48 protein-coding genes (2 of these 48 only partly in view) are annotated in these 57,671 nt (G+C 59.3%); 23 read left to right on the top strand and 25 right to left on the bottom strand.

Translation table 11 applies throughout. The annotated features are described in order from the left end of the window. Positions 1–45: the 5' end (the start) of a glutamine synthetase gene (locus U6037_RS29020; RefSeq protein ID WP_322845334.1), read on the bottom strand. Its footprint begins 333 nt before the window's first position; the window shows 45 of its 378 coding nt (coding positions 1–45); its start codon is at positions 43–45; the stop codon falls past the left edge of the window. 220 nt (positions 46–265) lie between these two features. Here U6037_RS29020 and zigA point away from each other — a divergent pair, with 220 nt between their 5' ends. Together zigA and U6037_RS29010 are read left to right on the top strand one after the other, a co-directional pair. Then, the gene (zigA, locus tag U6037_RS29015; RefSeq protein WP_322845333.1) at positions 266–1,471 is read left to right on the top strand and encodes a zinc metallochaperone GTPase ZigA; all 1,206 of its coding nucleotides are present in this window, start codon (positions 266–268) and stop codon (positions 1,469–1,471) included. Beyond that, positions 1,471–2,115: a DUF1826 domain-containing protein gene (locus tag U6037_RS29010; protein ID WP_322845332.1), complete on the top strand. Its 645-nt coding sequence runs from the start codon at positions 1,471–1,473 to the stop codon at positions 2,113–2,115. The genes zigA and U6037_RS29010 overlap by 1 nt, the downstream gene beginning before the upstream one ends. Before the next feature lie 14 nt (positions 2,116–2,129). Here the strand turns inward: U6037_RS29010 and U6037_RS29005 are convergent, their stop codons facing one another. After that, positions 2,130–2,486, bottom strand: a complete 357-nt coding sequence (locus U6037_RS29005) for an NADH:ubiquinone oxidoreductase (RefSeq protein ID WP_322845331.1) — start codon at positions 2,484–2,486, stop codon at positions 2,130–2,132. A 29-nt stretch (positions 2,487–2,515) separates the two neighbouring features. On the opposite strand from U6037_RS29005, the gene U6037_RS29000 reads away from it, so the two are divergent. Further along, positions 2,516–3,481, top strand: a complete 966-nt coding sequence (locus U6037_RS29000) for a CobW family GTP-binding protein (RefSeq protein ID WP_322845330.1) — start codon at positions 2,516–2,518, stop codon at positions 3,479–3,481. Between the two features lie 6 nt (positions 3,482–3,487). On the opposite strand, the gene U6037_RS28995 is transcribed toward U6037_RS29000, so the two are convergent. Next, positions 3,488–3,901 carry a DUF3301 domain-containing protein gene (locus U6037_RS28995; RefSeq protein WP_242207967.1) on the bottom strand — a complete coding sequence of 138 codons (414 nt, stop codon included), beginning with the start codon at positions 3,899–3,901 and terminating at the stop codon, positions 3,488–3,490. A 117-nt stretch (positions 3,902–4,018) separates the two neighbouring features. On the opposite strand from U6037_RS28995, the gene pdxY reads away from it, so the two are divergent. After that, positions 4,019–4,891: a pyridoxal kinase PdxY gene (gene pdxY, locus U6037_RS28990; protein ID WP_322845329.1), complete on the top strand. Its 873-nt coding sequence runs from the start codon at positions 4,019–4,021 to the stop codon at positions 4,889–4,891. A 102-nt stretch (positions 4,892–4,993) separates the two neighbouring features. On the opposite strand, the gene U6037_RS28985 is transcribed toward pdxY, so the two are convergent. Next, positions 4,994–5,476, bottom strand: coding sequence for an acyl-CoA thioesterase (locus tag U6037_RS28985; protein ID WP_003229693.1), 483 nt, complete (start codon positions 5,474–5,476; stop codon positions 4,994–4,996). A 278-nt stretch (positions 5,477–5,754) separates the two neighbouring features. On the opposite strand from U6037_RS28985, the gene U6037_RS28980 reads away from it, so the two are divergent. Beyond that, positions 5,755–7,518: a cation:proton antiporter gene (locus U6037_RS28980; protein WP_322845328.1), complete on the top strand. Its 1,764-nt coding sequence runs from the start codon at positions 5,755–5,757 to the stop codon at positions 7,516–7,518. A 21-nt stretch (positions 7,519–7,539) separates the two neighbouring features. On the opposite strand, the gene U6037_RS28975 is transcribed toward U6037_RS28980, so the two are convergent. The 3 genes from U6037_RS28975 to uvrD all read right to left on the bottom strand — a co-directional run bounded on the left by U6037_RS28975 (position 7,540) and on the right by uvrD (position 11,441). After that, positions 7,540–7,947 (bottom strand): SMI1/KNR4 family protein, encoded by a 408-nt coding sequence (locus U6037_RS28975; protein WP_008078852.1) that lies wholly within the window; start codon positions 7,945–7,947, stop codon positions 7,540–7,542. Between the two features lie 138 nt (positions 7,948–8,085). Further along, positions 8,086–8,961 (bottom strand): Tim44 domain-containing protein, encoded by an 876-nt coding sequence (locus tag U6037_RS28970; protein WP_322845327.1) that lies wholly within the window; start codon positions 8,959–8,961, stop codon positions 8,086–8,088. A 296-nt stretch (positions 8,962–9,257) separates the two neighbouring features. Then, positions 9,258–11,441 (bottom strand): DNA helicase II, encoded by a 2,184-nt coding sequence (gene uvrD, locus U6037_RS28965; protein ID WP_322845326.1) that lies wholly within the window; start codon positions 11,439–11,441, stop codon positions 9,258–9,260. Positions 11,442–11,698: 257 nt separating this feature from the next. Between uvrD and U6037_RS28960 the strand changes: the two genes are divergently transcribed. From U6037_RS28960 to U6037_RS28950, 3 genes are all read left to right on the top strand, one after another. Further along, entirely contained in the window at positions 11,699–14,569 is a 2,871-nt protein-coding gene (locus U6037_RS28960) for a putative bifunctional diguanylate cyclase/phosphodiesterase (protein WP_322845325.1), read from the top strand. Between the two features lie 127 nt (positions 14,570–14,696). Further along, complete coding sequence (gene hexR / locus U6037_RS28955) at positions 14,697–15,563, top strand: transcriptional regulator HexR (RefSeq protein ID WP_007912071.1); 867 nt, start codon at positions 14,697–14,699, stop codon at positions 15,561–15,563. A 161-nt stretch (positions 15,564–15,724) separates the two neighbouring features. Then, a complete protein-coding gene (locus U6037_RS28950) occupies positions 15,725–15,928 on the top strand; it encodes a PA3496 family putative envelope integrity protein (protein ID WP_322845324.1) in 204 nt (67 codons plus the stop codon). Here U6037_RS28950 and U6037_RS28945 read toward each other — a convergent pair. After that, the gene (locus tag U6037_RS28945) at positions 15,870–16,832 is read right to left on the bottom strand and encodes a LysR family transcriptional regulator (protein WP_322845323.1); all 963 of its coding nucleotides are present in this window, start codon (positions 16,830–16,832) and stop codon (positions 15,870–15,872) included. The genes U6037_RS28950 and U6037_RS28945 overlap by 59 nt on opposite strands. Before the next feature lie 190 nt (positions 16,833–17,022). On the opposite strand from U6037_RS28945, the gene U6037_RS28940 reads away from it, so the two are divergent. After that, positions 17,023–18,438, top strand: a complete 1,416-nt coding sequence (locus tag U6037_RS28940; protein ID WP_025112637.1) for an acetyl-CoA carboxylase biotin carboxylase subunit — start codon at positions 17,023–17,025, stop codon at positions 18,436–18,438. Between the two features lie 101 nt (positions 18,439–18,539). Then, positions 18,540–20,348 (top strand): sodium-extruding oxaloacetate decarboxylase subunit alpha, encoded by a 1,809-nt coding sequence (oadA, locus tag U6037_RS28935; protein ID WP_322845322.1) that lies wholly within the window; start codon positions 18,540–18,542, stop codon positions 20,346–20,348. Between the two features lie 179 nt (positions 20,349–20,527). Here oadA and U6037_RS28930 read toward each other — a convergent pair whose 3' ends face one another. Further along, the gene (locus U6037_RS28930; protein WP_322845321.1) at positions 20,528–22,693 is read right to left on the bottom strand and encodes an autotransporter outer membrane beta-barrel domain-containing protein; all 2,166 of its coding nucleotides are present in this window, start codon (positions 22,691–22,693) and stop codon (positions 20,528–20,530) included. 200 nt (positions 22,694–22,893) lie between these two features. Beyond that, positions 22,894–25,851: an autotransporter outer membrane beta-barrel domain-containing protein gene (locus U6037_RS28925; protein WP_322845320.1), complete on the bottom strand. Its 2,958-nt coding sequence runs from the start codon at positions 25,849–25,851 to the stop codon at positions 22,894–22,896. Between the two features lie 263 nt (positions 25,852–26,114). On the opposite strand from U6037_RS28925, the gene U6037_RS28920 reads away from it, so the two are divergent. Then, positions 26,115–26,393: a helix-turn-helix domain-containing protein gene (locus U6037_RS28920; protein ID WP_007912084.1), complete on the top strand. Its 279-nt coding sequence runs from the start codon at positions 26,115–26,117 to the stop codon at positions 26,391–26,393. A 32-nt stretch (positions 26,394–26,425) separates the two neighbouring features. On the opposite strand, the gene U6037_RS28915 is transcribed toward U6037_RS28920, so the two are convergent. Together U6037_RS28915 and U6037_RS28910 are read right to left on the bottom strand one after the other, a co-directional pair. Continuing rightward, the gene (locus tag U6037_RS28915) at positions 26,426–27,262 is read right to left on the bottom strand and encodes an amino acid ABC transporter permease (protein ID WP_322845319.1); all 837 of its coding nucleotides are present in this window, start codon (positions 27,260–27,262) and stop codon (positions 26,426–26,428) included. Then, the gene (locus tag U6037_RS28910; RefSeq protein WP_322845318.1) at positions 27,259–28,080 is read right to left on the bottom strand and encodes an ABC transporter substrate-binding protein; all 822 of its coding nucleotides are present in this window, start codon (positions 28,078–28,080) and stop codon (positions 27,259–27,261) included. The genes U6037_RS28915 and U6037_RS28910 overlap by 4 nt, the downstream gene beginning before the upstream one ends. A 113-nt stretch (positions 28,081–28,193) precedes the next feature. Here U6037_RS28910 and U6037_RS28905 point away from each other — a divergent pair, with 113 nt between their 5' ends. Further along, positions 28,194–29,093, top strand: a complete 900-nt coding sequence (locus tag U6037_RS28905) for a homocysteine S-methyltransferase family protein (RefSeq protein ID WP_322845317.1) — start codon at positions 28,194–28,196, stop codon at positions 29,091–29,093. 99 nt (positions 29,094–29,192) lie between these two features. On the opposite strand, the gene U6037_RS28900 is transcribed toward U6037_RS28905, so the two are convergent. From U6037_RS28900 to U6037_RS28890, 3 genes are read right to left on the bottom strand one after another with little or no spacing between them, the layout of a single operon-like run. After that, positions 29,193–29,864: a GNAT family protein gene (locus U6037_RS28900; protein ID WP_322845316.1), complete on the bottom strand. Its 672-nt coding sequence runs from the start codon at positions 29,862–29,864 to the stop codon at positions 29,193–29,195. 12 nt (positions 29,865–29,876) lie between these two features. Beyond that, positions 29,877–30,323: a GNAT family N-acetyltransferase gene (locus U6037_RS28895; protein ID WP_322845315.1), complete on the bottom strand. Its 447-nt coding sequence runs from the start codon at positions 30,321–30,323 to the stop codon at positions 29,877–29,879. Positions 30,324–30,333: 10 nt separating this feature from the next. Then, positions 30,334–30,957 (bottom strand): FMN-binding negative transcriptional regulator, encoded by a 624-nt coding sequence (locus U6037_RS28890; RefSeq protein ID WP_150728972.1) that lies wholly within the window; start codon positions 30,955–30,957, stop codon positions 30,334–30,336. 92 nt (positions 30,958–31,049) lie between these two features. Here U6037_RS28890 and U6037_RS28885 point away from each other — a divergent pair, with 92 nt between their 5' ends. After that, positions 31,050–32,603 (top strand): PLP-dependent aminotransferase family protein, encoded by a 1,554-nt coding sequence (locus U6037_RS28885; protein ID WP_322845314.1) that lies wholly within the window; start codon positions 31,050–31,052, stop codon positions 32,601–32,603. On the opposite strand, the gene U6037_RS28880 is transcribed toward U6037_RS28885, so the two are convergent. From U6037_RS28880 to U6037_RS28870, 3 genes are all read right to left on the bottom strand, one after another. Further along, a complete protein-coding gene (locus U6037_RS28880) occupies positions 32,560–37,173 on the bottom strand; it encodes a dermonecrotic toxin domain-containing protein (protein WP_322845313.1) in 4,614 nt (1,537 codons plus the stop codon). The two genes, U6037_RS28885 and U6037_RS28880, sit on opposite strands and share 44 nt — an antisense overlap. Positions 37,174–37,325: 152 nt before the next feature. Beyond that, positions 37,326–38,351, bottom strand: coding sequence for a histone deacetylase family protein (locus tag U6037_RS28875; protein ID WP_322845312.1), 1,026 nt, complete (start codon positions 38,349–38,351; stop codon positions 37,326–37,328). 171 nt (positions 38,352–38,522) lie between these two features. Then, a complete protein-coding gene (locus tag U6037_RS28870; RefSeq protein ID WP_322845311.1) occupies positions 38,523–39,515 on the bottom strand; it encodes an AraC family transcriptional regulator in 993 nt (330 codons plus the stop codon). Between the two features lie 397 nt (positions 39,516–39,912). Here U6037_RS28870 and U6037_RS28865 point away from each other — a divergent pair, with 397 nt between their 5' ends. Beyond that, positions 39,913–40,344 carry a hypothetical protein gene (locus U6037_RS28865; RefSeq protein WP_322845310.1) on the top strand — a complete coding sequence of 144 codons (432 nt, stop codon included), beginning with the start codon at positions 39,913–39,915 and terminating at the stop codon, positions 40,342–40,344. A 72-nt stretch (positions 40,345–40,416) separates the two neighbouring features. Here U6037_RS28865 and U6037_RS28860 read toward each other — a convergent pair whose 3' ends face one another. The 3 genes from U6037_RS28860 to aspA all read right to left on the bottom strand — a co-directional run bounded on the left by U6037_RS28860 (position 40,417) and on the right by aspA (position 44,963). Then, positions 40,417–41,421, bottom strand: a complete 1,005-nt coding sequence (locus tag U6037_RS28860) for an asparaginase (RefSeq protein ID WP_322845309.1) — start codon at positions 41,419–41,421, stop codon at positions 40,417–40,419. 171 nt (positions 41,422–41,592) lie between these two features. Continuing rightward, the gene (locus U6037_RS28855) at positions 41,593–43,053 is read right to left on the bottom strand and encodes an alanine/glycine:cation symporter family protein (RefSeq protein ID WP_322845308.1); all 1,461 of its coding nucleotides are present in this window, start codon (positions 43,051–43,053) and stop codon (positions 41,593–41,595) included. Positions 43,054–43,538: 485 nt separating this feature from the next. After that, entirely contained in the window at positions 43,539–44,963 is a 1,425-nt protein-coding gene (gene aspA / locus U6037_RS28850; RefSeq protein WP_064389610.1) for an aspartate ammonia-lyase, read from the bottom strand. Positions 44,964–45,143: 180 nt separating this feature from the next. Here aspA and U6037_RS28845 point away from each other — a divergent pair, with 180 nt between their 5' ends. From U6037_RS28845 to U6037_RS28825, 5 genes are all read left to right on the top strand, one after another. Further along, positions 45,144–46,052, top strand: a complete 909-nt coding sequence (locus tag U6037_RS28845; RefSeq protein ID WP_322845307.1) for a LysR substrate-binding domain-containing protein — start codon at positions 45,144–45,146, stop codon at positions 46,050–46,052. 331 nt (positions 46,053–46,383) lie between these two features. Beyond that, positions 46,384–46,875, top strand: coding sequence for a 5-(carboxyamino)imidazole ribonucleotide mutase (gene purE / locus U6037_RS28840; protein WP_007920220.1), 492 nt, complete (start codon positions 46,384–46,386; stop codon positions 46,873–46,875). Positions 46,876–46,885: 10 nt separating this feature from the next. Continuing rightward, positions 46,886–47,968 (top strand): 5-(carboxyamino)imidazole ribonucleotide synthase, encoded by a 1,083-nt coding sequence (locus tag U6037_RS28835; RefSeq protein ID WP_322845306.1) that lies wholly within the window; start codon positions 46,886–46,888, stop codon positions 47,966–47,968. A gap of 110 nt (positions 47,969–48,078) precedes the next feature. Next, positions 48,079–48,324 carry a GlsB/YeaQ/YmgE family stress response membrane protein gene (locus U6037_RS28830; RefSeq protein WP_003229635.1) on the top strand — a complete coding sequence of 82 codons (246 nt, stop codon included), beginning with the start codon at positions 48,079–48,081 and terminating at the stop codon, positions 48,322–48,324. Positions 48,325–48,417: 93 nt separating this feature from the next. Further along, on the top strand, positions 48,418–48,954 hold the full coding sequence (locus U6037_RS28825) for a DUF3299 domain-containing protein (protein ID WP_322845305.1): 537 nt from the start codon (positions 48,418–48,420) through the stop codon (positions 48,952–48,954). A gap of 83 nt (positions 48,955–49,037) precedes the next feature. On the opposite strand, the gene U6037_RS28820 is transcribed toward U6037_RS28825, so the two are convergent. Next, the gene (locus tag U6037_RS28820) at positions 49,038–49,937 is read right to left on the bottom strand and encodes a D-hexose-6-phosphate mutarotase (protein WP_322845304.1); all 900 of its coding nucleotides are present in this window, start codon (positions 49,935–49,937) and stop codon (positions 49,038–49,040) included. A 57-nt stretch (positions 49,938–49,994) separates the two neighbouring features. Next, positions 49,995–50,399 carry an acyl-CoA thioesterase gene (locus U6037_RS28815; protein WP_003229628.1) on the bottom strand — a complete coding sequence of 135 codons (405 nt, stop codon included), beginning with the start codon at positions 50,397–50,399 and terminating at the stop codon, positions 49,995–49,997. A 375-nt stretch (positions 50,400–50,774) separates the two neighbouring features. Here U6037_RS28815 and U6037_RS28810 point away from each other — a divergent pair, with 375 nt between their 5' ends. Next, positions 50,775–52,073, top strand: a complete 1,299-nt coding sequence (locus U6037_RS28810; protein ID WP_322845303.1) for an MFS transporter — start codon at positions 50,775–50,777, stop codon at positions 52,071–52,073. Between the two features lie 16 nt (positions 52,074–52,089). On the opposite strand, the gene U6037_RS28805 is transcribed toward U6037_RS28810, so the two are convergent. Together U6037_RS28805 and U6037_RS28800 are read right to left on the bottom strand one after the other, a co-directional pair. After that, positions 52,090–52,581 (bottom strand): type II toxin-antitoxin system VapC family toxin, encoded by a 492-nt coding sequence (locus U6037_RS28805; RefSeq protein ID WP_322845302.1) that lies wholly within the window; start codon positions 52,579–52,581, stop codon positions 52,090–52,092. After that, positions 52,578–53,636, bottom strand: a complete 1,059-nt coding sequence (locus U6037_RS28800) for an XRE family transcriptional regulator (protein ID WP_322845301.1) — start codon at positions 53,634–53,636, stop codon at positions 52,578–52,580. The genes U6037_RS28805 and U6037_RS28800 overlap by 4 nt, the downstream gene beginning before the upstream one ends. Positions 53,637–53,824: 188 nt before the next feature. Between U6037_RS28800 and U6037_RS28795 the strand changes: the two genes are divergently transcribed. The 3 genes from U6037_RS28795 to pstA all read left to right on the top strand — a co-directional run. Beyond that, positions 53,825–54,823: a phosphate ABC transporter substrate-binding protein PstS gene (locus U6037_RS28795; protein ID WP_322845300.1), complete on the top strand. Its 999-nt coding sequence runs from the start codon at positions 53,825–53,827 to the stop codon at positions 54,821–54,823. Positions 54,824–55,245: 422 nt separating this feature from the next. Continuing rightward, a complete protein-coding gene (locus U6037_RS28790; protein ID WP_223026637.1) occupies positions 55,246–57,279 on the top strand; it encodes an ABC transporter permease subunit in 2,034 nt (677 codons plus the stop codon). 16 nt (positions 57,280–57,295) lie between these two features. After that, on the top strand, positions 57,296–57,671 hold the 5' portion of the coding sequence (pstA, locus tag U6037_RS28785) for a phosphate ABC transporter permease PstA (RefSeq protein WP_322845299.1). It continues 1,295 nt past the right edge of the window; the window shows 376 of its 1,671 coding nt (coding positions 1–376); it begins with the start codon at positions 57,296–57,298; its stop codon lies beyond the right edge, outside the window.

The raw sequence follows: 57,671 nt of genomic DNA, 5'->3' as shown, positions 1-57,671 counted from the left end.
GAGAAATCCGAGGCTCAACAACGAGCATTTCAGCGCAGTTTTCATTACCAATTCCGGGAGTGGGATGGGCTCAGCTTCCTGTTGTTTATCGCTAAGGACAAGAGCAGGGCTGGTCTATTCGTGGTGTTATACTATAACATAAACAGTAACTGAGCCTGAGCGGTCCGATTTCAAGCGTTTACCTTCAGCGAACCCTCGTCTGAAGCAGAAAAACGCCAAGCGCTGGTAAAAGCGCAATCGGCTGCCTTTCTATGAGGATTATCCAATGTCAGAAGAATTGCCAGTCACCGTACTTTCAGGATTTCTCGGCGCTGGAAAAAGTACACTTTTGAATTACGTACTACGTAATCGAAAGGGGCTGCGTGTTGCTGTGATCGTCAATGATATGAGCGAGATCAACATCGATGGCAGCGAAGTCCAGCGCGATGTCAGCCTGAACCGTGCAGAAGAAAAAATCGTCGAAATGAGCAACGGCTGTATCTGCTGTACGTTACGCGAAGATTTGCTCGAAGAAGTCAGCAAGCTCGCCCGTGAAGATCGCTTCGATTATCTGCTCATCGAATCCACCGGTATCTCCGAGCCGTTGCCGGTCGCAGAAACCTTCACCTTCCGCGATGAACACGGCCAAAGCCTCTCCGACATCGCCCGTCTCGACACCATGGTCACTGTCGTCGACGGTGTGAATTTCCTGCCGGACTACCAAGCGGCGGAAAGCCTCGCCTCCCGTGGCGAAATTCTCGGCGAAGAAGACGAGCGCTCCATCACCGACCTGTTGATCGAACAGATCGAGTTCGCCGACGTGCTGTTGATCAGCAAGATCGACCTGATCAGCCAGCCCGAGCGCGAAGAGTTGATCGCTATCCTCAAACGCCTCAATGCTCAAGCCGAAATCATCCCGATGGTGATGGGCGAGGTGCCGCTGGAGAAGATCCTCAACACCGGCCGCTTCGATTTCGACCGAGCCGCGCAAGCACCGGGCTGGCTGCAGGAGTTGCGCGGTGAGCACGTGCCGGAAACTGATGAATACGGCATCGCTTCCACCGCCTACCGCGCACGCCGGCCTTTTCACCCGGAGCGTTTCTTCAACTTCATCGACCGCCCGTGGCTGAACGGCAAGCTGCTGCGCTCCAAAGGTTTCTTCTGGCTGGCGAGCAAGCCTACGGATGCTGGCAGCTGGTCGCAGGCTGGCGGTTTGATGCGTCACGGTTTCGCCGGACGCTGGTGGCGTTTTGTGCCGAAGAACCAATGGCCACAAGATCAACAAAGCTCCGCCGCGATCATGGAAAACTGGACGCCGAGCGTAGGAGACTGCCGTCAGGAGCTGGTTTTCATCGGGCAAAACATCGATTTCCTACAGCTCTCCGACGAACTGGATGACTGCCTGCTCACCGATGAAGAAATGGCGCTCGGCGTAGAGGGTTGGCGATTGCTGGCGGATCCATTCGGCCCTTGGCATGAAGAGGCTGCCTGATGCTCGCCCTCAAACTCATGCAAAACCGCACGCGTCATCAGCATCAAGGGCGGACGCCAAAGACGCTGACCCGAATTCTGGACGATGACACCAATCTTGCCGTGTGGCAGCGGCAACTGCCGTTGCACATCAGCGATTTCGCTCAGTTATTGCTGTCGCTTAACGAACCCTTGGCGCAATCGTTATGCCTGGAGTTGGCAAGCGAGGACGCCGAGCCTGACCTGACCGGGTTGGCTTCAGGCTTCCGCGATCTGGAAGGCTATGAAGGCTTTATCGCCGACCTGAAATGGCTGGTCAGCGCCTTTGGCTGTTTGCTGGGCGCCAAGCGGATCGGCCTGCGCCTGCGGGTGCTCGATAAAGCCATGTGCCCGCGTTTCCACGTTGATCACGTGCCGGTGCGGCTGATCACCACGTACGCTGGCGTCGGCAGCCAATGGCTCAAGGAAGGCGTGATGGATCGCCAGCAACTGGGGCAGGCCAACGCTGAGCCCCACGCGCAAATTCAGCAACTCAGCAGTGGCGATGTCGCGCTGTTGAAAGGCGAAAAATGGCACGGTAATGAAGGCTTCGGTCTCATCCATCGCTCGCCGCAACCGACGGCTGGCGAGCATCGATTGATCCTCATCCTCGACTGGCTCGGCTAACGCCTAAAGACACCTCAAGGCTTGAGCCACGATCCTTGGCTCTGGCCTTCGCAATACGGTTTCAAATACGCCGCATCGGTGGCAACGCCGTAATAGTGAATGTCCTGGCGATAAGGCATATTGGCGACTTGCGCGTTGCTGCACACACCAAACGCACCGCTCGGGCACTGATCGACGTACTGTACTTCGACTTTCTGCCCGGCCAGCGTTGGCTGGCAGAAACCGTCGTTGAACAGCTTCTCCGGGATATTGCGGTTCTGCTGGCAGACTTTGACGTCGAGCCGCTCGCTCTGACTATGCACTACGCAAGCCTGGGCCCACGCTTCACTCGACAGCAGCGTCAACAGCAACGACCATCCCATCCAACGCATCTTTGCATCTCCCAAGAAAGCTTCCCGCCATGTTGCAGAACATTCCTACCCATGTCATTGCTGGCCCTTTGGGCGCAGGCAAGACCAGCCTGATTCGCCAGCTTATGGCCCAGCGGCCAGAAGGCGAGCGCTGGGCGGTGCTGATCAACGAGTTCGGCCAGATCGGCCTCGATGCTGCGCTGCTGACCCGCGATGCCGATGGTGTCGCACTCGGTGAGGTGGCTGGGGGCTGCCTGTGCTGCGTCAATGGCGCGCCGTTTCAGATTGGTCTCGGGCGGTTGTTGCGCAAGGAGAAGCCGGATCGACTGTTTATCGAGCCGTCCGGGTTGGGGCATCCGGCGCAATTGCTCAAGCAGTTGAATGAAGCGCCATGGTCTGGCGTTCTGGCGGTTCAGCCCTGTGTGCTGGTGCTGGATGCTCAGGCGCTGCATGTCGGGAAAGCATTACCAGTCGCGCAACAGGACGCGTTGGCGAGCGCCGGATTGCTGCTGCTGAACAAGGCCGAAAACCTGGATGACACGGCCCGGGCAAAAATCGCCAACCGATTGCCGCCAGTCCCGCTGATCTGGACGCAACAGGCGCGACTACCCCTGAACGAACTGCCGGGCCTGGCTGAAAAAGCAGTCAACGGTATGGACAACCTGGCCGTGCCCAAAGGATTGGGACAAATGCCGGCCGTCTGGAGTGATCCGACGTTGCCGATTTGCCTGAGTCAGGCGCAGGAGGGTGGCTGGAGCATTGGTTGGCGCTGGCATCCGGGCCAGACGTTCGACAAGCAACGCATTGCCGACTGGCTAACCGGCCTTGATTGGAAGCGAGCGAAACTGGTGATCCGCAGCACGGATGGCTGGGTGTCTGCGAATGCTTTGGATAATGCCAAGCTGATCTGGCAAGCCAGCGAATGGCGGAAAGATTCGCGAATCGAACTGATCTTCGTCGATCCGCAAAATATTGATCAATTGCAGGCGGGGCTGGCGCGATGCCAAACCCGGTGATTCAGCTCAAGGCTTCCACTTGGTGTGTTCCTGCCGCCACTGGCTCAGCTCGATGACTTCTGCCCGTGGCTTCTGCACTTCGACCACTGGCGGCGTATCGTCGAACGGCGCCGGGTAGGGCGCCAGCTCGATCTGCGCACTGTGCGCTCCAAACTGGGTAATCGTGCCGTTGTGCCGGGTTTCACCGGTCACGGTGAATTCGAAGTTGTACACCCGCGCCAATCGTCGGCGACCGTTGGCGTCCTTGATGAAACCGATCTTCTTCAGTGCAACGTTGCCGTCCAGTAACTCCACGCGCACGTTCAGGCAATGCTGCTTGACCCGTTCCAGCGCCCGCTCACGCAAGCCGTGGTTGTGCCATAGCCATGCGCCGGCCGCAGCGAACAGCATCAGCACAAAGATGTTTTCCAGGGTCAGCATCAACATCGAACTCCAAAAGATAGCGTCAGCTTAACTGCGTCGCCGGTCTGTCGTACAGGCTGCGTTTCGTCGCATACTGCGCGGCTTGAATTTCAATCGTTTTACGGAATGACCCGAATGAAACGTACGCCTCATCTGCTCGCCATTCAGTCCCACGTCGTGTTCGGCCACGCCGGCAACAGCGCGGCGGTTTTTCCGATGCAGCGGGTCGGGGTCAATGTCTGGCCGCTCAACACCGTGCAGTTTTCCAACCACACCCAGTACGGTCAGTGGGCTGGCGAAGTGCTGGCGCCGCAACACATTCCCGAGCTGGTTGAAGGTATTGCGGCGATTGGCGAGCTGGGCAACTGCGATGCGGTGCTGTCCGGTTATCTCGGCAGCGCGGCGCAGGGTCGAGCGATACTCAGCGGTGTCGAGCGCATCAAATCGGTCAATCCGAAAGCGCTGTATCTGTGTGATCCGGTGATGGGCCACCCGGAGAAGGGATGTAGCGTGCCGACCGAGGTCAGCGACTTCCTCCTGGACGAGGCGGCTGCGGTGGCGGACATCATGTGTCCAAACCAGTTGGAGCTGGACAGCTTCTCCGGGCGCAAGCCGCAGTCGTTGTTCGATTGCCTGGCAATGGCGCGGGCGCTACTGGCGCGTGGGCCGAAAGCTGTGCTGGTCAAGCATCTGGATTATCCGGGAAAACCGGCCGATGGCTTCGAGATGTTGCTGGTCACGGCCGAAGGCAGTTGGCATTTACGCCGTCCGTTGCTGGCGTTCCCGCGTCAGCCGGTGGGCGTGGGCGATCTGACGTCTGGCCTGTTTCTGGCGCGGGTGTTGTTGGGCGATAGCCTGGTGGCGGCGTTTGAATTCACGGCGGCGGCGGTGCATGAGGTGCTGCTGGAGACTCAGGCGTGCGCCAGTTATGAGCTGCAACTGGTGCGAGCGCAGGATCGGATTGCGCATCCGCGGGTGAAGTTCGAGGCTACGGCGATCAGTCTGTAATCGCGTTATCGTTCAAAAAAGATCGCAGCCTGCGGCAGCTCCTCCATGGGAATATCAAACCCTGTAGGAGCTGCCGAAGGCTGCGATCTTTTGCTTTTGATCTCAGGCGTCGCCCTTGATCTCCTGGTAGCGCTTCTCCAGCTCCTGGCGAATCTGCCGACGCTGCTGCGCCTGCATGTAGCGACGCTTGTCTTCACTGTTCTGCGGTTGCAGCGGCGGCACGGCGGCCGGCTTGCGCTGGTCATCCACCGCAACCATGGTGAAGAAGCAGCTGTTGGTGTGGCGCACCGAACGCTCGCGAATGTTTTCGGTGACGACTTTGATGCCGACCTCCATCGATGTGTTGCCGGTGTAGTTGACCGAGGCGAGGAAGGTCACCAGTTCGCCGACATGAATGGGCTCGCGGAAAATCACCTGATCCACCGACAGGGTCACCACATAGCGGCCGGCATAACGGCTCGCGCAGGCGTAAGCCACTTCGTCGAGGTATTTGAGCAGGGTGCCGCCGTGGACATTGCCTGAGAAGTTGGCCATGTCGGGGGTCATCAGTACCGTCATCGACAGCTGGGCGTTTCCGGGTTCCATAGCGTTCTCACGGATCAAGGCTGATTTCTGGAAGCACCTCTGCGGGTGCCTGGTCGCTTTTCAAAAGCACCGTTATCGGGACGCCGGGCGACTGGCCGCCGTCACGCCGGAATCGATCTGTTTCCATATATTGCACCGCCTTCCAGGCGGAAGTCGCGGTGTTAACCTGCAAAAGCCCATCTCAAGGGCAATTCCCACACAAAAAGCGGATTTTTACCTAGCTCGCCCAGACCTTTCTGACGTCTGCCGCGAGTCTCGTCATTCAAGGAGCCCACGCCATGCATGCCATCAGTTTTATTCAGGACCTGGCAGTGATCATGTTGGTCGCAGGCGTGGTGACCGTGTTGTTCCACCGCTTCAAGCAGCCGGTGGTGCTTGGCTATATCGTCGCTGGTTTCATCATCGGCCCGCACACACCGCCGTTCGGCCTGATTCACGACGAAGAAACCATCAAGACTCTTGCCGAACTCGGGGTGATTTTTCTGATGTTCTGCCTCGGGCTGGAGTTCAGCCTGCGCAAGTTGTTCAAGGTTGGCGCAACGGCGTTTATCGCGGCGTTCCTCGAAATTGTCCTGATGATCTGGATCGGCTACGAAATCGGCCGCTGGTTCGACTGGAACACCATGGACTCGCTGTTCCTCGGCGCCATCCTGGCGATCTCCTCGACCACCATCATCGTCAAGGCACTCAATGATCTGAAGATGAAGAACGAGCGCTTTGCGCAGTTGATCTTCGGTGTGCTGATCGTCGAAGACATCCTCGGCATCGGCATCATCGCACTGCTGTCGAGCATCGCGGTCAGCGGCACCGTCAGCTCCGGCGAAGTGTTTTCCACGGTCGGCAAGCTGTCGTTGTTCATGATCGTCGCGCTGGTCATTGGCATCCTGCTGGTGCCGCGCCTGCTGGCTTACGTGGCCAAATTCGAAAGCAACGAAATGCTCCTGATCACCGTGCTCGGTCTGTGTTTCGGCTTCTGTCTGCTGGTGGTCAAGCTTGAGTACAGCATGGTGCTCGGCGCGTTCCTGATCGGCGCGATCATGGCCGAGTCGCGGCAGTTGCTGAAAATCGAACGCCTGATCGAGCCGGTTCGCGATCTGTTCAGCGCGATCTTTTTCGTTGCGATCGGCCTGATGCTCGACCCGATGATTCTTCTCGAATACGCGTGGCCGATCGCGGTGATTACCGTCGCCGTGGTACTCGGCAAGATGTTGTCCTGCGGCCTCGGTGCGTTTATCGCCGGTAATGACGGACGCACCTCACTGCGCGTGGGGATGGGGCTGTCACAGATTGGCGAGTTTTCCTTCATCATCGCCGCGCTGGGCATGACCTTGCAGGTCACCAGCAATTTCCTTTATCCGGTCGCTGTGGCCGTGTCGGTGATTACCACGCTGCTGACGCCGTATCTGATTCGTGCGGCTGATCCGCTGTCGATCAAGTTGTCGGCGGCGGTGCCCAAGCCTCTTGGTCGCGTGCTGGGCATGTATGGGGAATGGTTGCGCAGCATTCAGCCGCAAGGCGAGGGTGCGATGCTGGCTTCAATCATTCGCAAGATCCTGCTGCAGGTCGGAGTCAATCTCGCCCTGGTCATCGCGATCTTCTTCGCTGGCGCGTATTTCGCCGAACGCATCTCACTGTGGTTGCAGGACTGGATCAGCGACCCTAGCTGGCAGAAAGCGTTGATTTGGGGCGGGGCGTTGTTGGTATCGCTGCCGTTCCTGATCGCGGCGTACCGCAAGCTTAAGGCACTGTCGATGCTGCTGGCAGAGATGGGCGTGAAGCCGGAGATGGCCGGGCGTCACACGCAGCGAGTGCGTCGGGTGATCGCCGAAGTGATCCCGATTCTCTCGCTGCTGGTGATTTTCCTGCTGCTGGCAGCCTTGTCGGCCAGTATCTTGCCGACCAACAAGTTGCTGATGCTGATCGCCGTGGTCGCGGCCGCCGTGGCGGCGCTGCTCTGGCGCTGGTTCATCCGCGTGCACACGCGGATGCAGGTGGCGCTGCTGGAAACCCTCGACAACCACAAAGAGTCGTCGGGGCATTGACCCACCGGGGCGGCTGGCCGATCAGCTTTCCAGCCAGACGTCCCGCGCCCAGTGCCACACCGATTCCCAGGACTCTTCGGTGATCAGCTCTTCTTCGCCGGACCACAGCACCACGGTGCCGTCTTCTTCGACGCAGTAGTAGTTCTCACCGTCCTGGCAGATCGGGATCAGATCACGCGGAACACCGATGTCCCAGGCATTGGCTGCGACGTCCGGCAGATAGGTGTGCGATTGTGGATCGGTGACGGTCACCGGCTCCAGGCTGCCGTACACCACGTCGCTGACGGTCAGCAAAAATTCTTTGAAGACGAACGGAATGTTGATGAACAGTTCTTCTTCGACTTCTACCAGTTGGTCTTCGTCAGGCAATTCCAAAGGAACCGGCACGGGTTCGTTGGCTTCACGCAGTTGTTCGATGATTTCTTCCACGTCCGGGATCCTCTTGCTTGAATGGCGCGGTTTATATGGGCCGGTTTATACAGTAGCTCGCTATAGATGCAACCGCGAAATAGAAAACCCCAGCCGAGGCTGGGGTTTTTATTACAGCAAGTGAAGCGCGCGAGGGGATCAGCCGTTCTGGCGGATACCGGCGACCAGCCAAGGCTGATTCTCGCCCTGCGGACGTTCCATGTTCCAGCTTTCGCTGAACACTTCGCCCTGGTCGAAGCGTGAGGACTTCGACACACCATTGAAGGTCAGGGTGGCGATGGTCTTGTCGGCACGGTCATCCACGCCATCCAGTTGAACCTGGAGGTTGTCGATGTAGGTCGACTGGAACGCGTCGCCCAGATCCGCACGCTCACGCTTGAGGAACTCGAGCATTTGCGGGGTCACGAACTCGGCGATCTTGTCCATTTCGTTGGCATCCCAGTGCTGCTGCAGCGACTGGAAGTGGCTGCGGGCAGCTTCAAGGAAGTTCTGCTCGTTGAACCAGGCTGGCGCGTTGATCACCGGACGGGCGGCAGCAGGTGCGGCCGAACCACCGAAAATCGAACCCATGGCCGCAGGTTTCTGCTCGAACACTTCACGCTGCATCGGCGCGCCAGCCGGAGCGAACTGCTCCTGCTGCTTGCGGCGACGCGCGGCGATGAAGCGGAAGATCACGAACGCGATCACGGCCATGATCAGGATGTCGAAGATCTGCATGCCCTGGAAGCCGCCGCCCATGAACATGGAAGCGAGCAGGCCACCGGCGGCGATACCGGCCAGCGGGCCGAGCCATTTCGAAGCACCGCCGGCCTTGGCGGCAGCGCCAGCGGCACCGGCAGCACCAGCGGTCGCTGCTGCGCCGCCCACGCCTGGAGAAGAGGGAGCCATCTGGCTGGTCTGGTGCGTCGGCGCAGCGCCGGCGCTTTTGCCACCACCAAAGCGCTTGGCGTTGGCGTCGAGGCTCATCGTCAGGCCGATGCACAACGCCATGGCGATGCTAAGAAAACGTTTCATAAAGGGAATTCCCGTTTGTGGAGACACGCGCGCCATGTTGCACAGCTGAAGTGTTGCTGGCTAGCGAGAGAGTGTTTCGGGCTTTTGCCTGACAGGTCGCGTTCAGCTTCGCGAGGCAATCAGCCTATTTACTTTTGTCTGTAGGAAAAGGCGATAGGTTCAGCGGGATTGTTGGTCAGAACACCGAACCCTGTGGGAGCGAGCCTGCTCGCGAATGCCGCACCGCGGTCTATCAGATCAACCGCGGTGATTTCATTCGCGAGCAGGCTCGCTCCCACAGAAAAGCGAAATCGGCCTCAGATCGCTTCCAGCTTGGCGTAACCGAGCATCAGCCATTTGCTGCCTTCGCTGAAGTTCACCTGCACCCGTGCCTGCGCACCGGCACCTTCGAAGTTGAGGATCACACCGTCACCAAAAATCGAATGCCGTACCGCCTGCCCGAGGCTGAAACCCGTTTCCGGAATCTCGCTGCCGCTGAACAGGTTGCTGCCGCTCATCGACTGATTACCGCCGAATGGACGGCTGACACTGTTCGACAAACGCACTTCCTGAATCAGGCCTTTCGGCACTTCACGTACGAAACGAGAGACCTTGTTGTAGGTTTCGCTGCCGTACAAGCGGCGGGTTTCAGCATAGGTCATCACCAGATTCTGCATCGCCCGGGTAATGCCCACGTAAGCCAAGCGCCGTTCTTCTTCGAGACGGCCCGGTTCTTCCAGGCTCATCTTGTGCGGGAACAGGCCTTCTTCCATGCCCACGAGGAACACGTACGGGAATTCCAGGCCTTTGGCGCTGTGCAGGGTCATCAACTGAATGCTGTCTTCGTGTTCGTCAGCCTGGGTGTCGCCGGCCTCCAGCGAAGCGTGGCCGAGGAATGCCGCCAGTGGCGTCAGTTCTTCGTCTTCTTCGGTGTTCTCGAAGTTGCGCGCGGCGCTGACCAGTTCCTCAAGGTTTTCTACCCGGGCCTGACCTTTCTCGCCTTTTTCCGCTTCGTGGTAGGCAATGAGGCCGGATTGCTCGATGACGGTTTGCGTCATCAAGTGCAACGGCATCTCCATGCACTTGGCGGCGAGGTTCTCGATCAGCTCGATGAACGCGCCCAATGCACCGGCGGCACGGCCGGTCAGGCCTTTATTGGCGACCAGTTGGCGCATCGCTTCCCACATCGACACATCGCTGTGGCGCGCGTGATCGCGGATGGCTTCGACGGTTTTTTCGCCGATGCCACGGGCGGGCACATTGATCACCCGTTCCAGCGCCGCATCGTTGTCGCGACCTTCGAGCAAGCGCAGGTAGGCCATGGCGTTCTTGATTTCCGCACGCTCGAAGAAGCGCTGACCACCGTAGATGCGGTACGGAATGCGCTCGCGCAGCAAGGCTTCTTCCAGAACGCGCGATTGGGCGTTTGAGCGGTACAGAATCGCGATATCGCTACGGGCCAGGCCGGTTTTCAGCGCGCTTTCGATGGTTTCGACAACGTAGCGTGCTTCGTCGTGTTCGTTGAACGCGGCGTACAGATTGATCGCTTCGCCGTCACCGCCGTCGGTCCACAGCTCTTTGCCCAGACGTCCGGTGTTGTTGGCAATCAGGGCGTTGGCGGCCTTGAGGATGCCGGCGGTGGAGCGGTAGTTCTGCTCCAGACGAATGGTCACCGAATCCGGGAAGTCGGAGGAGTACTGATGAATATTTTCGATTTTCGCGCCACGCCAGCCGTAAATCGACTGGTCGTCGTCGCCGACCACCATCAGGCTGTCGCCGCCCTTGCCGAGCAGGCGCAACCAGGCGTACTGCACGGCGTTGGTGTCCTGGAATTCGTCCACCAGAATATGCCGGAAGCGCTTCTGGTAGTGCGCCAACAGGCCCGGATGATCGCGCCACAGGTCGAGGGCGCGCAGTAGCAGTTCGGAGAAATCGATAACGCCGGCACGCTGGCACGCCGCCTCGTAGGCTTCGTAAATGCCGCGCATGGTCGCCAGATACAGATCGCCGCTGGCCTGAATGTGTTGCGGGCGCAGGCCTTCGTCTTTCTGGCCGTTGATGAACCACTGCGCCTGACGCGCCGGCCAGCGTTGCTCGTCGAGACCGAGCTCGCGGATCACCCGCTTGACCAGCCGTTGCTGGTCGTCGCTGTCGAGAATCTGGAAGGTCTGGCTCAGGCCAGCTTCCTGCCAGTGCGCCCGCAGCAAGCGGTGCGCCAGGCCGTGGAAGGTGCCGACCCACATGCCCGCCGGGTTGATGCCCAGCAACTGCTCGATGCGGTGACGCATCTCGGCAGCGGCCTTGTTGGTGAAGGTCACCGACAGAATGGAGTGGGGCGAGGCGTTTTCGACCTGGATCAACCAGGCGATACGGTGCACCAGCACTCGGGTTTTACCGGAACCGGCGCCGGCCAGGACCAACTGACGGCCAACGGGGGCTGCTACGGCCTGGCGTTGGGCATCGTTGAGGGAATTCAGCAGAAGGGAGAGATCATCGCGCATCGGGGCATTCTAGGGTGCGCCGCAGGCCCGGGCAAACCGAGCTTTGCATTAGCCGATGAAACTCCTGCCGATGACGACCGGTCAGTCACTGGCTACAAGCATCGGCCCGCCGCGCTCCAAGGGTTTTGCCGGTGCCAAAGGGCGGAAAAGTTTCGCTGAAATTGTGATCTGGAGCAGTTTGGCAACGGGAGCTGCTTGTGTATGCTCCGTCCACGTTTCGGGCGCACGCCCTCCTTATAAGAACAAGAACGTTGCCCATGACCCTCAGCTCTGAACTGTCGGGCCCCTACGTGGAACCCCGGGTTATCCGCAAGCACTATGCCGTCGAAATGGCGGTGGAGCGCACGCGTCTGCTGTATCAGGGCTCGTTGTTGCCCACCCTGTTCATGTTGATCAATGGTCTGGTCTGCGCCGCTTTGCTCTGGAGCCCGCAGCGCTACTTCGTGGTCAGCGTCTGGCTGGTGTGGTTGCTGTCACTGGTGGCGTTGCGGGTGATTCAGGTCGCCGCGTTCGACTCGGCAATCCCGGATCGGCAGGCGCAACCGATCTGGCGGCGGATGTTTCTGCTTGGCTCGACCATGACCGGCCTGACTTTGGCTGGCGCCGGCATCGCCCTGGTGCCCGCCGACAACTTCATGCAGCAGGCCTGGGTGTTCGGCCTGATCGGCGCCGCAACCTTGTCGGCCAGTGTCGCTTACGCGGTGAGCCTGCCGGCGTTTCTTTCCTTTACCTTGCCCTGTCTGTTGCCAGCGATCGGTTATCTGTTCTGGGGCGGTGATGAGCAGGCGCGCGGCTGGGGCTGGCTCGGGTTGATCCTGCTCGGCTCGCTGAGCGTGGTGGCGTGGCAGGTCAATCGGCTGATCGATCGCGGCTTGCTGCGGCGCTTCCAGAATCAGCACTTGATCGAACACCTGCAACAGACGCAGTCGCGCAGCGAACAGCTCAATCAGGAACTGGCCAAGGAAATCGATCATCGCCGCTGCGCCGAGGGCAAGCTGCGCGAAGCCCAGGTCGAACTCGAAGACCGCGTTGCCCAGCGCAGCCTTGAGCTGGATGCAGCCAATCAGGCCCTGAGCAAAAGCGAAGCGCGGCTGGCGCTGGCGTTGAAAGCCAGTGAGTTGGGGCTGTGGGACTGGAACCTGCAAACCGACGAAGTCCACCACACGCAGATTCAGGAACTGTTCGGCCTCGCTCCGGAATACGTCACGGCGCTGTTGCGCGACCTCAAGCCTCGCCTGCATCCCGACGATGTGCCGACGCTGAAATACGCGTTGATCGAGCATTTGAAGGGTCGCACCGAGGACTACCAGATCGAATACCGTGTGCGTCACAGCGATGGTCATTGGGTGTGGATCGAGGATCGGGGCCGCGCGGTAGAGCGCAGCGACAGCGGGCGGGTGATCCGCATGGTCGGCACCCGTCGCGACATCAGCGCCAGCAAAAGCCTCGAAGAACAGCAACGTCTGGCGGCGACGGTGTTCGAAGCGGCCAGTGAGGGCATCGTGATTCTCGACCCGAATTACGCGCTGATCGCAATCAATCAGGCGTTCAGCCGGGTCACCGGTTACGACATCGAGGACATGCTTGGGCGCAACGTTGTCGAGTTGCCGTGCAGCCGAGATGCGCGCCGCCATTACGTGGCGATCCGTCATGCACTGGAGCAGCACGGCAGTTGGCAGGGCGAACTGGTGGAAACGCGCAAGAACGGCGAACTGTATCCGCAGTGGCTGCAACTCAATGCGGTGCGTGATGGTCGGGGAAATGTCAGTCATATCGTCGGGTTCTTCGCCGATCTTTCAGCGCGGCGTGAATCCGAAGAGCGCATGCGTTACCTGACCCATTACGACGAACTGACCGGTCTGGCCAACCGCTCACTGTTCCGCGAACGCTTGCACGAAGCGCATCAGCGTTCGCGTCAGGGCCGACGCAGTCTGGCGTTGCTGCACATCAATCTGGATCGCTTCAAACTGCTCAACGACAGTCTTGGCCATGAGATTGCCGACCAGTTGTTGCAGAAAATGGCGCGCCGGCTGGTCAATGCCTTGCCGGAAGCCGACACCATTGCCCGATTGTCCGGTGATGAATTTGCGGTGCTGTTCGATGCCTACGGCAACCTGTCGAGTCTTGCCCGGGTGGCCACACGGTTGTCGGCCAAGCTGCGCTTGCCGCTGACCGTGGAAGGGCATGAACTGGTGGTCAGCGCGTCGATGGGCATCAGCATGTTGCCGGACAATGCGCGGGAGATTTCTGCGCTGGTCAGCCAGTCGAACATGGCCATGCAACATGCCAAGCACCTCGGCGGCAACAACTTCCAGTTCTACACCGAAAGCCTGCAGGCCAGCACCCTTGAGCGCTTGCAGCTGGAAAACCAGTTGCGCAAAGCCATCGAAGAAAAGCAGCTGAAAGTGTTCTATCAGCCCAAGTTGTGCCTGCAAACCGGACGTTTGAATGCGGCGGAAGCGCTGGTGCGCTGGGATCATCCGACCATGGGCCGAGTACCGCCGGGGGATTTCATCGGGCTGGCTGAAGAAACCGGTCTGATCGGCCCGATCGGCGAATTTGTCCTGCGTCAGGCATGTTGGCAGGCCTGTGAATGGCAGCGTCAGGGGCTTGAGCCGATCCGCGTGTCGGTGAACCTGTCGGTGCATCAGTTGCGCCAAGGCAAGCTGGTCAGTCTGGTGCGCCAGGTGCTGGAGGAAACCGGGCTGGCGCCGCACTACCTCGAACTGGAGCTGACTGAAAGCCAGTTGCTCGACAGCGTCGAACACATCATCGCGACCTTCCAGCAACTGCGCGATCTGGGGGTGAAACTGGCGATCGATGATTTCGGCACCGGCTATTCGTCATTGAGTTACCTCAAGCGCATTCCGGTGGACTACGTGAAGATCGATCAGGCATTCATTCGCGGGTTGGGTGAGGGTAGTGAAGATGCGGCGATCACTCGCGCGATCATTGCAATGGCTCATGGGCTGTCGCTGAAAGTAGTGGCTGAAGGCGTCGAGCGACAGGATCAGCTGGAGTTTTTACGCGCCGAGCGTTGTGATGAAGTTCAGGGCTATCTGATCAGCCGCCCGGTAGAAGCTGCCAGTCTGGCCGGGCTTTTGCGCGATCAGGAAAAACCGCTTTAAGGGCTACATGCACCTCATCGCGCCTGATATGGGGACATCGAGTTACGCATTGAGCAGGCAAAAAGCCAATTCATGTAGTATAACTACAAGCGTGCTACATCCTTGCCCATAAGAAGAGTCCAGCCCCTTGAATCTGCTGCAACACATCGCCCAGTCACGTCACCTGTTACGCAAGTCGGAGCTCAAGGTCGCCGACCACGTGCTGCTTGACCCTGCGGCGGTGATGCACAGTTCCATGGCCGATCTGGCCCACAGTGTCGGCATCAGTGAGCCGACCATCGTGCGCTTCTGTCGCGCCATCGGTTGCTCCGGTTTTCAGGATCTCAAACTCAAACTGGCGCAAAGTCTGGCTGCCGGTGCCAGCTTCGGCCAGTTCGCGATCCATGAAGACGATTCGGTTGCCGATTACAGCCTGAAGATTTTCGACACCACGTTGCACACCTTGATGGAGGTTCGCGAGAAGCTCGATCCGGTTGAGTTGCAGCGCGCCGTGACGCTGATGTCGCAGGCGCAGCGGGTCGAGTTCTACGGCTTTGGTGCATCGGGTGCAGTGGCAGCGGATGCGCAGCACAAGTTCTTCCGTTTGCTGCTGACTGCAGCGGCGTATTCCGATCCGCACATGCAGGCGATGTCTGCGGTGACGTTGAAACCGACCGATGTGGCGATCTGCATTTCGCAGTCGGGGCGTTCCAAGGATTTGTTGATCACCGCCAATCTGGTGCGTGAGAGCGGCGCTTCGTTGATTACCTTGTGCCCGAGCCAGACACCTCTGGCCGAATTGTCGACGGTCAATCTGGCGATCGATGTGCATGAAGACACGGAGATTTATACACCGCTGACGTCGCGTATCGCGCACCTGGTGGTGATTGATGTGCTGGCGATGGGCGTAGCGATGGCGCGCGGGCCGAGCCTGGTCAACCACCTCAAGAGCGTGAAGCGCAGTCTGCGCAGCTTGCGCTTGTCGCCGAAAGCCGCCAAAGCGCTGGATGATTAAGATCAAAAGATCGCAGCCTTCGGCAGCTCCTACATGTGAAATGCGATCCATGTAGGAGCTGCCGAAGGCTGCGATCTTTTGCTTTACGACGGTTACTTTCATCAAACCGTCATCCCCCACGTCTATCGTGAAGCTCCCGTCATCGCCTTGGGAGACTCGAAATGGCTCAGCCCTACGAAGAACGCAACAGCGCCGCGAAAACCCGTCGTCAGCAGGAAGATCAGCGCCGCATGGAATTCCGTCGCGCTATCGAAGATCGCTTCGAACTTCGCCAGCTTCAGGCCGAAATCGGCGATTTTCCCGAAATCACTCACTGGCAGGCAACACCTTCAGCTTCCCGTCGAAGCGCTCAACCAGCGCGCTGATCTGCACACGCTCGCTGCGGATAAACGCCAGGAAGGCGTGAGCCACCGGTGACAGGCGTTTCGCCTTGGCCTGCACCAGGCACCAGCTTCGCAGCAGCGGCAGTTCTTCGATCGGCAGTTCCACCAGCCCGCCGGTCGCCAGCTCCAGGTTCAGGGCGTGGCGCGTCAACAGCGCCAGGCCCAGACCCGCCGCCACGCATTCGCGCTGAGCTTCGGCCGAGGCCACTTCCTGGGTCTGGGTGAAGTGCACGCGCTTCTCTTTGAAGTACTCCTCACAGGCCAGTCGCGTACCCGAGCCGGGTTCGCGGATCAGCAGCGTGTAGGGTTCCAGATCCTGCAAACGCAGCGGGCCCATGTGCGCCAACGGGTGATCCGGGCGCGCCACGGCAACAATCGGGTTGTTCAGAAACGGCAGGAATTCCAGGCCCATGTCCTGCGGCACCATCGACATGATCACCAGATCGTCGCGGTTGTCCGAAAGCCTGCGAATCACCTGGCCACGGTTGACCACGGTCAGTTGCAGATTCACTTCCGGGTGCTGACGTTTGAACGCGGCGAACAGGTGCGGGACGAAATATTTGGCGCTGGATTCCACCGCCAGTTTTAGCTGACCTTGCAGCGATCCCTGCATGTCTGACAGCTGCATATCGAGGTTTTCCAGGCGCCCGAAGATGTCCCGGCTGGCGCGCTGAAGTGCCTCGGCGGCTTCGGTCATGTAGAGTTTTTTGCCGACATAATCGAATAATGGCTGGCCGATCAGCTCTTCGAGCTGACGAATCTGTAGGCTGACGGCCGGTTGGGTGAGGGACATTTCCTCGGCTGCGCGGCTGTAAGAGCGTAAATCACACACTTCGTTGAAGATCTGCAACTGACGCAATGTCATACGCATCAAGGACTTACGCATTTTTTACAGGCTCTGACGGCTGGCTGAGGTTTCAACTATAAGTCTTTGCTTATGCCTGACCCAATTTTTATTCATTTTTGTTAATCCCTCATGAGCGCTAGTGTGGACCTGCGACTAAATTGAAACATTTGGTCACGCGTCGACCTGGGTCTAGCAGGTCGTGGTGCCACCGGCTCAAGGGAACCTCCAAGTGATAACAAAGATCCTGATCGCCAACCGTGGTGAGATTGCCGTACGAATCGTGCGAGCCTGCGCCGAAATGGGCATTCGCTCGGTTGCGATTTTTTCCGACGCCGACCGCCATGCACTTCATGTAAAGCGTGCGGATGAGGCCCACAGCATCGGTGCCGAGCCACTGGCCGGTTACCTGAACCCGCGCAAGCTGGTGAACCTGGCGGTTGAAACCGGCTGCGATGCACTGCACCCCGGTTACGGTTTCCTCTCGGAAAACGCTGAACTGGCTGACATCTGCGCCGAGCGCGGGATCAAATTCATTGGCCCGTCGGCAGAAGTCATCCGCCGCATGGGTGACAAGACCGAAGCGCGCCGCAGCATGATCAAGGCTGGCGTACCGGTCACGCCGGGTACCGAAGGCAACGTGGCCGACATCGAAGAAGCTTTGGCAGAGGGCGACCGCATCGGTTACCCGGTGATGCTCAAAGCCACTTCCGGTGGTGGCGGTCGTGGTATCCGTCGCTGCAACAGTCGCGAAGAGCTCGAACAGAATTTCCCTCGGGTGATTTCCGAAGCGACCAAGGCCTTCGGTTCTGCCGAAGTGTTCCTGGAAAAATGCATCGTCAATCCCAAGCACATCGAAGCGCAGATTCTCGGCGACAGCTTCGGCAACGTCGTGCACCTGTTCGAGCGTGACTGCTCGATCCAGCGCCGCAACCAGAAGCTCATCGAGATCGCCCCGAGCCCGCAACTGACCCCGGAACAGCGCGCCTACATCGGCGACCTGTCGGTGCGTGCGGCCAAGGCTGTGGGTTACGAGAATGCCGGCACCGTGGAGTTCCTGCTCGCCGAGGGCGAGGTGTACTTCATGGAAATGAACACCCGGGTGCAGGTGGAGCACACCATCACCGAAGAAATTACCGGGATCGACATCGTCCGCGAGCAGATTCGCATCGCTTCCGGCCTGCCGCTGTCGGTGAAACAGGAAGACATTCAGCACCGTGGTTTCGCGTTGCAGTTCCGTATCAACGCCGAGGACCCGAAGAACAACTTCCTGCCGAGCTTCGGCAAGATCACCCGTTACTACGCCCCCGGTGGCCCAGGCGTGCGTACCGATACAGCGATCTACACCGGCTACACCATTCCGCCGTTCTACGACTCGATGTGCCTGAAACTGGTGGTCTGGGCACTGACCTGGGAAGAGGCGATGGATCGTGGCCTGCGCGCCCTCGACGACATGCGTCTGCAAGGCGTGAAGACCACCGCCGCGTACTACCAGGAAATCCTGCGCAACCCGGAATTCCGTAGCGGCCAGTTCAATACCAGCTTCGTTGAAAGCCACCCTGAACTGACCAACTACTCGATCAAGCGCAAACCCGAAGAGTTGGCTCTGGCCATCGCCGCCGCCATCGCCGCCCACGCAGGCCTATGAATGAAACAGCTGCGAGCTTTTAGCTGCAAGCGGCAAGTAAAAGCAGATTGGCTTTTTCTTGCCGCTCGTAGCTTGAAGCTTGCCGCTATGAGGAGATACCAATGACTAAGAAGATCTTCGTAACCGATACCATCCTGCGCGACGCTCACCAATCGCTGCTCGCCACCCGCATGCGCACCGAAGACATGCTGCCGATCTGCGACAAGCTCGACAAAGTCGGCTACTGGTCGCTGGAATGCTGGGGCGGCGCCACCTTCGACGCCTGCGTACGCTTCCTCAAAGAAGACCCGTGGGAGCGTCTGCGCCAACTGCGCGCGGCACTGCCTAACACCCGCCTGCAAATGCTTCTGCGTGGCCAGAACCTGCTGGGCTACCGCCACTACAGCGACGACGTGGTCAAAGCCTTCGTCGCCAAAGCTGCGGTCAACGGCATCGACGTGTTCCGCATCTTCGACGCGATGAACGACGTGCGTAACCTGCGCGTGGCCATCGAAGCGGTGAAAGCTGCCGGTAAACATGCCCAAGGCACCATCGCCTACACCACTAGCCCGGTGCACACCATTGATGCGTTCGTGGCGCAAGCCAAACAAATGGAAGCCATGGGTTGCGACTCGGTGGCGATCAAGGACATGGCCGGTCTGCTGACCCCTTACGCTACCGGTGAGTTGGTTCGTGCATTGAAAGCCGAGCAGTCGCTGCCGGTGTTCATTCACTCGCACGACACGGCTGGTCTGGCGACCATGTGCCAGCTCAAGGCAATCGAAAACGGCGCCGATCACATCGACACCGCGATCTCCAGCTTCGCGTCGGGCACCAGCCACCCAGGCACCGAGTCGATGGTCGCTGCGCTCAAGGGCACCGAGTACGACACCGGTCTGAACCTTGAGCTGCTGCAAGAGATCGGCCTGTACTTCTACGCCGTGCGCAAGAAGTACCACCAGTTTGAAAGCGAATTCACTGCGGTCGATACCCGTGTGCAAGTCAACCAGGTGCCGGGCGGGATGATCTCCAACCTTGCCAACCAGTTGAAAGAGCAGGGCGCCCTCAACCGCATGGCCGAAGTGTTGGCAGAAATCCCGCGGGTGCGTGAGGACCTCGGCTTCCCGCCACTGGTGACCCCGACTTCGCAAATCGTCGGCACCCAGGCGTTCTTCAACGTGCTGGCCGGCGAGCGCTACAAGACCATCACCAACGAAGTGAAGCTGTATCTGCAGGGCGGTTACGGCAAGGCGCCGGGCGTGGTCAACGAGAAGCTGCGTCGTCAGGCCATCGGCAGCGAAGAAGTCATCGACGTGCGTCCGGCCGATCTGCTCAAGCCGGAAATGACCAAGCTGCGTGCCGACATCGGCGCGTTGGCCAAGTCCGAAGAAGACGTGCTGACCTTCGCCATGTTCCCGGACATCGGTCGCAAGTTCCTCGAAGAGCGTGCCGCCGGCACCCTGACGCCTGAAGTGCTGCTGCCGATTCCAGAGGCTGGCAGCGTTGCTTCGGCGGGCGGCGAAGGCGTGCCGACCGAGTTCGTCATCGACGTCCACGGTGAAACCTACCGCGTCGACATCACCGGTGTCGGTGTGAAGGCGGAAGGCAAGCGTCACTTCTACCTGTCCATCGACGGCATGCCGGAAGAAGTGGTGTTCGAGCCGCTCAACGAATTCGTCGGCGGTGGCAGCAGCAAGCGCAAGCAAGCCTCGGCGCCGGGCCACGTCAGCACCACCATGCCGGGCAACATCGTCGATGTGCTGGTCAAGGAGGGCGACACCGTCAAGGCGGGCCAGGCTGTGCTGATCACCGAAGCGATGAAGATGGAAACCGAAGTCCAGGCTGCGATTGCCGGTAAGGTCACCGCGATTCATGTGGCCAAGGGTGATCGGGTCAATCCGGGTGAAATCCTGATCGAGATCGAAGGCTGAGATAACGGCCGCGATCCAACGCTTTAAACCTCGGGGGGGCATGTGCTCCCCTTTTTTTTGCGTTTTTTAACCCTGTAGGAGCTGCCGAAGGCTGCGATCTTTTGATGTTGTTTGCAGTTCATTAAACAAGATCAAAAGATCGCAGCCTTCGGCAGCTCCTACAAAGAGTGTTGTGTCAGTTAGAACGCCATGCGCCATTGGCCCATCACGCCGTGAGTGCGGCTGTCAGTGGCCATTTCTCCGGTGAGACCCACGCCGACTGTGTGATTGGCAGACAGCCCGAGGTCGAGGCCGGCATCCACGGCCAGGCTGTTGCGATCCAGCGCGGCACCGGCAATCTCAAAGCGTTTGCCACCCTTGACCAGTTGCTGGCGGGTGTCGCTTTCAATCTCGCCAAAGGTGTGTTTCCAGCCGGCACTGAATCGCGGCGTCAACGTCATGCCGTTATCCAGTCGAGTAATTTTTGCCGTGCGCAGGCCGAAGGTGCTGCTGAGGTTATCGCGGGTTTGCCCAAAGACTTTCAGCGCTGCATCCCCACCTTTTTCGCTGTAGCTGTCGCGCTGGTAGCGCTGATAGCCGAGGCTGGCAAACGGTTCGAGCGTGGCGTTGTGGCGGCCGACATTGACCGCGAGTTCGGCAAAGGCTTGCTGCGTATTGGCGTCGTAATGGCCCTTGAGGCGATCACTGAATCCGTTGAAGGCCACCCGACGTTTGCTGTCGCCGTCATGGCTGGCATAGGTCGCCCCGAGACGCAGTGAGAATGGTCCGTCCTGGCGCACGGCGTAGGCACCGAGGTGCCAGCTGTCGAGGTCGCCATCGTATTGCCGAGCGTCCAGTCTGGTCTGCGATTTACCGCCGATCAGGCCGATATGCCATTGCTCATCGAGCCGCCAGTCGGCGCCCATGACCAGACCCTGGGTCGCGTGTTTGAGGGTGCTGTCGAACTCGCGATCGACCTTGCCGCCATGGCCGAGCGCCTGAATCCATACCCGACCGGAATCGGCCGCGCCAGTCGCCTGACGCGGTGAGTTGCCGGATCTGTAAGCGGAGCCGTAACGGCTATTCAGTTGTTGCATGGCCGACAACATGCTCGCGCTCACGGGGGTGATACTGCTCAGCGTGGCTTTGGCGAGGTTGGCGTTGCTGCCGGCAGCGAGTTGTTCGATGGCGATGGGGGCGGTGGTTTTGTCGCTGGTCAGGAGTGCGGCGACTGCTGCGTTCGTGGGTTTTAGTGGCGCAGCGGCGGGCGGTTCGGCGGTCTCGTTAACTTGCGCAGTCAGAGGTTCGTCCTGCATTGGCGCTGGGGCGGATTCTGCAACGGGAGTCGACGCTGAAGGCGGAACTTGAGCTGGAACTGGAACTGGAACCGGTGCAGACGCAGTCAATGGCGCAGGCGTTTGTGGTTCGACAATGCTGTCGGCAACTGCACGACCGTTGTCTGTCGTGGCAGCGCTTGCAAGCGGCTCACCGTTACGGGCGTAAGTCAGCCCTACGGATTTTTTGTTGTATTGAGGGGTGGCAGTCATGAAGGCGAGGTTGTTAAGGACCTTACCGAATTCACCTTCTACCTTGCCGGCTTCGATGATTTTGTACTGTTTGCTTTGCGGATACTCTCCCGGAGCGGCAACGACATTCAGAGTGGCGCCTTCCAGCCTGGCAGTGCCATCGACCTTGATCGTTTGACTGCCACTGGGAGTGACCTCATAAGCCAGTTCGGCGCTTGGGGACAAGCGCAAATCGCCTTTCACGCGCGGGCTGCCTAGCACCCCATTGACGGTGAGCAGGCCGGCGACCTCCAGGTCTCCCAGCGCACCTTTACCTGCAAAGCTGCCCCCCCTCCCGACATAGACGTCGCCCATAATGCTACCCAAGTTGGTCAGAGCGGTACCGCTGTTCACCAGCACTCCTTCCTTGAAGTCTCCCTTGGAACTCAGCATCCAGTCTCCCCGTGCAAGGACGAGGCCGTTGAAATTACGTGTTTCTTTCAACTCACCGCCTGCAGCGGCGTTAAGGAACAGGACGTTATCCCCCTCACCACCATCCAGCAGACCCGAAAAGCTTGCGCCGTCCGTGAGGGTGATCAGATCGTTTACAGCGGTACCTTTAAAAGTCTTTTCAGGGGTTTCAAACGCGATGGGCACCGTACTTGGGGCAGTGAGAAATGCCCTGAGTCGTTCAAGCGCCATTTCTTTATGGCTGGTTTCGGACGATTCTGCAGCATCCGTTATTGCGGGTGAATCAGCGATTTCAGAGGGTTGCTGAGCGTTGGCAAACGCTACGCAACCCAGAGCCAGCGAAATGGCCAAAGCCAAGTGTTTTGGTTTGAATATGTGTTGAGTGGGCATCGGGTTGGGCCTCTCTTTGGAAGAAGACCCAACTCTATTGATGCACCCCAAAATCCGATGTCGGCTGCTTCCCGCACGCTTGCAGGCGACGTCGGATCATTTTGTAGAAAATGACCCTTAGATCCGCAACCAAGCCTTTTACTCGACTGCAGCGGTCCTTTTTCCTACAGCCAATCAAGATCCCGCCAGCTGTTCATCCCTCAAAAACTCATCTGCCACTGCCCGATCAACCCGTGATTGCGACTGTTGCTGCCGATCTCACCGCTGTATCCCACGCCCAATGTATGCCGCGCCGAGATCCCCACATCAAGCCCGGCTTCCAGCACCAGACTGTCGCGATCCAGCGAGCTGCCATCGACACTGAACGCCGTGCCGCCGGTTACAAACGCCTGACGCGTCGAGCTGCTGACATCGCCGTAAGTGTGTTTCCAGCCAGCGGCCATGCGTGGGGTCACGCTCATGCCGTTGTCCAGGCTGCTCAAGTGCGCCAGGCGCAGGCCGAAGGTGCTGCTGAAGTTGTCCTGGATCTGGCCGTCGACCTGCAGTGCGGCGGCGCCACCTTTTTCGTTGTAGCTGTCGCGGTGGTAGCGCTGATAACCGATGCTGGCAAACGGCTCGGCGCTGAGCCGGCCGCTGCCCATGGCGTAGCCGAGTTCGGCGAAGGCTTGCTGGCTGTCGGCGTCGTAATCGCCTTTCGGGCGTTCGCTGAAACCATTGAAGGCGATGGTGCGTTTGCTTTCACCCTGATGACTGCTGTACGCCGCGCCGAGGCGCACGGCGATCGGGCCGTTCTGATGCAGCGCGTAGACGCCGGCGTGCCAGCTCTCGACGTTGCCGTCGACGCCGGTCGCATCCAGATCGGTTTTCGAATAGCCACCGAGCACACCCAGGCGCCACGCCGGATTCAGAGCCCAGTCGGCGCCCAGCACGCTGCCCTTGGTGCGTTGTTCCAGGCCACTGCTGCCATGTTCGCCATCGAGCTTGCCGTAGCCGCCAATGCCTTGCAGCCAGAGCCGGCCGCGAGCGTTCGGATCATTCAGATTGCGCGCCTCGGACGGCACGCCATTGGCCGCCAGTACCGGTGTGTCGCGCTGATCGAGGCCAACCATCAGTCCCGGGCTGCCGCCCATTTGCTGCATCGCCGAGAGCATGCTGCTGCCGACCTGACTGCTGGCGCCGAGGGTGACGCTGCTGAGGTTGGCGTTGCTGGCGCCGGCCAGTTGCTCGATCGCCGCGCCAGCCGTGCTTTGGCTGGTATTGAGCAAGGCGTTGTACAGCGGATTGTTTTTGCTCATCGAGGCCAGGCTGTTGGCGGCGTTGCTGGCGTTACCGGTCGCGGCGAACTCATTGAAGGCCACGTCATTGCGGGTGTAGGTCAGGTCGACCTGGGTGGGCGTGTAGGCGAGGGTCGGCGTGAGGAACGCATAGTCGCTGGTGACTTTGCCGAAGGTGCCGTTGACCTGCGTCGCTTGCAGCACGGTGTAATGGCTCTGCCACGGGTACGTGCCGCTGCCGGGATTCACCGCGAGGGTTGCGCCGTTGAGATTGGCAATGCCGCCGACCTGTACCGGCGCGCTGCTGCCGTCGGCGTTGACGCCGTAGGCGAGGGTGGCGGCGCTGCCCATGTTCAAATCGCGAACGATGGTTGCGCGACCGAGGCTAGTGTCGGTGCGCAATGTGCCGTTGATGTTGAGGCTGCCCACCGAACCGCCACCGGCATACACACCGCCGGCGTCGACGCTCAGGTTACCGGCGATGCTGCCTTGGTTGAGCAGTGTCGCGCCGTTGCGCACTGCGCCGCCGTCGCTGAAGTCATCATGGCCGGTCAATGTCCATGCGCCTTGCTTGACCTCTAGCCATTCGAAGTTGCGACTGGCGCCGAAACTGCCACCGGCCGCGTCATCCATCACCACCCGGTCATAACCGCTGCCGCCGTTGACCACGCCGACAAAGCGACTGCCGTTGCGCAAGGCCAGATTGTCGTTGCCGGCACCCAGATCCAGCGCCAGGCCATTGCTGCCACTGATCGTACCGCCGTTAATGACGCTGTCGGCGAACTCGCCGACGAATTTCACGCCGAACCCGTTGAGGCCTTGAATGGTGCCGAAGTTTTCCAGTGTAGTCGCCGCCAGCCCCGAACCGCCGCTGCCATCGTCGACCAGAATGGCGCTGTCGGCGCCGCTGATCAAAGCGCTGTTGGCGTTGAGAATGTAGCCACCACCGAGGGCGATACCTTCGCTGCCATTGGCGAAACCGCCCTTATCCACACCGCCGGCACCGATGCCCTGAATGGTCCCGTAGTTTTCGATGTGGGCGATCTTGTCGATGTCCACGCCGTCGCCGTCACCGTTCGCTTGCAAGCCTGAGTAAGCGCCAGTGATGGTGCCGTGGTTAATCACCGTGCCATCGCCGTCGGAACCGAAGCCGGAACCATTGCGGCCGGTGATCTGCCCGTAGTTGATCAGCGTCGCGCCAAGATCGGTGGTGATGCCGTGCCGGCCGCCGGAAATCGTCCCGTAGTTGGTCACGCTGACACCGCTCGCGGAATCGATATCGATGCCGTCGAACTTCTCGTCGGCATTGTGCGAGTCGCCGGTGGAAATCTCGCCATAGTTGCTGATCGTCGCATTGGCGCCGGTCTTTATGCCGTCACTGGCGTCACCGCGAATCAGCCCGCCAGCGCGGTTGATGATGGTGGTCTTCACACCGTCACTGCGTAGCGCATCGAGGTCCAGCCCCTGGCCAGTGGTGGAGCGAATCACGCCGCTGTTGTCGATCAACAGACTGCCGCTGACGAAGTTGCTGTCGATACGCAACGCGTCGTTGGCGCCGAGAATCTGCCCGCCGCTGCGGTTGTAGAGGGTGTAGTTGCGCGCCTGGGTCAGGTCGCCACTGCTGTCGATGGCCCGGCCACCGCTGGAAATGATTTTGCCGGCGTTATCGATCACCACACCGGCACCGCTGGTCTTGTCTTTCAGGCTGACGGCCTTGCCGCTGTTGGTGATGCTGCCCGGCGCCGAAATCGTCAACGTGTCGCTACCACCCAGCGTTTGCGCTGCAGTGGTGGCGGTGTCGATCTGCACGGTTTTAGCGTTTGCCGATGTAGCAGCGATCAACAGGGCAATGGCAAGGGACAGACGCTGGGGCGGGAACGGCATGGTCGGACGGCCTTCTTGTTATAAGCGGGGCGTCCTGTATAGCGAAGGGTTTTTACAGAATGATGTCGGTGGTTGATCTGCATTGTTTTGCATCTTCAGCGCTGAAATATATTAATTTCTGCATTTTGTTGCAGTTTTTTTGCCTGCTTCTCTCATTAGGTGCGGTAAGTTTTGATTCAAACGCCGAAGCACTCACATCAATGAATCCCCGCGCCATTAATGTTTATTGAGCCTTATGCGGCGCTCGAAGATTGGAGAGGAAAATGGTAATGACAGTTCTCGAACGCATGGCGCTCATCGAAAGCATTCAAGAGGCGCTGGCCGACGGGACATTGGAAATCAGCGAAGCCGTCCGCCGTTTACGAGTTGAGGTGACAGGGCTGCATCAAATCCAATTCGCTAAGATGTGCAAAATTTCGGTCCGCACGTTGATACACATAGAGCACGCTGAGGGTAATCAGACGTTGAGGTCGTTGGACTCAATATTCCGATTGTTTGGCCTGAAAATGGGCGTTGTGCGGGTACGCCGAGAGCCCCATTAAAACCCGACGCAGCCCGCAAGGTGCCAATCGCCCTAGCTCCGTCGCACGTAAGCCTTGCCGTAGTGCCGCTCCATGCGTGCCTGAATCAACTCCAGCCCAATCGACATCAGCCAGTAAATGATCGCCGCCGTCGTCAGCATTTCGATGTAACGGTAGCTTGAGCGCCCATAGGACTGGGCGAGAAACATCACTTCCCAGACGCCCATTACCGAAATCAGTGACGAGTCCTTGAGCATCGAGATGAACTGGTTGGTGGTGGGCGGGATGATCGTGCGCATGGCTTGCGGCAGGGTGATGCGCCAGAAAATCACGGTCTCGCGCATACCCAGTGCCAGCGAGGCTTCACGTTGGCCGTGGTCGACCCCGAGGATACCAGCGCGAAAGATCTCGCTGAGATAGGCGCCGTAGTTCAGCGACAGGGCAATGATCCCCGCGACGATGGCGCCGGGCACGATGCCCAGTTGCGGCAAGCCCAGGTAGATCAGCAGGATCTGGATAAGCAGTGGCGTGCCGCGAAAGAACGAGGTGTAGAAACTGGCGATGCCGAACGCCACCGCGCTTTTCGACAGGCGTGCCAATGCGGTGATGAAGCCCAGCAGGGACGAGGCGACAATTGAGCATACACAGAGGAAAAGCGTCAGCGCCGCGCCTTGCAGAAAGCCGTTGGGCGCCAAGTGCAGGCCGACCAGATTGGGCAGTTTGTCGAGGATGATCGAGAACTTCAGGTCGAAGCTCAGGAAAAACCCGGCGAACAGGCAGAACAGCGCTGCCCATGTCAGGTACAGCCGCGTACGAAAGCCGAACAAGCGCTGCAGGCGAGTTTCAGCCACCGGTTGCGGTGGCTGGGGAGGTGTCGGGAAAGAAGTCATTGGCTGATATCAGCGCCGATCCATTTTTGTGACAGCTTGCTCAGGGTGCCGTCCTGTTTCAATTGCGCGAACACCTCACGCACTTTGGCGTCCCATTGCGCGTCACCCTTTTCGATGGCCACGGAATTCGGCTCCGAGTACAGCGGCGCACCGGCCAGTTTGAAGCGCTTGTCTTCGTTCAGGCGTGGCTGCGCGGTGACGAGGTTAGTGAGGATGGCATCCAGGCGCACGCCGGCGCCCAGCCCCAAATCCTGAAAGGCGACGTTGTCGGTATCGTACGGCGCGATCTGCACATCGTCGAACGGGTACTGCAACTGCGTGTCTTCAGCCCCTTCGATGACCAGGTTCTTGTTCAGATAGCTTTCGTAACTGGAGGCGCTGGTGAGGCCGACTTTTTTGCCACTCAGATCCTTGGCATCGTGAATACGATCATCCTTGGCGTTGACCACGATCACCGCTGGCGAAGCGTAGTACTCGACCGGGAAATCGAACACTTCAGCGCGGGCCTTGCTCGGTGTCATCGAGCAGATGCAGATATCGTAGCGCCCGCTCCAGCGGCCGGCCGCAATGACGTCCCACGACGGCGTTTCGAGCCGCAACTTGACGCCTAACTTGTCAGCCACAGCCTTGGCGACATCAACGTCGAAGCCATCAAGCTGATTCTGGTCATTGAGAAACGAGAACGGTGGGTAGCTTTCCATCAGCACGCCGACCAGTTCTTTCTTTTGCTCGATACGGTCCAGCGTCGTGCCACCAAAGGCTTGCGCGGAGGCGGCCAGAATCGTCAGGCCCAGAGCCAATAGCGGTTGAAATTTCACAGTCGATCCCTGAGCAAAAAAGAGGTTGTTATTAACCGAATGGTGCGTATTAAATAGTTATAAGAACTACTCTGATAGTGAGTTATTTTCATAAGCATATGAGTGAAAAGCATATGGGCGCAGGCAGCACGATTATTCTCGATGGTGGCATGGGCCGTGAATTGCAGCGCGCCGGTGCGCCATTTCGCCAGCCGGAGTGGTCGGCGCTGGCCTTGAGCGAAGCACCGCAAGCGGTGGAGGCGGTACACGCGGCTTATATCGCCAGTGGCGCCAACGTGATTACCACCAACAGTTATGCCGTGGTGCCGTTCCACATTGGCGAAGAGCGTTTCGCTGCCGAAGGGCAGACGTTGGCCGCGTTGGCTGGCGAACTGGCGCGGCGTGCGGTGCAGACCTCGGGAAAATCCGTGCGTGTGGCCGGCTCATTGCCGCCGCTGTTTGGCTCCTATCGTCCGGATCTGTTCGAGGCTGCACGAGTGCCCGAGTTGTTGGCGCCGTTGGTCAATGGCCTGGCACCGCACGTTGATCTGTGGCTGGCGGAAACCCAGAGTTCGATCGTCGAGGCGCGTGCCATTCATGCGGAGTTGCCGAAGGATGGCAAACCGTTCTGGTTGTCGTTCACCTTGAAGGATGAAGACACCGATGAAGTGCCGCGCCTGCGCTCTGGTGAGCCTGTCGCCGAAGCCGCTGCGGTGGCGGCCGAATTGGGTGTCGAAACATTGTTGTTCAATTGCAGTCAGCCGGAAGTGATTGGTGCCGCGATTGATGCTGCGCGTGAAACCTTCGAGCGTCTGGGGGTGAACATTCAGATTGGCGCTTACGCCAATGCGTTTCCGCCGCAGCCAAAAGAGGCTACGGCCAATGATGGACTTGATCCGCTACGTGAGGATCTGGATCCGCCGGGTTACCTGCATTGGGCGATTGACTGGCAGCAGCGCGGTGCCAGCCATTTGGGCGGGTGCTGCGGGATCGGGCCGGAACACATTGCGGTGCTGGCGCAAAAGCTGAACTGAAAACAGATCAAAAGATCGCAACCTGCGGCAGCTCCACAGGATGAACGTCAATCCCGTGTAGGAGCTGCCGCAGCCTGCGATCTTTTGCTTTTCAGATAATCAGGAACGGCACTCGACCAAGCCTTTCACCTGCCCGTCGGGCGTCTGATTTTCATCGGACAGCCATTGCTCGAACCCTGCCGCAATCGCCGGCCACTCGCCATCCAGAATCGAGTACCACGCGGTGTCGCGGTTCTGGCCCTTGACCACCATGTGCTGACGGAACACCCCCTCAAAGCTGAAACCCAGGCGCTCGGCGGCATATTTGGAGCGGGCGTTGCCGTTGTTGCATTTCCATTCGAGGCGGCGGTAACCGAGATCGAAGGAGTGCTTGGCCAGCAGGTACACCGCTTCGGTGCTTCTCGGCGAACGCTGCATTGGCGCGCCGAAGGTGACGTGGCCGATCTCGATGCGGCCCTGGGCCGGGACAATCGACATCAGGCTGAGGATGCCTTGTACCTGGTTGTTCGCGCGGTCGATGACAGCAAAAAAATACGGGTCGCTGCTGGCGGCATGGTTTTTCAGCCAAGCGTCAAAAACGTTGCGTTCCGGGAACGGACCGTAAGGCAAATAATCCCAAAGTTTCGGATCCGCGCCAGGGCCCTCTAGTGCGGCGAACAGTTGTTCGCCATGGCGCGCCGGGTCAAGCCTTTCCAAGCGAATAAAACGCCCTTCAAGCAACGTGGCGGTAGGGGCGGGGGCGCCTTTCCAGTCAGCGAGTGAAGCGGTCATGCGTGCGTCTCCTTAAAGGGCTTTGCGAAACTGGATGAAGCCGGGGCGTTCGGCGATGCGCTCGTAGAGCTGGATCGCGGTGGCGTTGGTTTCGTGGGTCAGCCAGTGCACTTTGCAGCAGCCGTCAGCCTTGGCCGTGGCGTAAACGTGTTCGATCAACAGGCGGCCGACGCCGGTGCCGCGGGTTTCGGGTATCACCAGCAGGTCTTGAAGGTAGCAGGAGTTTTCGATGCTCCAGTTCGAGCGATGGTAGATGAAATGCACCATGCCCACGGCTTTACCGTCGGCCCACGCCAATGCTGCGTGGGTTGGCTCGCTCGGGTCGAGAAAACGCTGCCAGCTACTTTCCGTCACAGCTTGCGGCAGTTCGGTGTTGTAGAAACGCAGGTAAGCCTGCCACAGCGGCAGCCACGCGGTGTGGTCGTCGGCGCTGACCGGGCGAATGTCGATCTGACTCATGGTGATTTCCTTAGCGCATCAATCGGGCGAGGGTTTGATCATTGATTTCCGGGCTGGCCGCCAGGCCTTCGCGCACGCCGGCAATGTCTTCGGCGCTGCGGTTCTGGCTGAGTTTGCGCTTGCCTTCGAGCCGGTCGATGGGAATGGCAAAACCGACAATCGCTTTGAGCATGCCGTCGATGTAATCGGCAGGCGCGTCGGCGACTGACCACGGCTGGGCGCGGCCGGCCTCATGACGGTCGGTGAGGGTGCTGACAATATCGAGCAGGCGTCCGCCATCGCTGAAGGTTTCGGCATGGCCATAGGCGTGCACGGCGATGTAGTTCCAGGTCGGCACGACTTTGCCGTGCTCGGCCTTGCTCGGATAAAAGCCCGGGCTGACGTAGGCATCGGCGCCGGCGAAGATCAGCATGGCTTCGGCGCCGTCGCGCAAGTCTTTCCACTGTGGATTGGCGCGGGCCAGGTGCCCGTACAGCGTGCCGTACTCGCCCTGTTCGCAATGCAGCAGCACAGGCACATGGCTGGCTTGCAGGCCGTTTTCGCCGTGAGTCACCAGAATGGCGAGGCGGGTGGCGAGAATCAGTTCGTGCAGTTGGGACAGGTCTTCGATGGCAAAGGCGCGTGGCGTGTACATGGACAGATTTTCCTTGGCGAATGCCTGCATCGTAGGCAGGCTATTGGTCTGTTGTAAGAGCCATTGATGACCAATTTCATAGGTCCATTGCCATGCCCGATTCGCCGACGTTGTCCATGCCGTTCAATCCCGCGGGTATCGAGCTAGACCGCCGTCAGGGCTTGAGTCGTCAGCTCTATCAGGCGTTGCGCTTGCGGGTGCTGGATGGGCGGCTGGCGAGTGGTACGCGGTTGCCGGCCAGTCGCGATCTGGCGGCGGCGTTGGGAATCTCCCGCAACAGCGTGGTGCGCGCCTACGATCAACTGTATGCCGAAGGCTTTATTGAAGGGCGGGTGGGGGATGGCACCTACGTCGCACAATTGATGCCCGTAGCAGCGCCGTCGAAAAAACTATCCACAAAAGTATCCACAGGGTTTTCAACAGGCTTACCCACAGCCTTATCCACAAATTGGCTGGATTTGCCTGTGATTCCATCCAGTAAAGTTATCCACAGCGATGGTTTTTCGCGCATCGAAAAGAACCATTTAGCCCGGCCACCGAGTGGCCCGCCGCGAGCATTCAGGGTGGGTGTTCCGGCGTTTGATCTGTTCCCTTTTGAGGTGTGGGCCAAGCTGAATGCGGCTTTCTGGCGTAAGCCGGATCTGGAGCAGTTGTGCTACGGCGATCCATCCGGCGATGCGCGTCTGCGCGCGATGATCGCCGCCTATCTGCGCAGTTCGCGCGGCATGCAGTGCTCGCCTGAACAAATAGTGATCACCAGCGGCGCACAACAAGGCATTAGCCTTTGTGCACAGTTGCTGGTGGAGCCGGGCGATGGCGTGGCGATCGAGAATCCGGGCTACCGCGCGGCCGGTCATGCGTTTGCCGTGGCGGGCGCTCGTTTGCACGGGATTGCCGTGGACGAAGAGGGTATGGACTGCTCGGCGCTGGCGGCCACCGGGAATTGTCGCGTGGCCTATGTGACGCCCTCGCATCAATACCCCACCGGCGTGGTGATGAGTCTGGCGCGACGCCTCGAGCTGCTCGCCTGGGCCGAGCGCAGCCAGGGCTGGATCGTCGAGGATGACTACGATGGCGAATACCGCTACACCGGTGCGCCGCTGGCACCCTTGGCGGCACTCGATCGCCAGGGACGAGTGTTGTATGTCGGCACCTTTGGCAAGGTTGCCTTTCCGGCGTTGCGCCTCGGTTATCTGGTGTTGCCCCCGGCATTGGTCGATGCATTTTCGCAACGCCGGGCGGTGGATGTCCGGCATTCCGAGGTGAGTACCCAGGCGGTGATGGCTGAGTTCATGGCGGCCGGGCATTTCCAGCGGCATATCCGACGCATGCGCCGTGCCGCTCTTAGTCGTCGCAATACCTTGCTCGACGGCTGGCCGACCGCCATTCCCGGAGTGGGCGATTTACCCGCCGTCTCGGCCGGACTGCACTTGACTGTGGCGGTCGACAGCATCGAACGCGAGCAGCAGTTGATTGCGACGGCTGCGCACGTCGATGTAGAGATCAACGGCTTGAGCAGTTACTGGCTGCCCGATTCTACAACGCCGCTGGATCAGCGCGCGGGGCTGGTTCTGGGCTTCGCTGCGGTACCTGAACCGGCAATCAAAGCGGCACTGACTCGGTTGCGGCAGGCGTGGCAGGTGTAAGAAACAGCGCCTGCGCAGACTTGTCGGAAATGCCGCTGCGATGGATATCGATCAGCGCCTGGTTGTTGAGATGGCGCGGCTCATAGGCGCCGCCCATACGGCGTTGGGCGACGGTTTTCATATGTCCGACGGGGAATGGCGCGACGGGCGCTTGCACGCTGCCGTAATGGAAATGTGCGTAACACAACACCTTGTCGGTGTGAGCGTCGCGTATTTCGTACTCGTCGAGGAAATCCTTGGCGTGACCTTTGAGCCGGCGTCGAGTCACGGTTTTCGAAATGCTCACTTCGCCCTTGCTCTTGAGCCACTCGATACCCGCCGCCGTGGGTGCTTGTTGCTTGACCATGCTGATGCGCAAGCGAGTGCCCTTTTCTTCAAGCGTCGTCGCGGCACTGTCGAGCGCGTGATTGAGCGCTTCCGTCGGTTTCTGCAGATCAGCAGTGAGATTGCTGGCGGTCAATGCCTCATCGATGTCGGCATTGGCTTTGCGCAATAGCGCGGCCTGCTTGTGGTATTCCTCCTCCACCTCGACGGGAAGTCGCGAGCCGCGTTTGATCCTCGCTTCGATGAGCTGCTGGAATGCAGCCAGGCCGTCGAGCAACGCCTGACCTTCACCGGAGCTTTTACTCAAAGTCGGTTTGATCAACGCTTTGGGTGGCGGTGGTTTCGGCGTGCCGTGCTCGACCCAGATCCCAGGTGACTCCTCCTGGAATGTGGCAATGACGCCCGTCAGGTTGGTCCGCACCTCAACCAGTTCGGTGTCTAGTCCATCGACACTTTTTTTCCGTTCGCCAACCAGCGTGCCTTTGAACCGGGTGTGGATGATCTTACGCGCCGATAACGACGAAGAACCCGGTCTGGAGGGCCCCTGGACCGGTTCCAGCAAGTGTTTATTACGCAGCAGGTCGGCTAATCGTTCATCCGTACGCTGTTTGAACACGGCTACCCGACTGCGCACATGCTCCAGCCGCGCGGTTTCGATGTGATCGGGATATTCACTGACGAGGTCGGCAAAGCGCTGATCGACAGCAGCAAATTGCTCGGAAACATTGCTCAAGGCATCGATCCGTTCACGCAGATCATTCAAGCTTTCATCGGCGGTCAGATTCAATGCACTCTGAATATTCAGCACGGCGTTTTCGAGGAGGTCTTCCAAAGCACGTTGCGCCTGTGCACGAATCGCGGTGTCGCCAGGTTTGACGCAGATCTCTTGCCCGAGGCTGATCTGCAACAATTTGAGGTCGTTCAGGTTGTAGTTCGGCAATGCCTTGCGGTAGGAACGAAAAACCTCGACCGCCTGCTTTCCGAGCAGTGTCAATTCGTCCAGACGGGTCTGAGCCATTTCCATTTTTTCAATGATGGCCTGAGTTACATCGGTCATCTTTTCCAGGGCTTGGGTCAACACCAGCGGTTCAATATTGGCGCCATTGGCAATCATCGCCATTGTCGTGGTGACCCTGGTTTGATAGTCAGTGGAGTGCTGGCTGAGCCACTCGTAACCCAGAAACAACAACATCTCCAGGCGCTGAATCATGCACGTACGGTAGTTGGGAATGGTCTCTTCGAGGTTCAATATCTTGATCTGGTCGATAATCGCGCTGTACTCCCTGCTCTGTGAATCGAGGGTCTCCAGATAATGTGCGTGTGCCTCTGCGCGCGTCTCCGGCAGAGCATCGTTCAGGGCCTTGTGGGCGGTGTCGAGTTGGGTCTGCTTGGTCGCCATCGTCTGGTCGAAGGTGTCGATATCGGCCTTCATTTTTTTCGTCCGCGTTGCTCTCTTGTCTTTTGCCTCTTGGCGGCGGCTGCGCAGTCCGCCACCTCGCAGGCGCAATCGAAGGTCGATCACCCATTGCCCGTTGGCGGTGTAGGCCAGTACTGGCCCGGGAATGAGTGAGTGCTGGCGTGAATCGATGATCTGAGCATCCCCGTGTGCATTGATATGTACCTCGAACCAGCGCTCGCCGACCGGTGCGTACCACTGCTTGCCGTAGGCATGGAGATGCCGATGTGTGCCTTCGCGGCTGCCCGCACCAAGGCCTTTGGGCTTGTCGAGTTTGAAACGGTCGAGCAGTGCCGCAAGCGCTTCGGGAGATCGCTTCAACGCGGTGACTTGGTTGAGCGACATGTCATGTTCGATAGGCAGTGCGCTGCTGGTGATGTCCGGCAAGCGCAGCGGTTTTACAGTTTTTGGCGTGGGTATTTCTGCCTGCGTTTCTTTTTCCGGTGTCGTGATCGATTCACGATGGGGCTTGTTGCCGACCGCCGCGCGATGAGCGAGCACCATGCCCAACGCAAGGAGAATGTCGGCGATGGCAGTCCAGGCCGTCTTGTTGGATTGTTCGTTGGCGACGTCGCTGATTTCCTGCAAGTCGTCCATGATCTGCCAGATCCACGCAGCGGTGCCGACACTGCGGCCAAGAAACGGCAACGCTGCGTTGAACAGCATCCAGCCGCCGTGTTTGAGCGTGGCCCAACGCGCCTCTGCATCGGAAACCGACTCGCGGTCGGCTTGCGTGATGATCGCCTGAACGTTGCTGCGATGCAGTGTCGCCAGGACATCGGTTTCAATGACGGTGGAGCCCAGTGCGACAGGCCCGGACATGTCGAGGGCAGTGGTCGGGTTGACCAGCAATTGCGGAATCGTCCACACCGAGGGCAGTGTTGCGGTGAATACGAACTGGCTGTAATTGAAGCGCACATCGTCCGGTAACCAGGCCAGTACTGACTCGCGCAAATGTTGCGAGTTCTGAATCGCGTACAGCAAGTTGGCGTGTCCGGGGTATTCAATCAAGGCCATCTCGAACAGCGGTCGATAGAGCACGCAGGGCCCTTGGTCCGATTCACGCGGGCTAATGACGAACATGTTGTCGACGGTATCTGCCCGAGAGCTGGTGCGGTGGGCGACGAAGGCCAGAGGACGAATGACGATCTCCTGACCATCGACCTGGTGACCAGCGCCGGTGTCGGACAGCGCGGCGACAACATACCGGTAACCCAGCTCACTGATGCCAGCCTTCCCCTGGATCTTGTGTTGCAGCGCCAGCAACGGTAGCTCGATGCGCAGCTGACTGGTGTATAGCGCCTGCAGCGCCGTCGCTTGCTCGGTGTCGTCGAGCAGCAGCTTTTGCAGATATGCCGGATAGGTCTTGCCAATGTCTACGGTGCTCACCAGTTTTTCGAGGTAAGACACACTCATCCATTCGGGCAGAGCGCTGCCGTCCTGATAACGCGCGGTTTTATTGCCCAGTGGTTGCCCCCCAAGGTTTTGCAGGGCAAGTTCAACGAGCGACAGGGTTTTCGTCTGAACGTTACCGGGCAAAACGAATGTGCCCCAAACGACCAGGCTGGTGATACTGATTGCGATGTCATCAATCTTCACCTCGGTAGCTTCCGGACGCTTCTTGAGCATCTGTTCTTTCAGGGCTTCACGGGTGAATGTCTGCAGGCTGTTCACCTCATTCTGAAATGATTTCCCTTTGTTTGAATGCTGCACCAGCGTCAGATCCAGCAGATGCCGGCTGTAACGGGTTTGATCGGCGGGGAGTGCGCCCTCCAGCCAGGATGGCAGCATTGGGCGCAACCGATCGACATGGGGTTTGAGGCGTGGTGTCGGTTGCTCCGGGTTGCCCACTGTTCCTGTGTGTGGGTACAGGTTATTGAGCGTTGATCCTTCAAAGAAGTTGATCGCGCCAAGGGCATCGGCCTCCAGGGCGATCAAGTTGCAGGCCAGATGGTCGAAGAAGTTGCCTTGAGGTTCGACCAGTCGCCACTTGAGGGCAGCGCTGGCGGTGTTTTCCCGGTATCGACGCAGCATAGTCTCGGCAAATTCATCCAGCGAGTCGAAGCACCGGTATCCATCAATCACCGAGTGGCTAATGATCAACGTGCGCTCCCCGACGGTTCCGATCAATACCGCGCAGTCAAGCAGGAACAGGTGATTCACGTGGTCATCGGTTTGCCGATCGAGGTCAATCAGGCAGGCACGTGTCTGGTACGGGTCCGTGGGCAGGCGCTGGAGTTTGTCCGGGTTGTTGAACACCGTATGCGCCATGGCCCGTTGATCCGCATCCCAACCAAGGCTTGTGTCGACGTTCCAAAGATTGCGCAAGGCATCCGACATTTGCTGCCAACGCGGTTGGCCCGGATAGGTGAATTCGTCCCAGTATTCGACATGCTGCTCTCTGTAAGCGATGAACAGCAGCGGCGCGAGTTCGTTGAGCAGGCCACCGATGGCATCGATCTTCACCGGCAATTGAATCGCAGGCTGAACACCGGGCTGTAAAGTCAGAAAATGTTCACCATCGAGGTACGTCACGCTAGTACCGGACAGCGCAAGCCGCACCAATGAATCGGTCAGCGATTCGATCTGCTGAACCCCGGGGACGACCTGATCATTCTCTATGAGCCACGACGGCCGCACGACCATGGCCAGTTGCGGATTGATGGTCAGGTCCGGATACAACGTTTGAAGTGCCGGGACCAGCGTCTTTGTGGCGACTTCACGAATGGAGGGTCCAGTCACCAGCTGCGTCACGACATCGACGGCGCTGGGCGAGGGGATTTCGGGCATGGGCAACTCCTGCTCTGATGGGCGCGCCGAAAGGGCGGCGGTTGCGGGCAAGGTAGAGGCGGGCTGCGCAGCGCATGCGGTAGATACGTATTGCAGGCAAAAAAAGACCCGCATGGGCGGGTCGGTTTTTTACAGGTGCGACTTGTGTTTGGTTATTGTTCGAAACCCTCCAGCACGTTCACCGCATTGATGCCGATTTCTTCCACGGCGTAGCCGCCCTCCATGACGAACAGCGTCGGTTTGCCAAGGGCAGCAATGCGTTTGCCCATCGCCAGGTAGTCCGGGCTGTCGAGTTTGAACTGCGAGATCGGGTCGTCCTTGAAGGTGTCGACGCCGAGAGACACGACAATCACGTCGGCGCCATAACGGTCAATCTCGTTGCAGGCCTGATCCAGCGCCGCGCTCCACACCTCCCAGCCAGAGCCGGCGGGCAGCGGATAGTTGAAGTTGAAGCCTTCGCCAGCGCCTTCACCACGCTCATCGTCGTAGCCCAGGAAGAACGGGAACTCGGCTTCCGGGTGGCCATGGATCGAGGTGAACAGCACGTCGCTGCGTTCATAGAAAATCGATTGCGTGCCATTGCCGTGGTGATAGTCGACATCGAGGATCGCGACCTTCTTGTGGCCCTGATCGAGGAACGCCTGCGCGGCGATGGCGGCGTTGTTGAGGTAGCAATAACCGCCCATCAAGTCGCTGGCAGCATGGTGTCCCGGTGGCCGGCACAACGCAAAGGCACTGCGCGCGCCGCGCTGGATTTCTGCTTGTGCGGTCAGTGCAACCTGCGCTGCACTGTAGGCCGCTTGCCAGGTGCCGGCGGTGATCGGTGCGCCGCCGTCGAAACTGTAATAACCGAGTTGGCCGTGCAGGCTGGTCGGTTTGATCGCACGCAGGGTCCGCGCCGGCCAGGTGTAGGGCAGCAAGTCGCCGTCGGTGTTGAATTCAGTCCAGCGCGCCCAGGCGCCTTTGAAGAAGTCGAGGTAGTCGCGGCTGTGGATACGGGCGATGGGTTCCAGGCCGAAATCTTTCGGCGCTTCAACCGCGCCAAGGTTCTGGTTCTGCACACGTTGCAGCACATGGTCGGCGCGCGATGGCATCTCGAAGCATGGCTTGAGCTGACCATCGATGAGTTCACAGCGGCCATGGTGCAGGTGGTGATCGTCTGAGTAGATCGTCAGCATTTGTTGTTCTCCGCAAGGCTGGTTCGGTGGCCCCCAGTGTTGCGGCGCGAAGCGAATCGGAGAACGGCAGGAAAGGCCAAAAGGGGATTGATATGGCCAAAACCTATGACCGCAATTCGCCCCTTGAGGATCAAAAGATCGCAGCCTACGGCAGCTCCTACACCGATCCTGTCATGCTCTGAATTGGCTGGGAGCAACGCCGCTCCAGCGCACAAAGGCATGACGGAAACTCGCGGTCTCGCTGAAGCCGAGGGTTTCGGCGATGCGGTAGATCGGCAACTGATCCTCACACAACATCTGTTTGGCGCGCTCGAAACGCAGTTCATCAAGCAGTTCCTGATAGCTGCTGCCCATGTCCTTGAGATGCCGGCGCAACGTGCGTGGTGAACACTTCATCTGTTGTGCCAGACCTTCCAGCCCCGGGGCGGCATTCAGTTGCGCGCTGAGCAACTGGCGAATGCGCCCCAGCCACGCCTGACGTCCGGTGAATTCGAGATTCTGTTTGCGGCAACGTTCGGCCATGGCCTGATGCGTAATGGCATCCGCCAACGGCAGCGGTTGATCGAGCCAGTGCCGGTCGAAGGCAAAAGCGTTGTCCTTGGCGGCGAAGTGCAGCGGCGAGTTGAAGTGCTCGGCATAGCTGTCGCGGTAATCCGGCGCGGCGTGCTCGAACCGCGTCGCGCGCAAGGGCAGCGGATGCCCGAGCAAGTCATCGCAAATGACTTTCAACGACACCAGGCAGAACTCGGCATTGAACACCGCCATCGACGGACTCTCGCGATAGTCGGCGGCGACGAACCAGACGCGCTCGCCATCGTCTTCCAGACTCAGCTCGAAAAGTGTTCCCAACAGCGCCGGATAACGGATCGCCAGACGCAAAGCGTCACCGAAGGTGGCACAGGTCAGCAGCGCGTAACCGAGGATGCCGTAGCAGGAAACATGCATGCGCCGGCCCAGTTCCAGACCGATATCGTGTTTGAGCGCGACCGCATTGGCGCAGACCTGCATCTCCTGATTGGTGGTGATGCGCGTGTCGGCGCGGCTGAGATCCGCCGCACTGATGCCGCTGCCGGCCAGCAACGCTTCGCTCGACAGGCCTTCGGCTTTGAAGGTGTTGAGGATCAGCGAGACGGCGTTAAGGGTGGTGAGGTGGGAGTGGAGCATAAGAAGTTTCCCGATCATGGATAGGGATACCCCAGCAATTTATGTGCCGTTCAGATAATTTGCAATGTTGAGAATATATTGAAAGTTAAACTTCCAATCACTAGCGAGGGATTTGCAATTTGCAAGTTATGTTTTTTAAAGTTAACTTCGAATAATTAGAGTAGGACATGGCGCATTTCAATTCTAAAGTTTAAGCAGCGCTTGGTCTACTGTCAGAAATTACAGGTTTTTGGCGAATTGTTAACCGTTTGTCGAGTATTTTTATTTGTAGGTATTTTTTTGACAGCTCCATAAGTCGGGTCTAGTTTGCCAGTGGATGTCGCTAGTTGTTTAGTGGGTGTTGCGGGTTTTTCAGTAAATATGAATTTTGACTAATGTGTCGAAAAAGGAGATTTAAATGAGCCGTTCACAAGCTAAAGAATATCCGCTCGAATTTTTCAAAGGCAGCAAGACGGCGCTTCAGGGCCAAATCACTGTGGAGGTTGACGGTAAAAAGCAAACATTTCCGGTCATTCACGCCGAAGTCCGCGCAAATGATATTGTTTTGGACTTCGATATGAGCGGCGGAGATCCGGGCCGCAATAATATTATCGGCGTGGTTATCGGCAAAGCTCATTTGAATAAGAAAGTGGAGTTTGTGGGGCACGGCGACCCTGTTTATTTGTTGTTTCAGGATTCTGTGCAAGAGTGGGTGGCGACAAAGGGCTGGATTCGAGTCGAGTGGCAAGAGGGCAGTAAAAAAATCGCTGGATTGCTGGATAATGTGCAGGGCGATAGAGACAATAACTCCAAACTTACCGGCGGAAAATTTGAAGTTACATTAGATTGATTGTTTAAACCTTCCTGCATCAATTTTGCAGGAAGGTTTATTTATGACGAGAGATGTATTGGGCGGCGCTGGTCAGACCAGCTCGCCACACAGGTCCAGCTCAACCAGTTGACGAACTTCCTGTATGTTAAGCCCTGCACCGAGCAGGCCGTGTAACTTGCCGAACGCAGCCTCACGGGTCATGCCGCCACCGGACAACACGCCGACCCCGCGCAATCGACTGCCTGCTTCGTAAACATCCAGCTCGACGCCACCTTCATGGCACTGCGTTACAGCAACCACCACCACGCCGTTATCCCGCGCGCGGCCAAGGCTTGCGAGAAACTCAGGGTTGTCGCTCGGCCCGGTGCCGCTGCCGTAGCACTCCAGCACCAGACCTTGAATGCCGCTGTCGAGCAGGCCTTCGAGCACTTCGGCGCTGATGCCGGGGAACAGTGGCAACACCGCAACCTTGGCCAACTGCTTCGGTTGGTTGTAGTTCAACGACGCTGGAATCGAAGAGGCTTTCACGCCGCCGCCCTGACGCTCCAGACGCTTGAACGGATGCCGGCCGAAGCTGCGCACTTTCGCGCAACGGGTCGGCGCCAGCATTTCGCCGTGGAAGTACAAATGCACACCCGGCGCCAGGCCTTGGCCGAGGGCAACCAGTGCGCCGCCAAGGTTTTCCCAGGCATCGCTGTCGGTAACGCCGGCCGGCAGCATGGAGCCGGTGAAGCACACGCGGGCGTGCAGGCCGAGCAACTGGAAACTCATCGCCGCCGCGCTATAGGCCAGTGTGTCGGTGCCGTGCAGGATCAGCACGCTGTCGCAGCCTTGCACATCAACAGCATCGACCACTGCTTCACGCAGTTGCTGCCAGTAGGTCGGGGTCATGTTGGCGCTGTCGATCAGCGGCGACATTTCGCGGAAGCGCCACTGTGGCACGACGAGTTCAGGCTGGCTGTGCAGGTAGTCGCGCATCCGCGCTTCGAAACCGGACGCCGGGGCCAGACCATTGGCGCTGGCCTGCATGCCGATGGTGCCACCGGTGTAGAGCACCATGACGTGTTGGGCGGCGGGGTAGGTCGACGAATTCATGGGGATTCTCCGAAAGGATGAGGTCCTTGTGGGAGCGAGCCTGCTCGCGAAGGGGGCATCCCGTTCAACATTAATGTCGACTGATCAACCGCTATCGCGAGCAGGCTCGCTGCTACAGGTATTGCATCACAATAACTGACGAGCGCAGGGGATGCGCCCGTCATTCACCTGTCAGCGTTGCGCTGCAGGCACGCCTTGCGGCTCGGCTTCGGCTTCGGCTTCGGCCTTGGCGTCAGCGGCAGACGGGCTGGTCGGCCAGGCCTTCAGGTCGAGGTCCAGATCGGCAAATTTGCTCGAGTCGAACACCGGCTGTTTGACGCCGGCGCGGCGCTGCCCGTCGTAGTCGCGCATTACGCGCATGCCGACCTTGAACAGCATGGCCAGGGCCACGAGGTTGACGAAGGCCAGGCAGGTCATGGTGATGTCGGCGAAGGCGAACACGGTCGACAGGTCCTGCATCGAACCCCATACCACCAGCGCCAGCACCAGGCCGCGGAAAATCATCAGCGCGGCGCGGTTGCGAGTGAGGAACTGCAGGCTGTTTTCGCCCAGGTAGTAGTTGTAGAGGATGCAGGTAAAGACGAACAGCGACAGCGCGACGCTGACGAACATGCGACCCCAGTCACCGACCACGGCGGCCAGCGAGTTCTGGGTCAGGACGATGCCGTCACCTTCGAAGCCCGGGGTGTAGAAGCCCGACAGCAGGATCAGCAGCGCGGTGCAGGTGCAGATCACGAAAGTGTCGAGGAACACGCTGAAGGCCTGAACCACGCCCTGCGCGCCCGGGTGCTTCACGGCAGCGACGGCGGCGACGTTCGGCGCACTGCCCAGACCCGCTTCGTTGGCGAATACGCCACGCTTCACGCCCATGACGATGGCGCTGCCGAGCAGACCACCAAAGGCCGGATCGAGGCCGAAGGCGCTCTTGAAGATGGTTTCCAGCATGGCTGGCACATGTTCGATCTGAGTACCGATCACGTACAGGGTCACGCCGATATAGGCGAGGGTCTTGATCGGTACGAGCAGGTCGGACACCGAGGCGATGCGCTTGATGCCGCCGATGAAGGTGATGGCCAGCAGCACCGCGAGGACGATACCGGTGTGTTGTGGGTTGAATTCAAAGGCGTTCTGCAGCGAGTGGGTCACTGTGTAGGACTGCAGACCAATGAAGGCGAAGCCGTAGGTGACCAGCAACAGGACAGAAAACACCACTGCCATGCCTTTGAGCTTGAGGCCGTGCTGGATGTAGTAGGCCGGGCCACCACGGTACAAGCCGTCGCCATCGGCGCGCTTGTAGACTTGGGCCAGGGTGCATTCGAAGAAGCTGCTGGACATGCCGACCAGTGCGGTTACCCACATCCAGAACACCGCACCCGGACCACCGAGGGTCACGGCGATGCCGACACCGGCGATGTTGCCTGCGCCGACACGGCCGGCAAGGCTGAGCATCAAGGCCTGGAACGAGCTGAGTTGCCCGGCGCTACCTTTGAGGCTGTCGCGGAACACCGCGAACATGTGGAAGAAGTGACGCAATTGAACGAAACGCGAGCGAATCGTGAAGTAGCTACCGAGCCCGACAATGAGCACGATCAGTACTTTCCCTGAGAGGAAGTCGTTAATGACTTCGAGCATGGATTTTTCCTCGCTGTTTATTGTGTAAGCAAATGCTGGATGGAAGAAACATCGTGTTACACCGGTGTGCGCGCGGCACGACGGGTGAGGCGAAGGTTTCGTCCGGTTCCATTTCGCGGGTTTGTTATTAGTTCGGGTTTCGCATGGGTTATGGCCTCGTTACCGACGACCGCTCACGCGAAGAGGGGCGGCACTATACCGATCAGTGGCGCGCCCGTCTGCACGGTAGTGGTGCAAGCGACGAAACGAGGGTGCTGCAAGATCAAAAGATCGCAGCCTTCGGCAGCTCCTACAGGTGTACGTCAATCAATGTAGGAGCTGCCGAAGGCTGCGATCTTGGCGGTATCAAATACACAAAACATTTAACGTCCTGCCCGCAAAGAAGTTAAAAAAAAGGGCTTGGGGACTAAATCCCCAAGCCCTCAAAAGGTGAGAGGTGTCTAGTCCCTCGACCTGGTGAGCGGTGCTACAAGTAACGTGTCGGTTCAGCCTTTAAGCGGAACCAGACGCGGAGCAATCATGTTTTCCGGGCGCAGGATGTCGGCGAGCATGGCTTCGTCGAGCAGACCTTCTTCGCGCACCAGTTCCAGCACGCCGCGGCCGCTTTCCAGAGCGAGACCGGCGATGCGGGTGGCATTTTTGTAGCCGATGTACGGGTTCAGTGCGGTGACCAGACCGATCGAGTGTTCGACCAGTTCACGGCAGCGCGCTTCGTTGGCGGTGATGCCGACAATGCAGTGCTCGCGCAGCATGTCCATGGCGCGTTGCAGCAGGCGGATCGAGTCGAAGATCTTGAAAGCGATCAGCGGCTCCATCACGTTCAGCTGCAGTTGGCCGCCTTCGGCTGCCATGGTTAGCGCCAGGTCGTTACCGATGACCTGGAAAGCCACCTGGTTCACAGCTTCCGGAATTACCGGGTTGACCTTGCCGGGCATGATCGAGCTGCCTGGCTGACGCGCTGGCAGGTTGATTTCGTTGATGCCGGTGCGCGGGCCGCTGGACAGCAGGCGCAGGTCGTTGCAGATCTTCGACAGCTTCACCGCGGTGCGCTTGAGCATGCCGGAGAACAGCACGAAGGCGCCCATGTCGGAAGTCGCTTCGATCAGGTCGGCGGCTGGAACCAGCGGTTGACCGCTGATCAGGGCCAGACGCTGTACCGCCAGCGCTTGATAACGCGGGTCGGCGTTGATGCCGGTACCGATCGCGGTGCCGCCCAGGTTCACTTCAGTCAGCAGTTCCGGGGCCAGCGTCTTCAGACGGGCCAGGTCTTCGCCCATGGTGGTGGCGAAGGCACGGAATTCCTGGCCGAGGGTCATCGGCACGGCGTCTTGCAGCTGGGTACGGCCCATTTTCAGGACGTGATCGAATTCTTTACCCTTGGCCGCGAACGCCTGAATCAGGCTGTCGAGGCTGGCCAGCAGGGTGTCGTGACCGAGCAGCAGACCCAGGCGGATCGCCGTTGGGTAGGCGTCGTTGGTCGACTGCGCCATGTTGACGTCGTCGTTCGGGTGCAGGTACTGGTACTCGCCTTTCTGGTGACCCATTGCTTCGAGTGCAATGTTGGCGATCACTTCGTTGGCGTTCATGTTGGTGGAAGTACCGGCGCCACCTTGAATCATGTCGACCACGAACTCTTCGTGGAAATCACCGCGGATCAATCGGGCACAGGCTTCGCTGATGGCAGCGTGCTTGGCTTCGCTCAGGTGACCCAACTCGCGGTTGGCGTCAGCAGCGGCCTGTTTGACCATTGCCAGGCCGACAACCAGTTTCGGGTAATGCGAAATCGGAACGCCGGAGAGACGGAAGTTATTCACCGCTCGCAGGGTCTGGATGCCGTAATACGCTTGAGCCGGTACTTCGAGGGCGCCAAGCAGGTCGTTTTCTGTGCGGAAAGATGCAGCGGAGGACATGATAGAAATCATCTCGATATGGACCCGGTCTGTGCCGGAACGCTGCGAATGCTAGGCTTGTAGGAATTTTTGGGCCAATGCTGTTCAGCGCTGCCCTATGCACATTCGGCATAATGCCCGTGTGACGCCGCGTGCGCGGCAGACGTGTGACCTGTTTTGGTGCGTGTCCGGGAGGACGTGATGAATCTGGAAAGCAAATGGCTCGAGGACTTCAGTGCTCTGGCCGCCACCCGCAGCTTCTCGCAAGCGGCCGAACGACGCTTCGTGACTCAGCCGGCGTTCAGCCGACGGATCCGCAGTCTGGAGGCTGCGTTGGGGCTGACCCTGGTCAATCGCTCGCGCACGCCAATCGAACTGACGGCGGCGGGGCAGTTGTTTCTAGTGACCGCACGCACCGTAGTCGAACAGCTCGGTGAAGTGCTGCGCCACCTGCATCATCTGGAAGGCGGGCAGGGCGAGGTGATGCAGGTCGCTGCCGCTCACTCGCTGGCACTGGGTTTCTTCCCGCGTTGGATTGCGCAGTTGCGTAATGAGGGCTTGAACATCGCCACGCGGTTGGTCGCGACTAACGTCGGCGATGCGGTGCATGCGTTGCGTGAAGGCGGCTGCGACCTGATGCTGGCGTTCTACGACCCGGATGCGGCGATGCAGATGGACCCGGAGATTTTCCCGTCGCTGCATTTGGGCCAGACGGAAATGCTGCCAGTGTGCGCGGCGGATGCCGAGGGCAAGCCGTTGTTCGATCTGGAAGGGGATGCCAGCGTGCCGTTGCTGGCTTATAGCGCCGGGGCGTTTCTTGGGCGTTCGGTGAATGGCTTGTTGCGTCAGCGTCAGCTGCGTTTCACCACTATTTATGAAACCGCGATGGCGGACAGCCTGAAAAGCATGGCGCTGGAAGGGCTCGGCATCGCCTGGGTGCCGCAACTGAGCGTGCGTGCTGAGCTGGCGCGTGGCGAACTGGTGGTTTGCGGTGGCCCGCAATGGCATGTGCCGTTGGAGATCCGTCTGTATCGCTGCGCGCTGGTGCGAAAAGCCAACGTCCGCCTGCTCTGGCGAAAGCTTGAAGGCGGCGCCGCACAATCATCCTGACCCACCGCAGTTCAAATGTAGGAGTGAGCCTGCTCGCGATAGCGTCAGCACATTCAGCGAGGATGTGACTGATACACCGCCATCGCGAGCAGGCTCACTCCTACAGGGGATTTGCGGTGTTCTGTCGCTGACCTTCAGGTCAATAAAACCGGGCATTTGCGGCAGATGACGGATGGTCGCGCAGGGGGCTGTTTATTGCTTTCTTTGCGGTATACTGCGCGGCCTTCGGCCGGCACGTCCGGCCATTTTTCGTACAATCAAGCCACGCAACCTGCGTGGCTTGTTGTTTTATGACGCGCCTGCGGGCGCTCCAGAGAGAAGAGGCGCGACGATGAGTGCACTGGTTGGCGTGATCATGGGCTCCAAGTCCGATTGGTCCACCCTTAGCCACACCGCCGATATGCTGGAAAAGCTCGGCATCCCGTACGAGGTCAAAGTGGTCTCTGCCCACCGCACCCCTGATCTGCTGTTCCAGTACGCCGAAGAGGCTGAAAGCCGCGGCATCGAGGTGATTATCGCCGGCGCCGGTGGCGCAGCCCACTTGCCAGGCATGTGTGCGGCCAAGACCCACCTGCCGGTGCTGGGCGTGCCGGTGCAGTCGGCCATGCTCTCGGGCGTCGACTCGCTGCTGTCGATCGTGCAGATGCCAGCCGGCATCCCGGTCGCCACCCTGGCCATCGGCAAGGCTGGCGCGATCAACGCAGCCCTGCTCTCGGCGAGCATCCTCGGCGCCAAGCATCCGCAGTTCCACGCGGTACTGAAAACCTTCCGTGCCGAGCAGACAGACAGCGTCCTGGACAATCCAGACCCACGTATTGCCTGAGGTTGTTGAGATGAAGATCGGTGTAATCGGTGGCGGCCAGTTGGGTCGCATGTTGGCCCTGGCGGGCACTCCGCTGGGCATGAACTTCGCTTTCCTCGACCCTGCGCCGGACGCTTGCGCCGCGGCGCTGGGCGAACACCTGCGGGCCGATTACGGCGATCAGGATCATCTGCGCCAATTGGCCGATGAAGTCGATCTGGTGACCTTCGAGTTCGAAAGCGTCCCGGCCGAAACCGTGGCATTTCTTTCGCAATTCGTCCCGGTCTACCCGAGCGCCGAAGCCCTGCGCATCGCTCGCGATCGCTGGTTCGAAAAGAGCATGTTCAAGGATCTGGGCATCCCGACCCCGGCCTTCGCCGACATTCAATCGCAAGCCGATCTGGATGCCGCCGTGGCTTCGATCGGTCTGCCGGCCGTGCTGAAAACCCGCACTCTGGGTTATGACGGCAAGGGCCAGAAAGTCCTGCGCAAGCCGGAAGACGTGGTCGACACCTTCGCCGAACTGGGCAGCGTGTCCTGCCTGCTGGAAGGCTTCGTGCCGTTCACCGGTGAAGTCTCGCTGATCGCCGTACGTGCCCGCGATGGTGAAACGAAATTCTACCCGCTGGTGCACAACACCCACGACAGCGGCATCCTCAAGCTGTCGGTGGCCAGTACCGATCACCCGTTGCAGGCGCTGGCCGAAGACTACTCGAGCCGTGTGCTCAAGCAGTTGAACTACGTTGGCGTGATGGCGTTCGAGTTCTTTGAAGTCGACGGTGGCCTGAAAGCCAACGAGATCGCCCCGCGCGTGCACAACTCCGGGCACTGGACCACCGAAGGCGCCGAGTGCAGCCAGTTCGAAAACCACCTGCGCGCCGTTGCCGGCCTGCCGCTGGGTTCGACCGCCAAGGTCGGCGAAAGCGCGATGCTCAACTTCATCGGTGTGGTTCCGCCGGTTGAGAAGGTCATCGCCATCGAAGATTGCCACCTGCATCACTACGGCAAAGCCTTCAAGGCCGGGCGCAAGGTCGGCCACGCCAACCTGCGCTGCGCCGACATGGCGACGCTGCAGGCGCAGATCGTCAAGGTCGAAGCGCTGATCGCCGAGTAACGACAGTTTCATGTGGCAGCGGCGGAACCATTCAGGGGCCGCTGTTCTCTCATGGCAGGATGCCAAAGTCTGACTAGGCTTCGCATATCTATCTTTGAGAGGGAATTGCCATGGGAATTATCGGAACCATCTTTATCGGCTTGATCGTTGGCCTGCTGGCGCGGTTCCTGAAACCGGGCGATGACAGCATGGGCTGGATCATGACCATCCTGCTCGGTATCGGCGGTTCGCTGGCGGCCACTTACGGCGGCCAGGCCTTGGGCATCTATCAGGCAGGTCAGGGCGCAGGCTTCATCGGCGCACTGGTCGGCGCGATCGTGTTGCTGGTGATCTACGGCCTGATCAAAAAGAACTGATCCAAAGCGACAAAGCCCTCTCTGCCAACGTGGCCGGGAGGGCTAGAATGCTCGGCGATTCAGCGTTCCTTCCTTTCTATACCGAGCACCTTCATGCGCCGTCTTCTGTTGACTCTCCTTTTTCTGGGCAGCGGTTTGGCCCACGCCGGCGAACTGCCGGAAACCGACTGGCTCGAACTGATGCCCAAGTCGGACCAAAAGGCCCTCGAGGCCATGCCTGAAATCGACCACAACTCCCCGGAAGCCACCGGCACCTTCACCGAGAAGGGCGGGATGAAGCAGGCCAAAGGTCTGCCGGCGGTGATGTATTCGACCAAAACCGTGGCGTCGATGAACGACAAACACATCCGCATCGGTGGTTATCCGGTGCCGCTGGAGTCCGACGCCAAGGGCCGCAGCACGCTGTTCTTCCTCGTGCCGTATCCGGGCGCCTGCATCCACGTGCCGCCGCCGCCGCCAAATCAACTGGTGCTGGTGCGATATCCGAAAGGTTTGAAACTGGACGATATCTACACACCGCTGTGGGTGATCGGCACGCTGAAGGTCGAGAAGGTCAGCAATGATCTGGCCGATGCGGCGTATGCGCTGGAAGCGGATAAAGTGCGGGTGGTGCAGGAGTCCGATCTCTAAAGCAAAAGATCGCAGCCTTCGGCAGCTCCTACATTGGAATGCATTTCCCTGTAGGAGCTGCCGCAGGCTGCGATCTTTTGATCTTAAAGCGGTTTGCTGGCGACACTCACGCCCATGGTATGGCTCGCACCCGGCGCCAGCGTGACGATGTCATCCATCACGTTCGCCGTCTCGATGCACAGCATGCGCTGCCAGCCATCGTTATCCATATCCGCCAGCGCTGCCGCGCGGTCGATCCACGGGTTCCAGATTACCGCCGTGCGTGAACCGGTAGCCGTCAGCACAATGCGCCGTTCCCAGGCCGGATCGACGATGCTCAGTTGTGGAGGAGCGTCGAGATAGATGCGGTCGGTCTCACCGGCAAAATGCAGGTCGCCTTGCTGTCTGTTGGTTTTCCAGTCGTCCAGCGTCTCGATGTAATTCAAACCATCCACGCCATCGACCTGCACATGGCGCACATCACTGACCGCGAAATACGTGTGCAGCGCCTGACTCAGGCTGACGGTGTCACTGCCACGGTTGTGGCTGGTCAGGCTGAAGCTCAATTGCTCGGACAAATGCAGGGTCAGGGTCAGATCGACCTGATGCGGCCAGCCCGGCAGGCCACCTTCGGGGTAGGGCAGCTTGAATTCGACCTTGACGCCGTCAGTCTCTGATTCGATACCACCCAGCTCCCAATCCATCGCTCGCACCAGACCGTGCGCGGACGCAGGTTGCTCACCGGTGTACATGGCCTGCACGCTCTGCGGGTTACGTTCGAACTTGCCGAACCACGGCCAGCACACCGGCACACCGGCACGGATGCTCTGGCCAGTCTTGAACACGGCCTTGTCGTTGAGCCAGATGATCGGCGGCTGGCCATCGATCTGATAACTGAGGATGTGCGCGCCTTGCTGGGCCACCAGCACTTCGGCCTGACCGTGGCGAATGCGCCAGCAGTTCAGTTCATCCAGTTTCACCGCTTCAACGTTGGGCGTGGTCATGGGACAGCTCTCGATCAGTAACAAGGACAACTATCGACCGTCAAACGGCCGCGAGGTTTAGCGCGCGCGTGGCGGAACCGAGCGGGTGCGACCACTGCCGTCGATGGCGACGAAGACGAATACCGCTTCGGTCACTTTACGCCACTCGCTGGACAGCGGGTCGTCGCTCCACACTTCGACCATCATCTGGATCGAGCTGCGGCCGATTTCCAGGGTCTGGGTATAAAAGGACAATTGCGCGCCGACAGCCACAGGCACGAGGAACGCCATGCGATCAATGGCAACCGTGGCCACGCGGCCGCCAGCGACACGGCTGGCCATTGCGGTGCCGGCCAAATCCATCTGTGCCACCAGCCAGCCGCCGAAAATATCGCCAAAGCCGTTGGTTTCACGTGGAAGTGCAGTGATTTGCAGGGCCAGGTCGCCTTGCGGGATCGGATCTTCTTGTTCGAGCTCTATCATGCCGGGGGTGCCTCTGACCCGTGACTCTTGTTGGTATTGCTGGTGGTAGCCGTCTTCGGGAAAAACGATTCAGCACCGAACATACTACGTTCGTCACGTTTTCCATCAGGCGCCTAAGGAGAAACTCTGCGAAACCGGCTGATCCCGAGCAAAGGCCGGGCCAACAACGTTTTCGCACAGCAACCCCTTACAAACCGGAGCAGGTTGCGAGTATATCGGTCGGTAGACTCCGCGACGACCATCCGGTTCTGATTTCGACCGTCAAATACGCGCCTCTATGTGCTTTTTCGAACAATTTGCTATGGTGCCGAACCTGCCCAAGCCACCGCCAGCGTTGTTGTGGCGGCAGATCCGACTATAAGAGAAGCCCTTGCCATGACCACAGCGCCTTCGAGCCTCGCGCAGCCCGAGCAACCCGCACGACCGTTGACCCGCAATGACTACAAAACTCTGTCGCTGTCCGCCCTCGGTGGTGCGCTGGAGTTCTACGACTTCATCATCTTCGTCTTCTTCGCTACCGTGGTCGGCAAGTTGTTCTTCCCGGCCGACATGCCCGAGTGGCTGCGCCTGATGCAGACCTTCGGCATCTTCGCCGCCGGCTACCTCGCGCGGCCACTGGGCGGCATCGTCATGGCGCACTTCGGCGATCTGCTGGGGCGCAAGAAGATGTTCACCCTGAGCATTTTCATGATGGCCGTGCCGACCCTGATCATGGGGTTGCTGCCAACGTATGCGCAGATCGGCATGTGGGCGCCGATCCTGCTTCTGTTGATGCGGGTGATTCAGGGCGCGGCGATTGGCGGTGAAGTGCCGGGCGCGTGGGTCTTCGTTTCCGAACACGTACCGCAAAAGCACATGGGTTACGCCTGCGGCACCCTCACCAGCGGCCTGACCGCCGGTATTCTGCTGGGCTCGCTGGTGGCCACGGCGATCAACAGCATTTATACGCCTGCCGAGGTTTCCGATTACGCCTGGCGGATTCCATTCCTGCTGGGCGGTGTGTTCGGCCTGTTCTCGGTCTACCTGCGTCGCTGGCTGCACGAAACCCCGGTATTCGCTGAGCTGCAACTGCGCAAAGCCTTGGCTGAAGAAGTGCCGCTGCGTGCGGTGCTGCGTGATCATCGCGGCGCGATTGCGATCTCGATGCTGCTGACCTGGTTGCTGTCGGCCGGTATCGTTGTGGTCATCCTGATGACGCCGACCGTGCTGCAAACGGTCTATCACTTCACGCCGACGCAAGCGCTGCAATCGAACAGTCTGGCGATTGTGTTCCTGAGCATCGGCTGCATCATTTCCGGCGCGTTGGCGGATCGTTTCGGTGCCGGTCGGGTATTTGTGTTTGGTTGCCTGGGCTTGCTGATCAGCTCGTGGACGTTCTATCACAGCCTCGCCGATCACCCGGACTGGCTGTTCCCGCTGTATGCGCTGACCGGTTTTCTGGTCGGCACCATTGGTGCGGTGCCGTATGTGATGGTTAAAGCGTTTCCACCGGTGGTGCGCTTTAGCGGCTTGTCGTTCTCGTACAACGTGGCTTACGCGATCTTCGGCGGGTTGACGCCGATGGTGGTCAGTCTGCTGCTGAAAGAAAGCGCGATGGGGCCCGCCTACTATGTGGCGGTGCTGTGCGCGATGGGGATTCTGGTGGGGGCGTGGCTCTGGAAGAAGGGGCGCTGATCCAGGATTCTGCTATCTAGGGCTCTCGCCAGCGTGAGAGCCTTGTTTCGCACTCGCCAGTTGGGAGTCGAGCGCCATGCTCAAGCATATGGGCCAAGGCGTCTGCGGCGTGCGGCTTTTCGATTACGTGATGTTCAACCATCAGATCAAGTAACCAAAGAGCGCCGTGCACCTCCAGTCCATCTCGTTGTGCCTGGCGCCTTAACTTGCCATCTCCGGTCAGCAACGGACGTCCTGTTTCCTGTGCGAGCAGGTAACAAGACACGTCCGCCAGTGAGCTGTTGTTGTGCTCGATTTTCAGCTCAAAGAGCCTGATCACGCCAGACTCATCGAACGATTCAACACTCAGCCCTCGATCAAGCAGTTCCTGGTGGGGAAAGTCTGCAAGCTCATGCATGACAAAGTCGGTGCAGCAAAGTGTGAATGGCAAGCGAAACATCTGGTCCAGTAATCCGGCGTTTCTGAAGTCAATCCAGATATTCGTATCACTGATGAAGATCAAACTCATGCATTCTCCAGTGAACCCAAAAAATTGGGGTCCAGTGCGCTCACTGGTTTGCGCAGGAGTTCGGCAGCCCGAGACTTGGTGATCAAACCTTCTGCCAGCGCCCAGAATGCTAGCGACTCAAATCTTTGAGGCGGCTTGCAAGGTAACGGCTCAGGTTCTGATTTGCGCCAGCCATTGGCACTGAATTGGATGGTGAGGGACTTATAGCCACTTTCGCTGAGAAGCTTCAGATCTTTCAGGCGTCTCAACGCGGCATGCATTGAGATCCCGTATTGACGCTTTGCAATCAGCAGTTCTCGTGGATGAACTCTGGAGCGAGGATGGCTACCGAAGTCACCGGTGACACTTTTCGCCGGGTAAAGAAACGCGCCGGCAAATCGATGGCAGCAGTTTTCCTTGTCCCTCTCCGGCATATCCTCGGGTAATGCCATGACCCAGTGGCCGAGTTCATGGGCGGCAGTGAACCTGATTCGTTCGCCTGGGCGATCGGCATTCAGTGCAATCAACACGTGTTCGCCGTTACCGGTGGCAGCGCAAGCGCCGTCGAAGTCGTCCGGGCCGTTTAGCATGGCGACTTTTATGCTGTGCTCCTCCAGCTGTTCGGTCAGGTTGGCAATGGGGTCGCTACCAATTCCCCAGAATTGCCGAAGCTCCTCTGCTGCGCCTTCGGCTTCATCGAGAGAGGAAACCGGGATCATTTGCGCCGGGGTGACGGGAGTGTGGATGTCGGCAGGATTGAAACACTCCTCGAGCGCGATGTAGCGCTCAAGGTGCTCGCGAATTTTCTCTTCCACCTGTGCCTGGCGATATTTAGGCATTCGGGCCAGTTTTCGAAACTCCAGAGGCGCCAGTGCAATTGCATCAGCGCGAAAGAAGTACTCAGGGCTGACCTGAAGCGCCTTGGCCAGTTGCAGCAGGCGAGTTGAGTTCGGAGTGCTCAACCCCTTCTCATATTTGCTCAAGGCTTGTTTGGTTATGTCGCCAAGCTCCATCGCCAAAGCCTCAAGAGTGAGGCCTTTTTGCAGGCGCGCGCGACGAATTCGGTCGTTTATCATGGGGCCCTCTCGTGGTTGACAAGGCTATCTTTTACGTTTGATTTGTCAACTCGACAAGTGTTTCGTTTTCTTTTGACGAGGCCCATGCTGGCCTTTCATCCAATTGTCATATTTCAGCCATAGAGTGTTCACACGGCCTGCTGATACTTGGCCCCGACTTAACACACCCTATCTGCTAGGAGTAAGGCATGAAACTGAAGCGTTTGATGGCGGCAATGACTTTTGTCGCTGCTGGCGTTGCGACTGCCAACGCGTTCGCCGCTGTTGACCCTGCTATCCCGAGCTACACCAAGACCACTGGTGTGTCGGGCAACCTGTCCAGCGTCGGCTCCGATACCCTGGCCAACCTCATGACCCTCTGGGCTGAGAACTACAAAAAAGAATACCCGAACGTAAATATCCAGATTCAGGCCGCTGGCTCCGCCACTGCGCCACCTGCGCTGACTGAAGGCACCTCCAACCTGGGCCCGATGAGCCGCAAGATGAAGGACACCGAACTGGCGGCCTTCGAGCAGAAGTACGGCTACAAGCCAACCGCAATCCCGGTTGCCGTGGATGCCCTGGCCGTATTCGTGCACAAGGACAACCCGATCCAGCACCTGACCATGGAACAGGTTGACGCAATCTTCTCGTCGACCCGTCTGTGCGGCGCCAAAGCCGACGTGAAAACCTGGGGCGAACTGGGTGTGACCGGCGACCTGGCCAACAAGCCAGTGCAACTATTCGGTCGCAACTCGGTATCCGGTACCTACGGCTACTTCAAAGAAGAAGCCCTGTGCAAAGGCGACTACAAACCAAACGTCAACGAACAACCAGGTTCGGCTTCGGTCGTGCAGTCGATCAGCTCCTCGCTGAACGGCATCGGTTACTCGGGCATCGGTTACAAGACCGCCAGTGTGAAAACCGTGCCATTGGCCAAGAAAGGCAGCACTGACTTCATCGAAGACACCGAAGAAAACGCCCTGAACGGCAAATACCCGCTGTCGCGTTTCCTCTACGTGTACGTCAACAAAGCCCCGAACAAGCCTCTGGCTCCGCTGGAAGCTGAGTTCGTGAAACTGGTGCTGTCGAAGCAGGGCCAGGAAGTTGTGGTGAAAGACGGCTACATCCCTTTGCCAGCCAAGGTTGCTGCAAAAGCACTGGCTGACCTGGGTCTGCAGGAAGGCGGCGCTGTCGCAAAGAAGTAACAAATTGAGTCCAGGGTGAACCCCACCGGACTCAGGTAAAAGGCCGGATCTGCTCGCAGGCCGGCCTTTTCCACACCTCAAATTTTTGATCCTCTGCCAGTCCCGCTGGCGGTGGATTTGCTGCGTCACTGCATTGTCATCTTTCTGTCATACAGGATCGCTAGGGTGAGCGCATGAATGATCTGGCCAATTCCCAAATGACTACTAATCCTCCCAAGCGCATTGATTTCAATACGCCTGAGCTGCAACGCAAGCGCCGCATTCGCGCGCTCAAGGATCGCTTCACCCGCTGGTACGTCCTCGTTGGCGGTCTCGCGGTGCTGGCAGCCATTACCCTGATCTTTTTCTTCCTCGCCTACGTGGTTGCGCCGCTGTTTCAGGGTGCCGACCTGACCGCGAAAGACTCGATCACCCCAGCCTGGATGCAGGACGCCGGCAAGCCGCTGATGATTTCGCTCGAAGAGCAGAATCAGGTGGCCATGCGCGTTTCCGACAAGGGCCAGGCATTGTTCTTTGATATCGACAGTGGCGCTGAACTGAAGCGCGTCGATCTGCCGGTGCCTGCCGGCGCCACCGTGACCTCGATTGGTGAAGATCAGCCGGGCCATCCGCTGGTGGCCGTGGGTCTGTCCAACGGCCAGGCGCTGGTGTTCCGTCACACTTATAAAGTCAGCTACCCCGACGGCAAGAAAACTATCAGCCCGGCCATCGAGTATCCATATGGCGAGGCACCGATCGCGCTGAACGAAGCCGGCGGTGCGCTGGAGCATGTCAGTCTCAACGCCTCCGACACCACACTGATGCTGGTCGGTTCGACCGGCTCGCAACTCAACGTGTTGTCGCTGACCAGCGAAGAAAACATGATGACCGGCGAAGTCACCAACGAGCAGAAGCGTATCGATCTGCCGCAGATGACTGAACCGGTGAAAAACATCTTCGTCGACCCGCGCCAGCAATGGCTGTACGTGGTCAACGGTCGCGCTCAGGCCGACGTGTTCAGCCTGCGCGACAAGAGCCTCAACGGTCGCTACAAACTGCTGGAAAACGCTGATGCCGAAGTCACCGCGACCACGCAACTGGTCGGCGGTATCTCGCTGATCGTCGGCGACTCCAAGGGTGGTCTGGCCCAGTGGTTCATGGCCCGTGACACCGATGGCGAACTGCGCCTGAAACAAATCCGCACCTTCCAGATGGGCACCACGCCGATCGTTGAAATCTCCGCCGAAGAGCGTCGCAAAGGCTTCCTCGCCTTGGATGCCAGCGGCAAGCTCGGCGTGTTCCACAGCACCGCGCACCGCACGCTGCTGGTCGATCAAGTTGTAGAAGGCCAAGGCCTGTTCGGTCTGTCGCCGCGCGCCAACCGCGTCATCGTCGAAGCCGGCGGCAAGCTGCAACCGCTGCTGCTCGACAACCCGCACCCGGAAGTATCGTGGAGCGCGCTGTGGAGCAAGGTCTGGTACGAGAACTACGACGAGCCTAAATACGTCTGGCAATCGACTGCGGCCAACACCGATTTCGAACCGAAACTGAGCCTCTCGCCACTGACCTTCGGCACCCTGAAGGCTGCGTTCTACGCGATGTTGCTGGCGGCGCCACTGGCGGTCGCGGCGGCGATCTACACCGCCTACTTCATGGCCCCGGGCATGCGCCGCAAGGTCAAGCCGGTGATCGAGCTGATGGAAGCGATGCCGACGGTGATCCTCGGTTTCTTCGCCGGCCTGTTCCTCGCACCATATGTAGAAGGGCATCTGCCGGGCATCTTCAGCCTGCTGATGTTGTTGCCGATCGGCATTCTGGTCGCCGGTTTCACCTTCAGTCGCCTGCCTGAGTCGATTCGTCTGCGAGTCCCGGACGGTTGGGAAAGTGCGCTGTTGATTCCGGTGATTCTGTTTGTGGGCTGGCTGTCGCTGTACATGAGCCCGTTCATGGAGAACTGGTTCTTCGGCGGTGACATGCGCATGTGGATCTCCCACGACCTCGGCATCACCTACGACCAGCGCAACGCTCTGGTGGTCGGTCTGGCCATGGGCTTCGCGGTGATCCCGAACATCTACTCGATCGCTGAAGATGCGGTGTTCAGTGTGCCGCGCGGCCTGACCCTCGGCTCGCTGGCCTTGGGTGCCACGCCGTGGCAGACCATGACCCGCGTGGTGATCCTCACCGCCAGCCCGGGGATCTTCTCGGCGCTGATGATCGGCATGGGCCGTGCGGTCGGCGAAACCATGATCGTGCTGATGGCCACCGGCAACACCCCGGTCATGGAAATGAACCTGTTCGAGGGCCTGCGCACTCTGGCTGCCAACGTCGCGGTGGAAATGCCCGAGTCGGAAGTCGGCGGCAGCCACTACCGCGTGCTGTTCCTCTCGGCGCTGGTGCTGCTGTTGTTCACCTTCGTCATGAACACCCTGGCAGAACTGATTCGTCAGCGTCTGCGCAAGAAATACTCGTCGCTTTAAGCAAAGGTAGAAGTCTGTGAAACAGAACTCCCTGAAAGGATGGTTCAAGAGCGGCGCCCCGGGCGTCTGGATCAGCGGTGGCGCGGTGTCCATCGCGGTCATCATGACCATTGGCCTGCTGGCCGTGATTGCCGTGCGCGGTCTGGGTCACTTCTGGCCGGCGGACCTGGTGCATGCCAGCTACGACGTGCCGGGTCAGGCCCAGCATCTGGTCGTCGGCGAAGTGGTACAGAAAGAAGAAGTGCCGCGTGCCCGTCTGAAGAGCGCCGGTTTGCCGGTGCCGGATGAAGGTCCGGAATTCATGACCCGCGAGCTGATCAAGGTCGGCAACCGTGACTTGAACGGCAACGACTTCACCTGGATCGTCGGCGACTGGCTGACCAACCAGACCA

The sequence above is a fragment of the Pseudomonas sp. B33.4 genome, assembly GCF_034555375.1.
Lineage (GTDB): Bacteria > Pseudomonadota > Gammaproteobacteria > Pseudomonadales > Pseudomonadaceae > Aquipseudomonas.
This window is presented reverse-complemented; position numbering and strand designations above follow the sequence as displayed.

Excerpts from the sequence above, each read along its gene's own strand:
- zigA (WP_322845333.1), top strand. The coding sequence starts at position 266 with ATGTCAGAAGAATTGCCAGTCACCGTACTTTCAGGATTTCTCGGCGCT.
- U6037_RS29010 (WP_322845332.1), top strand. The coding sequence starts at position 1,471 with ATGCTCGCCCTCAAACTCATGCAAAACCGCACGCGTCATCAGCATCAA.
- U6037_RS29005 (WP_322845331.1), bottom strand. The coding sequence starts at position 2,486 with ATGCGTTGGATGGGATGGTCGTTGCTGTTGACGCTGCTGTCGAGTGAA.
- U6037_RS29000 (WP_322845330.1), top strand. The coding sequence starts at position 2,516 with ATGTTGCAGAACATTCCTACCCATGTCATTGCTGGCCCTTTGGGCGCA.
- U6037_RS28995 (WP_242207967.1), bottom strand. The coding sequence starts at position 3,901 with ATGCTGACCCTGGAAAACATCTTTGTGCTGATGCTGTTCGCTGCGGCC.
- pdxY (WP_322845329.1), top strand. The coding sequence starts at position 4,019 with ATGAAACGTACGCCTCATCTGCTCGCCATTCAGTCCCACGTCGTGTTC.
- U6037_RS28985 (WP_003229693.1), bottom strand. The coding sequence starts at position 5,476 with ATGGAACCCGGAAACGCCCAGCTGTCGATGACGGTACTGATGACCCCC.
- U6037_RS28980 (WP_322845328.1), top strand. The coding sequence starts at position 5,755 with ATGCATGCCATCAGTTTTATTCAGGACCTGGCAGTGATCATGTTGGTC.
- U6037_RS28970 (WP_322845327.1), bottom strand. The coding sequence starts at position 8,961 with ATGAAACGTTTTCTTAGCATCGCCATGGCGTTGTGCATCGGCCTGACG.
- uvrD (WP_322845326.1), bottom strand. The coding sequence starts at position 11,441 with ATGCGCGATGATCTCTCCCTTCTGCTGAATTCCCTCAACGATGCCCAA.
- U6037_RS28960 (WP_322845325.1), top strand. The coding sequence starts at position 11,699 with ATGACCCTCAGCTCTGAACTGTCGGGCCCCTACGTGGAACCCCGGGTT.
- U6037_RS28950 (WP_322845324.1), top strand. The coding sequence starts at position 15,725 with ATGGCTCAGCCCTACGAAGAACGCAACAGCGCCGCGAAAACCCGTCGT.
- U6037_RS28945 (WP_322845323.1), bottom strand. The coding sequence starts at position 16,832 with ATGCGTAAGTCCTTGATGCGTATGACATTGCGTCAGTTGCAGATCTTC.
- oadA (WP_322845322.1), top strand. The coding sequence starts at position 18,540 with ATGACTAAGAAGATCTTCGTAACCGATACCATCCTGCGCGACGCTCAC.
- U6037_RS28930 (WP_322845321.1), bottom strand. The coding sequence starts at position 22,693 with ATGCCCACTCAACACATATTCAAACCAAAACACTTGGCTTTGGCCATT.
- U6037_RS28925 (WP_322845320.1), bottom strand. The coding sequence starts at position 25,851 with ATGCCGTTCCCGCCCCAGCGTCTGTCCCTTGCCATTGCCCTGTTGATC.
- U6037_RS28920 (WP_007912084.1), top strand. The coding sequence starts at position 26,115 with ATGGTAATGACAGTTCTCGAACGCATGGCGCTCATCGAAAGCATTCAA.
- U6037_RS28915 (WP_322845319.1), bottom strand. The coding sequence starts at position 27,262 with ATGACTTCTTTCCCGACACCTCCCCAGCCACCGCAACCGGTGGCTGAA.
- U6037_RS28905 (WP_322845317.1), top strand. The coding sequence starts at position 28,194 with ATGGGCGCAGGCAGCACGATTATTCTCGATGGTGGCATGGGCCGTGAA.
- U6037_RS28900 (WP_322845316.1), bottom strand. The coding sequence starts at position 29,864 with ATGACCGCTTCACTCGCTGACTGGAAAGGCGCCCCCGCCCCTACCGCC.
- U6037_RS28895 (WP_322845315.1), bottom strand. The coding sequence starts at position 30,323 with ATGAGTCAGATCGACATTCGCCCGGTCAGCGCCGACGACCACACCGCG.
- U6037_RS28890 (WP_150728972.1), bottom strand. The coding sequence starts at position 30,957 with ATGTACACGCCACGCGCCTTTGCCATCGAAGACCTGTCCCAACTGCAC.
- U6037_RS28885 (WP_322845314.1), top strand. The coding sequence starts at position 31,050 with ATGCCCGATTCGCCGACGTTGTCCATGCCGTTCAATCCCGCGGGTATC.
- U6037_RS28880 (WP_322845313.1), bottom strand. The coding sequence starts at position 37,173 with ATGCCCGAAATCCCCTCGCCCAGCGCCGTCGATGTCGTGACGCAGCTG.
- U6037_RS28875 (WP_322845312.1), bottom strand. The coding sequence starts at position 38,351 with ATGCTGACGATCTACTCAGACGATCACCACCTGCACCATGGCCGCTGT.
- U6037_RS28870 (WP_322845311.1), bottom strand. The coding sequence starts at position 39,515 with ATGCTCCACTCCCACCTCACCACCCTTAACGCCGTCTCGCTGATCCTC.
- U6037_RS28865 (WP_322845310.1), top strand. The coding sequence starts at position 39,913 with ATGAGCCGTTCACAAGCTAAAGAATATCCGCTCGAATTTTTCAAAGGC.
- U6037_RS28860 (WP_322845309.1), bottom strand. The coding sequence starts at position 41,421 with ATGAATTCGTCGACCTACCCCGCCGCCCAACACGTCATGGTGCTCTAC.
- U6037_RS28855 (WP_322845308.1), bottom strand. The coding sequence starts at position 43,053 with ATGCTCGAAGTCATTAACGACTTCCTCTCAGGGAAAGTACTGATCGTG.
- aspA (WP_064389610.1), bottom strand. The coding sequence starts at position 44,963 with ATGTCCTCCGCTGCATCTTTCCGCACAGAAAACGACCTGCTTGGCGCC.
- U6037_RS28845 (WP_322845307.1), top strand. The coding sequence starts at position 45,144 with ATGAATCTGGAAAGCAAATGGCTCGAGGACTTCAGTGCTCTGGCCGCC.
- purE (WP_007920220.1), top strand. The coding sequence starts at position 46,384 with ATGAGTGCACTGGTTGGCGTGATCATGGGCTCCAAGTCCGATTGGTCC.
- U6037_RS28835 (WP_322845306.1), top strand. The coding sequence starts at position 46,886 with ATGAAGATCGGTGTAATCGGTGGCGGCCAGTTGGGTCGCATGTTGGCC.
- U6037_RS28830 (WP_003229635.1), top strand. The coding sequence starts at position 48,079 with ATGGGAATTATCGGAACCATCTTTATCGGCTTGATCGTTGGCCTGCTG.
- U6037_RS28825 (WP_322845305.1), top strand. The coding sequence starts at position 48,418 with ATGCGCCGTCTTCTGTTGACTCTCCTTTTTCTGGGCAGCGGTTTGGCC.
- U6037_RS28820 (WP_322845304.1), bottom strand. The coding sequence starts at position 49,937 with ATGACCACGCCCAACGTTGAAGCGGTGAAACTGGATGAACTGAACTGC.
- U6037_RS28815 (WP_003229628.1), bottom strand. The coding sequence starts at position 50,399 with ATGATAGAGCTCGAACAAGAAGATCCGATCCCGCAAGGCGACCTGGCC.
- U6037_RS28810 (WP_322845303.1), top strand. The coding sequence starts at position 50,775 with ATGACCACAGCGCCTTCGAGCCTCGCGCAGCCCGAGCAACCCGCACGA.
- U6037_RS28805 (WP_322845302.1), bottom strand. The coding sequence starts at position 52,581 with ATGAGTTTGATCTTCATCAGTGATACGAATATCTGGATTGACTTCAGA.
- U6037_RS28800 (WP_322845301.1), bottom strand. The coding sequence starts at position 53,636 with ATGATAAACGACCGAATTCGTCGCGCGCGCCTGCAAAAAGGCCTCACT.
- U6037_RS28795 (WP_322845300.1), top strand. The coding sequence starts at position 53,825 with ATGAAACTGAAGCGTTTGATGGCGGCAATGACTTTTGTCGCTGCTGGC.
- U6037_RS28790 (WP_223026637.1), top strand. The coding sequence starts at position 55,246 with ATGCAGGACGCCGGCAAGCCGCTGATGATTTCGCTCGAAGAGCAGAAT.